Annotated in this window: 50 protein-coding genes and 6 pseudogenes (2 of these 56 running past the window's edge); 8 read left to right on the top strand and 48 right to left on the bottom strand. The window is 42.6% G+C overall.

What is annotated here, in order from left to right; all coding sequences use genetic code 11:
* Together BXP28_RS00900 and BXP28_RS00895 are read right to left on the bottom strand one after the other, a co-directional pair.
* A pseudogene (locus tag BXP28_RS00900) lies at positions 1-554 on the bottom strand (DegT/DnrJ/EryC1/StrS family aminotransferase); it reaches 585 nt to the left of the window's first position.
* A gap of 115 nt (positions 555-669) precedes the next feature.
* Positions 670-1,536: a glycosyltransferase family 2 protein gene (locus BXP28_RS00895; RefSeq protein WP_036658107.1), complete on the bottom strand. Its 867-nt coding sequence runs from the start codon at positions 1,534-1,536 to the stop codon at positions 670-672.
* 217 nt (positions 1,537-1,753) lie between these two features.
* Between BXP28_RS00895 and BXP28_RS00890 the strand changes: the two genes are divergently transcribed.
* A complete protein-coding gene (locus BXP28_RS00890) occupies positions 1,754-3,283 on the top strand; it encodes a glycosyltransferase (RefSeq protein WP_036658104.1) in 1,530 nt (509 codons plus the stop codon).
* 380 nt (positions 3,284-3,663) lie between these two features.
* Here BXP28_RS00890 and BXP28_RS00885 read toward each other — a convergent pair whose 3' ends face one another.
* Genes BXP28_RS00885 through BXP28_RS00855 form a run of 7 tightly spaced genes read right to left on the bottom strand, consistent with a single transcriptional unit; the run spans position 3,664 to position 10,247 of the window.
* Positions 3,664-4,755 carry a PTS fructose transporter subunit IIC gene (locus tag BXP28_RS00885; protein ID WP_036658103.1) on the bottom strand — a complete coding sequence of 364 codons (1,092 nt, stop codon included), beginning with the start codon at positions 4,753-4,755 and terminating at the stop codon, positions 3,664-3,666.
* A 14-nt stretch (positions 4,756-4,769) separates the two neighbouring features.
* On the bottom strand, positions 4,770-5,084 hold the full coding sequence (locus BXP28_RS00880; protein WP_036658101.1) for a PTS fructose transporter subunit IIB: 315 nt from the start codon (positions 5,082-5,084) through the stop codon (positions 4,770-4,772).
* Between the two features lie 29 nt (positions 5,085-5,113).
* Entirely contained in the window at positions 5,114-5,578 is a 465-nt protein-coding gene (locus tag BXP28_RS00875) for a PTS sugar transporter subunit IIA (RefSeq protein ID WP_023483444.1), read from the bottom strand.
* 28 nt (positions 5,579-5,606) lie between these two features.
* Complete coding sequence (locus BXP28_RS00870) at positions 5,607-7,490, bottom strand: PTS fructose transporter subunit IIABC (protein WP_036658098.1); 1,884 nt, start codon at positions 7,488-7,490, stop codon at positions 5,607-5,609.
* A 27-nt stretch (positions 7,491-7,517) separates the two neighbouring features.
* Positions 7,518-8,396 (bottom strand): ketose-bisphosphate aldolase, encoded by an 879-nt coding sequence (locus tag BXP28_RS00865; RefSeq protein ID WP_023483446.1) that lies wholly within the window; start codon positions 8,394-8,396, stop codon positions 7,518-7,520.
* Positions 8,397-8,415: 19 nt separating this feature from the next.
* Positions 8,416-9,174 carry a PTS sugar transporter subunit IIA gene (locus BXP28_RS00860; protein WP_036658096.1) on the bottom strand — a complete coding sequence of 253 codons (759 nt, stop codon included), beginning with the start codon at positions 9,172-9,174 and terminating at the stop codon, positions 8,416-8,418.
* On the bottom strand, positions 9,159-10,247 hold the full coding sequence (locus BXP28_RS00855; RefSeq protein ID WP_036658093.1) for a BglG family transcription antiterminator: 1,089 nt from the start codon (positions 10,245-10,247) through the stop codon (positions 9,159-9,161). The genes BXP28_RS00860 and BXP28_RS00855 overlap by 16 nt, the downstream gene beginning before the upstream one ends.
* 78 nt (positions 10,248-10,325) lie before the next feature.
* Between BXP28_RS00855 and BXP28_RS00850 the strand changes: the two are divergent.
* A pseudogene (locus tag BXP28_RS00850) lies at positions 10,326-10,463 on the top strand (integrase core domain-containing protein); the annotation flags it as partial.
* 27 nt (positions 10,464-10,490) lie between these two features.
* Here the strand turns inward: BXP28_RS00850 and BXP28_RS00845 are convergent.
* The 7 genes and pseudogenes from BXP28_RS00845 to BXP28_RS00820 all read right to left on the bottom strand — a co-directional run bounded on the left by BXP28_RS00845 (position 10,491) and on the right by BXP28_RS00820 (position 17,779).
* Positions 10,491-11,495 (bottom strand): sugar kinase, encoded by a 1,005-nt coding sequence (locus tag BXP28_RS00845; protein ID WP_023483447.1) that lies wholly within the window; start codon positions 11,493-11,495, stop codon positions 10,491-10,493.
* A gap of 1 nt (position 11,496) precedes the next feature.
* Positions 11,497-12,147, bottom strand: a complete 651-nt coding sequence (locus BXP28_RS00840) for a bifunctional 4-hydroxy-2-oxoglutarate aldolase/2-dehydro-3-deoxy-phosphogluconate aldolase (protein ID WP_023483448.1) — start codon at positions 12,145-12,147, stop codon at positions 11,497-11,499.
* A gap of 65 nt (positions 12,148-12,212) precedes the next feature.
* The gene (gene uxaC / locus BXP28_RS00835; RefSeq protein WP_023483449.1) at positions 12,213-13,607 is read right to left on the bottom strand and encodes a glucuronate isomerase; all 1,395 of its coding nucleotides are present in this window, start codon (positions 13,605-13,607) and stop codon (positions 12,213-12,215) included.
* A gap of 20 nt (positions 13,608-13,627) precedes the next feature.
* Positions 13,628-15,016, bottom strand: a pseudogene (locus tag BXP28_RS00830) (MFS transporter).
* Positions 15,017-15,231: 215 nt separating this feature from the next.
* Positions 15,232-16,302 (bottom strand): mannonate dehydratase, encoded by a 1,071-nt coding sequence (uxuA, locus tag BXP28_RS00825; RefSeq protein ID WP_036658090.1) that lies wholly within the window; start codon positions 16,300-16,302, stop codon positions 15,232-15,234.
* Positions 16,293-16,589: a hypothetical protein gene (locus BXP28_RS23520; RefSeq protein ID WP_198963597.1), complete on the bottom strand. Its 297-nt coding sequence runs from the start codon at positions 16,587-16,589 to the stop codon at positions 16,293-16,295. Before BXP28_RS23520 ends, uxuA begins: the two co-directional genes overlap by 10 nt.
* Before the next feature lie 41 nt (positions 16,590-16,630).
* The gene (locus BXP28_RS00820) at positions 16,631-17,779 is read right to left on the bottom strand and encodes a mannitol dehydrogenase family protein (protein WP_235430736.1); all 1,149 of its coding nucleotides are present in this window, start codon (positions 17,777-17,779) and stop codon (positions 16,631-16,633) included.
* 450 nt (positions 17,780-18,229) lie between these two features.
* Between BXP28_RS00820 and BXP28_RS00815 the strand changes: the two genes are divergently transcribed.
* Positions 18,230-18,898 (top strand): GntR family transcriptional regulator, encoded by a 669-nt coding sequence (locus BXP28_RS00815; protein ID WP_023483454.1) that lies wholly within the window; start codon positions 18,230-18,232, stop codon positions 18,896-18,898.
* 777 nt (positions 18,899-19,675) lie between these two features.
* On the opposite strand, the gene BXP28_RS00810 is transcribed toward BXP28_RS00815, so the two are convergent.
* Positions 19,676-21,991 carry a cation-translocating P-type ATPase gene (locus tag BXP28_RS00810; protein WP_023483455.1) on the bottom strand — a complete coding sequence of 772 codons (2,316 nt, stop codon included), beginning with the start codon at positions 21,989-21,991 and terminating at the stop codon, positions 19,676-19,678.
* Positions 21,992-22,940: 949 nt separating this feature from the next.
* Here BXP28_RS00810 and BXP28_RS00800 point away from each other — a divergent pair.
* Positions 22,941-24,416, top strand: a pseudogene (locus BXP28_RS00800) (IS1182 family transposase).
* Here BXP28_RS00800 and BXP28_RS00795 read toward each other — a convergent pair.
* The gene (locus BXP28_RS00795) at positions 24,409-25,533 is read right to left on the bottom strand and encodes a M20/M25/M40 family metallo-hydrolase (RefSeq protein WP_023485482.1); all 1,125 of its coding nucleotides are present in this window, start codon (positions 25,531-25,533) and stop codon (positions 24,409-24,411) included. The pseudogene BXP28_RS00800 and the gene BXP28_RS00795 overlap by 8 nt on opposite strands.
* A gap of 63 nt (positions 25,534-25,596) precedes the next feature.
* Between BXP28_RS00795 and prli42 the strand changes: the two genes are divergently transcribed.
* Positions 25,597-25,707, top strand: a complete 111-nt coding sequence (gene prli42 / locus BXP28_RS24810; protein WP_226989799.1) for a stressosome-associated protein Prli42 — start codon at positions 25,597-25,599, stop codon at positions 25,705-25,707.
* 4 nt (positions 25,708-25,711) lie between these two features.
* Here the strand turns inward: prli42 and BXP28_RS00790 are convergent, their stop codons facing one another.
* From BXP28_RS00790 to lpdA, 4 genes are all read right to left on the bottom strand, one after another.
* The gene (locus BXP28_RS00790) at positions 25,712-27,073 is read right to left on the bottom strand and encodes a dihydrolipoamide acetyltransferase family protein (RefSeq protein WP_023485483.1); all 1,362 of its coding nucleotides are present in this window, start codon (positions 27,071-27,073) and stop codon (positions 25,712-25,714) included.
* Between the two features lie 20 nt (positions 27,074-27,093).
* The gene (locus BXP28_RS00785; RefSeq protein WP_036658085.1) at positions 27,094-28,074 is read right to left on the bottom strand and encodes an alpha-ketoacid dehydrogenase subunit beta; all 981 of its coding nucleotides are present in this window, start codon (positions 28,072-28,074) and stop codon (positions 27,094-27,096) included.
* 18 nt (positions 28,075-28,092) lie between these two features.
* Positions 28,093-29,091, bottom strand: a complete 999-nt coding sequence (locus tag BXP28_RS00780; protein WP_036658083.1) for a thiamine pyrophosphate-dependent dehydrogenase E1 component subunit alpha — start codon at positions 29,089-29,091, stop codon at positions 28,093-28,095.
* A 99-nt stretch (positions 29,092-29,190) separates the two neighbouring features.
* Positions 29,191-30,621, bottom strand: coding sequence for a dihydrolipoyl dehydrogenase (gene lpdA / locus BXP28_RS00775; protein ID WP_036658081.1), 1,431 nt, complete (start codon positions 30,619-30,621; stop codon positions 29,191-29,193).
* Between the two features lie 182 nt (positions 30,622-30,803).
* Here lpdA and BXP28_RS00770 point away from each other — a divergent pair, with 182 nt between their 5' ends.
* Positions 30,804-31,103 carry a DUF2627 domain-containing protein gene (locus tag BXP28_RS00770; protein WP_023485487.1) on the top strand — a complete coding sequence of 100 codons (300 nt, stop codon included), beginning with the start codon at positions 30,804-30,806 and terminating at the stop codon, positions 31,101-31,103.
* A gap of 95 nt (positions 31,104-31,198) precedes the next feature.
* Here BXP28_RS00770 and BXP28_RS00765 read toward each other — a convergent pair whose 3' ends face one another.
* From BXP28_RS00765 to BXP28_RS00755, 3 genes are all read right to left on the bottom strand, one after another.
* The gene (locus BXP28_RS00765; RefSeq protein WP_172423859.1) at positions 31,199-31,549 is read right to left on the bottom strand and encodes a carboxymuconolactone decarboxylase family protein; all 351 of its coding nucleotides are present in this window, start codon (positions 31,547-31,549) and stop codon (positions 31,199-31,201) included.
* Between the two features lie 79 nt (positions 31,550-31,628).
* The gene (locus BXP28_RS00760) at positions 31,629-31,820 is read right to left on the bottom strand and encodes a hypothetical protein (RefSeq protein ID WP_036658079.1); all 192 of its coding nucleotides are present in this window, start codon (positions 31,818-31,820) and stop codon (positions 31,629-31,631) included.
* A 36-nt stretch (positions 31,821-31,856) separates the two neighbouring features.
* The gene (locus BXP28_RS00755; RefSeq protein WP_024093691.1) at positions 31,857-32,108 is read right to left on the bottom strand and encodes a hypothetical protein; all 252 of its coding nucleotides are present in this window, start codon (positions 32,106-32,108) and stop codon (positions 31,857-31,859) included.
* A 107-nt stretch (positions 32,109-32,215) separates the two neighbouring features.
* Between BXP28_RS00755 and BXP28_RS00750 the strand changes: the two genes are divergently transcribed.
* A complete protein-coding gene (locus tag BXP28_RS00750) occupies positions 32,216-32,488 on the top strand; it encodes a hypothetical protein (protein WP_024093690.1) in 273 nt (90 codons plus the stop codon).
* Positions 32,489-32,623: 135 nt separating this feature from the next.
* On the opposite strand, the gene BXP28_RS00745 is transcribed toward BXP28_RS00750, so the two are convergent.
* The 8 genes and pseudogenes from BXP28_RS00745 to BXP28_RS25480 all read right to left on the bottom strand — a co-directional run.
* Positions 32,624-32,863 carry a hypothetical protein gene (locus tag BXP28_RS00745; RefSeq protein WP_024093689.1) on the bottom strand — a complete coding sequence of 80 codons (240 nt, stop codon included), beginning with the start codon at positions 32,861-32,863 and terminating at the stop codon, positions 32,624-32,626.
* 56 nt (positions 32,864-32,919) lie between these two features.
* Positions 32,920-33,387, bottom strand: a complete 468-nt coding sequence (locus tag BXP28_RS00740; RefSeq protein WP_023485489.1) for a hypothetical protein — start codon at positions 33,385-33,387, stop codon at positions 32,920-32,922.
* A 430-nt stretch (positions 33,388-33,817) separates the two neighbouring features.
* On the bottom strand, positions 33,818-35,143 hold the full coding sequence (brnQ, locus tag BXP28_RS00735; RefSeq protein WP_023485490.1) for a branched-chain amino acid transport system II carrier protein: 1,326 nt from the start codon (positions 35,141-35,143) through the stop codon (positions 33,818-33,820).
* Between the two features lie 353 nt (positions 35,144-35,496).
* Entirely contained in the window at positions 35,497-36,378 is an 882-nt protein-coding gene (locus BXP28_RS00730; protein WP_023485491.1) for a metal ABC transporter permease, read from the bottom strand.
* The gene (locus tag BXP28_RS00725; RefSeq protein WP_023485492.1) at positions 36,375-37,307 is read right to left on the bottom strand and encodes a metal ABC transporter permease; all 933 of its coding nucleotides are present in this window, start codon (positions 37,305-37,307) and stop codon (positions 36,375-36,377) included. Before BXP28_RS00725 ends, BXP28_RS00730 begins: the two co-directional genes overlap by 4 nt.
* A gap of 53 nt (positions 37,308-37,360) precedes the next feature.
* A complete protein-coding gene (locus BXP28_RS00720) occupies positions 37,361-38,092 on the bottom strand; it encodes a metal ABC transporter ATP-binding protein (RefSeq protein WP_172423099.1) in 732 nt (243 codons plus the stop codon).
* A gap of 36 nt (positions 38,093-38,128) precedes the next feature.
* Positions 38,129-39,094, bottom strand: coding sequence for a metal ABC transporter solute-binding protein, Zn/Mn family (locus BXP28_RS00715; RefSeq protein ID WP_036658075.1), 966 nt, complete (start codon positions 39,092-39,094; stop codon positions 38,129-38,131).
* A gap of 173 nt (positions 39,095-39,267) precedes the next feature.
* Positions 39,268-39,561, bottom strand: a pseudogene (locus BXP28_RS25480) (sugar ABC transporter permease); the annotation flags it as partial.
* Positions 39,562-39,881: 320 nt separating this feature from the next.
* Here BXP28_RS25480 and BXP28_RS00705 point away from each other — a divergent pair.
* Positions 39,882-40,175, top strand: coding sequence for a hypothetical protein (locus BXP28_RS00705; protein ID WP_024093682.1), 294 nt, complete (start codon positions 39,882-39,884; stop codon positions 40,173-40,175).
* A gap of 581 nt (positions 40,176-40,756) precedes the next feature.
* Here BXP28_RS00705 and BXP28_RS00700 read toward each other — a convergent pair.
* The 15 genes and pseudogenes from BXP28_RS00700 to nusB form a co-directional block, all read right to left on the bottom strand.
* Positions 40,757-42,178 (bottom strand): PTS transporter subunit EIIC, encoded by a 1,422-nt coding sequence (locus tag BXP28_RS00700; protein ID WP_036658072.1) that lies wholly within the window; start codon positions 42,176-42,178, stop codon positions 40,757-40,759.
* Positions 42,179-42,251: 73 nt separating this feature from the next.
* Positions 42,252-43,054 (bottom strand): annotated as a pseudogene (murQ, locus tag BXP28_RS00695) (N-acetylmuramic acid 6-phosphate etherase).
* A 226-nt stretch (positions 43,055-43,280) separates the two neighbouring features.
* Entirely contained in the window at positions 43,281-44,309 is a 1,029-nt protein-coding gene (locus BXP28_RS00690) for a MupG family TIM beta-alpha barrel fold protein (RefSeq protein WP_036658068.1), read from the bottom strand.
* Positions 44,310-45,014: 705 nt separating this feature from the next.
* Positions 45,015-45,806 carry a sporulation transcription factor Spo0A gene (gene spo0A / locus BXP28_RS00685; RefSeq protein WP_036658065.1) on the bottom strand — a complete coding sequence of 264 codons (792 nt, stop codon included), beginning with the start codon at positions 45,804-45,806 and terminating at the stop codon, positions 45,015-45,017.
* Between the two features lie 185 nt (positions 45,807-45,991).
* Positions 45,992-47,329 (bottom strand): SpoIVB peptidase, encoded by a 1,338-nt coding sequence (gene spoIVB, locus BXP28_RS00680; RefSeq protein WP_036658496.1) that lies wholly within the window; start codon positions 47,327-47,329, stop codon positions 45,992-45,994.
* A 149-nt stretch (positions 47,330-47,478) separates the two neighbouring features.
* Positions 47,479-49,209, bottom strand: a complete 1,731-nt coding sequence (recN, locus tag BXP28_RS00675; protein ID WP_023485501.1) for a DNA repair protein RecN — start codon at positions 49,207-49,209, stop codon at positions 47,479-47,481.
* 13 nt (positions 49,210-49,222) lie between these two features.
* Entirely contained in the window at positions 49,223-49,669 is a 447-nt protein-coding gene (gene ahrC / locus BXP28_RS00670; protein ID WP_023485502.1) for a transcriptional regulator AhrC/ArgR, read from the bottom strand.
* Complete coding sequence (locus tag BXP28_RS00665) at positions 49,666-50,127, bottom strand: hypothetical protein (RefSeq protein ID WP_023485503.1); 462 nt, start codon at positions 50,125-50,127, stop codon at positions 49,666-49,668. Before BXP28_RS00665 ends, ahrC begins: the two co-directional genes overlap by 4 nt.
* Before the next feature lie 74 nt (positions 50,128-50,201).
* A complete protein-coding gene (locus tag BXP28_RS00660; protein WP_036658063.1) occupies positions 50,202-51,044 on the bottom strand; it encodes a TlyA family RNA methyltransferase in 843 nt (280 codons plus the stop codon).
* A 35-nt stretch (positions 51,045-51,079) separates the two neighbouring features.
* Entirely contained in the window at positions 51,080-52,972 is a 1,893-nt protein-coding gene (gene dxs / locus BXP28_RS00655; protein WP_036658495.1) for a 1-deoxy-D-xylulose-5-phosphate synthase, read from the bottom strand.
* A 941-nt stretch (positions 52,973-53,913) separates the two neighbouring features.
* Complete coding sequence (locus BXP28_RS00640; protein WP_394804613.1) at positions 53,914-54,819, bottom strand: polyprenyl synthetase family protein; 906 nt, start codon at positions 54,817-54,819, stop codon at positions 53,914-53,916.
* A 2-nt stretch (positions 54,820-54,821) separates the two neighbouring features.
* A complete protein-coding gene (gene xseB / locus BXP28_RS00635; RefSeq protein ID WP_023485507.1) occupies positions 54,822-55,073 on the bottom strand; it encodes an exodeoxyribonuclease VII small subunit in 252 nt (83 codons plus the stop codon).
* Complete coding sequence (xseA, locus tag BXP28_RS00630; RefSeq protein ID WP_023485508.1) at positions 55,063-56,430, bottom strand: exodeoxyribonuclease VII large subunit; 1,368 nt, start codon at positions 56,428-56,430, stop codon at positions 55,063-55,065. The genes xseB and xseA overlap by 11 nt, the downstream gene beginning before the upstream one ends.
* A 7-nt stretch (positions 56,431-56,437) precedes the next feature.
* A complete protein-coding gene (gene folD / locus BXP28_RS00625) occupies positions 56,438-57,304 on the bottom strand; it encodes a bifunctional methylenetetrahydrofolate dehydrogenase/methenyltetrahydrofolate cyclohydrolase FolD (protein WP_023485509.1) in 867 nt (288 codons plus the stop codon).
* Between the two features lie 117 nt (positions 57,305-57,421).
* On the bottom strand, positions 57,422-57,671 hold the 3' portion of the coding sequence (nusB, locus tag BXP28_RS00620; RefSeq protein WP_024095033.1) for a transcription antitermination factor NusB. The gene runs 200 nt beyond the window's last position; only the last 250 of its 450 coding nucleotides appear in the window; the start codon falls outside the window, past its right edge; it ends in the stop codon at positions 57,422-57,424.

Below are 57,671 nucleotides of genomic sequence, written 5' to 3'. Positions count from 1 at the left end.
ACCACGGCTCCACCGAAGCCTTTGCCGAATTGTGCGGCATCCTCCACAATGGTCGTTCCAAAGCTAGCAGCCGCATCGATGACGACCGGAATTCCTTCCTGCAGCAGCTTGTTGTATATGGAAAAATCGATAGCCGAACCGAAAGTGGCGTAAGGAACGACGAGCGCGATCTGCTCGCCCAGCCGCTCGACTGTCTCCTCCAATTGCGCTCTGTTCATTTGCCAATCGTCCGGTTCAATATCCAGGAAATATGGCTCAAGCCCGCACCACTCGGCGGCAAGCGGGGTCGCTGCAAAAGTAAAGCTGGGCATCACCGCATATTTGCCCCGGGGCCGCTTGCTTTGCGAAATCGCCAGCATCAGCCCGAGTGTAGCGTTATGCACCGTCACGGCTGAGCCGATGCCGCCGAACATTTGGGCAATCACGCGCGTTTCAAACAGATGATTTAAGGGTCCGTAATTGGAGTAAATCCGGCTTGCTTCTATTTTTTCAAAATAAGAAAGCAACCGCTCCTTTTTGACTAAATTCGGCCGCAAGAACGGAATTTCATACATGAGACAACCTCTTCCTGCTGGAATCCATTTTCCAATCAAGTGTGTATACCTTATAGTATGAACCCCATGAACGGGAGGAACGGCGAATACCTGGCTCTCCGATTTTCGCGGTGCCTCATTCTATCGTCTTCAAGATCGTATCGATCCGCTGAATGTCCGCTGCAAATTGCGGGTATCCCTGCACGCGTTTGCGGTAAGCAAGAAGGGCGATTTTGTACAACTCCTCCGTTTCGAGAAACCCCTCTTCTCTGGAGGCGATCGTCATATCGAGCCATTCGCTGAACGCTTTGAAGCCAAGCGTGCTGTTGTTTTGGTTGGCATGTAATCGAAAGTAGCTGAGCGCTTCCGGAATATAAACCGCTTTCCCTTTGGACAATAGAGATAACCAGGTAGCCATATCGTTGATCAGCGAATATTGCTTCCCGCGGTATACTCCGAACGGTTCGGTAAGGTCCGTTTTTTTAAACAAAACGGTCGTCGGCTCGCCGATCACATTTAAGCAGCGGGTTAATGCGATGTTCCCCAGCATTTTTCCATCCATCACTCTCGTTTCTTCGTAAAGTCTGACCGTTGCGGCGATGGGCGCAAGAAAGCTCCCCGATTCATTGATGGTTTGCCGGTAGGATGTGACCAGCGTGATGTTTTCTATTTCGTTAAAAAAATAAAGCATTTTGGAGATCTTCTCTTTATGAAATACGTCGTCATCCATCAAGTAATTGATATATTCCCCCGAGGCCAGGCCGAAGCATTTGTGCCAGTTTTCAAGAAAAAGGTTTTTCTCATTTTTGTGATATTTGATCTGGGGATAAGACTGCAGATAAGCTGCTTCCAGCATTTGTTGCACTTCGTTATTGGAGCTGTCGTCGCAGATGATGATTTCGATATTCGGGTAGGTTTGTTCAAGTACGCTGTCGATAGCGATTTTTAGCGTATGGGGCCGATTATAAGCGGGAATAACGACACTAACCAATGGATGTTCCAAGATAACTCCACCTTTCTTAAAAATGAGTTCTGTCCCGCATTGTACGACAGGATTGCTACCTCCCAGAATATGCGTTCTCAAGCGAAATGTGCGTTCATACAAGTTTTTTGGGCGGACAAATGTTCGAGCAGCGGAATACACTGCGTATGTGAAAAAAGAGAATGGATCGGCACTTGGGTTCCAGCTTGTGTTCGACATTTGAGAAAGGGGAATCAACTTGTCATCGTACTTCACTCCTTTATTGACGGTTCATTTGTTTGTGACAGACAAGATTTCGAAGGATAAATTGAAAGAACCGATCTTGAGGTTGGAAGAAAACCACATCACCGTGAAAATGTATGGACCTGAAGATCCATTAGTCGATGCCGGGCCCCGGAAGCCGCGCGTCTATGTTTCCATAGGAGATGAATGGAAACCTTTTACAACCCTAAGATCACTGCCTATTCAGGAAAAAAAACGTTGGCTGCACTTCCATTCTCCGGACGAACTCGAATCGTATAAATTGTTTTATTGCTGGCTCAGAGGGACGGATCCTCTCCCTGAAAACAAAACCGTTCCTCCTACCCGTTTTTCTTCCGATACGCCTCTGATATCCGTGTTCACGTCCAGCTACAGGTCAAAAGAAAAAATTCAACGTCCTTATAGATCGCTATTAAATCAGACTTACCCGAACTGGGAATGGGTCATTGTGGACGATTCCGGAGATGACGGGGAGACTTACAAGAATGATTTGCTTTCTTTGAAAGACCCCCGCGTGCGCAGATATCTCCAGGATTCCCGCAATGGCTATATTGGGGCGCTCAAAAGGTATGCCGCAGGTCTTTGTACAGGGGAAATCTTAGTAGAGGTGGATCATGACGACGAGTTGATGCCCGATTGCCTGGAGAAGATCGTCCGGGCATTTCAGCAAAATCCCGAATGCGGCTTGGTTTACGGGGATTGCACCGAGGTGTACGCAGAGAACCTTCATGCGCATTGGTACGGCTGGGATTGCGGTTTTGGATACAGCGTATTTTATCGGGTCTGGCTGCGTGAAATGAACCGCTGGCAAAATGCGCACAGACATACGACGATCAACGGCAATACCGTCCGCCACTTGGTCGGGTTGCCGAATCATCCTCGCGCATGGTCCCGGGATTGTTATCATCTGGTTGGGGGCCATCGCGATGAGTTGCTGGTGTCCGACGATTACGACATGCTGATTCGGACGTTTCTTTGTACCAAGTTTGCGGCCGTTCCCGATTTACTCTATATCCAATATCGGAACGAAAGAGGAAACAATACTACTTTTCTAAGAAATAAGCAGATTCAGATTTTGGTCAGAGAACTGGAACGGTATTACCACGATAGAATTCATTCGAGGCTGACCGAGTTGGAGCTGCCGGAGCATCTGCCGTACAGCCGTATATGGGAGACCTCTGTACACGATCCCGCCCGCAAAACAGCTCATGTCATTCATGAAGATACTTCCCGAGTTTCGATATTGTTCCCGGTTCCTTACTCTCATCCGGAAACGGAGCATACTCAATTAAGGAAGACCCTCCAAATGGGTATGGAATCGGGCTTTAAGAACACCGAGGTTATCGTTGTGGGCCGTATCCCCAAGGAAGTGGAGTTTTTCGCTTCTCAAGCACCTGCGGGGGCGATCCGCTGGTGGCCGATGGAGCCGGACGATTCATTGGAGACTTGTATCCAGTATGCCAAGTATTGTGCATCCTGTAAAGAGAAAGTGGTTGTGATGCCTTAAAAGACCGGGCAGCATAAAGCGGAGAGGGAAGGAACAGTTTGCAGAATAGAAGAGGTGATATCATGCCCAAAATATCCGTGCTTATGCCCGTCTTTAACGCCGAACCTTATATTCATAGCGCGATTCTTAGCATCTTAGGATAGCATTAAGAGAAAAATGGTTAAAATGACGTGACTCATATCTTTGGAATAACTTATATAAGGTGAGGCTTACCCAATTATCGTTTAGCTATTCCCATATCTCCATGCCATCACATTCTCAAGCTATATGAATCCCCCCTGCTTTGCAGGGTCCAGGGGGATTCATACTTTTTCGCTTTTTAAGATGAAATAGCCTTCATGTTTCTACAACTCAAACATAAAATTTAATGGTATCAAGCACTATCTTTGATGTTTAGCCTTAACACCAAAGTCGATGGTGGAAAGATCCAACTCACCTTCTGTCTCTAGTTCTCCAAGGTTATTTTCTTCTTCTTTTACGATCGGTTTCCAGACGGATAAGATAATACCTGTTACGAGACTTCCGATAAGTAATGCGAGACAGAAGAAGAGAGGATTGATCATTAATGGAACAACGAAAAGACCTCCATGGGGTACTGTGCTACCCACGTTCCACATCATCGATAATCCACCACCGACAGCAGAGCCTACGGAGCAGGCAGCGACGAATCGTATCAGGTCACGGGCTGTCGGAATGACACCTTCTGTGATCATACAGATTCCCATGGGAACAGCAGCTTTTAAGGATTCTTTTTCGGTCTTCGTATATTTATTACGAGTTAGTAAAAATGAAATCGCAATACCAAATGGTGGTACCATGGAACCAATGAACTTCACAGCTTCAGGTCCATATACCTTTTCAACGAGAAGACCATCAGCAAAGAGTGAAGCCGTCTTATTAACAGGTCCCCCAAAATCGAAACTCGACATGGCACCTAAAATGGCACCCATGAGTAACTTGGAGTTACCTTTCATAGAGTTCAATAGGTCAATAAGTGCGTCCTGTAAGTAAACGATAGGTTTTCCGATGAATAAAAGCATCACTAATCCGCATAAGAGTGTGGCGAATAGCGGCAGAATCATAATCGGCATTAGCCCTATCATACTTTTTGGAAGTTTAATTTTTCTTTTAAGGAATAAAACAAAATACCCAACTAAAAATCCTCCAAGGATGCCTCCAATAAATCCTGCTTTGATTTCAACAGAGATCAACCCAATGATCAAACCAGGAGCTATCCCAGGTTTATCAGCAATCGAGTAGGCAATAGCGGCCGTAAAGGCAGGAACAACCAATCCCATTCCCCATCCGCCTATCTGGTTAATCAAATGGGGAATCGTTCCTTCTTGTTCTGAGACACCTGTACCTCCAAAAATCTGTCCAAGTGCAATACAAAGCCCAGACGCTACAATAATAGGGATCATGAATGAAATACCAGTTAACAAGTGTTTTTTAATACCAACTCCCAGTTTCATCACCATACTCCACCTTAATATTTTTTAAATTCCTTTTCGATTTTACTGATTAAGGCTTTTGGAGATTTAATGACAACATGGGTTGGAACGGATACAACCCATTTATCTTCAAAGCGCTCCTTTCCTCCTACATTGATATCTGCGGCGATAATGACGACATCTGCTTCTGCGATTTCTTTCGCTGTTAGTTCGTCTTCTATTCCAATTGTCCCTTGTGTTTCGATTTTGATACTATGCCCCAGATCCCCCGCCCCTTTGATCAGTTTTTCTTTCGCTAAATACGTATGTGCAATTCCAGCAGTACAAGCAGCTACTCCAACAATCTTCATCCCAATCTCTCCTCCCAAAGTAAGCGCCTTCATTTTTCAAATTGTTTATCTTGAAACAAAGAGATAACTTTCTCCTTTGTGGTCGCGGTTAATAGTCCACGACACAATTCTTCATCAGCTAATGCACTTGCGATAGCCGCCAACAACCGTAAATGTGTTGTATTTTGATGCTTTTCCTCAACTGCAAAAAGCAAGACAATACGAACAGGCCGCTGGTCTGGTGCTTCCCACTCAAGATCATTTGCAGTGCGTCCGATTGCAATACACGTTCTCGTAACACTGGCTGATTTTCCATGTGGGATTGCGATTGACTGGCCAATGCCAGTCAATCCTCTTTTCTCCCTTTCAAGTACTTCATGAACATAATCTTCTTTTTCATGAACGTACCCTTTCTCCACCATAAGGCTTGCTAAGGCATCAATCGTGTCTTCTTTTGTCTTCGTTCCTAGTTCTAAATTAATTAAATCAGTATCAATGAATTCACGTAAGTCCATTTGAATTTCTCCTTTAAACCGCCTCTTTTTACTTGACAGATTGGGTTACCAAACTCTTTTTCATAAGGCCGATCATGATACATGTAAGAATACTTCCGAGTAAAATACATCCGATATAAAGAACGGGTCTGTTTGCCGCAATAGGAATAACAAAGATTCCACCGTGCGGTGCACGTAGTGAAATATCCATATACATGCATAAACTACCACCTATTATCGAACCAACAACGTTCGCCGGGATCACCCGGAGCGGGTCAGAAGCTGCAAATGGAATCACTCCTTCTGTAATAAAGCACGCGCCCATAATGTAGGTCGCTTTGCCTGCATCACGCTCCTCCTTAGTGAATTTGTTTTTAAAAAATGTAGTAGCAAGTGCAATACCAAGCGGCGGAACCATGCCGCCTACCATTAAAGCTGCAGATGGTTCGTATACTCCGCTACTGAACATCGCCAGTCCAAATGCCGAAGCTGTTTTATTAATTGGCCCGCCCATATCAAACGCCATCATACCAGCGAGTAAACCACCCAGAATAACGGCATTCGTTCCTTGTAAACTTCCTAACCAATCCACTAAGAATAAGTTCAAGTTGGATAAAGGAACATTCACAACAAATTGCATGGTAAATCCAGTAAAAAACGCACCAAGTACAGGATAAAAAAGCACAGGATTTAAACTTTGAAGAGATACCGGAAGGTGTACTAGCCATTTTTTCAGTAATAGAACGATATACCCAGCTAAAAAACCTGCAACGAGTCCGCCTAAGAAGCCAGAGCCGCCAATGGCAGCAAGCATCCCACCGATTGCACCGGGAGCCAGTCCAGGACGATTAGCGATACTATACGAAATATACCCTGCAAAGATAGGAATCATAAGGGCAAAAGCTGCTTCCCCGCCAACTGTGCCCAGAAACGCAGCGAAGACATTGTATTCTGGGCTATCCGGGTTGCTGGCGTTGATGCCGAAAAAGAATGATATGGCGATTAATATTCCTCCTGCTACAACAAAAGGAATCATATACGAAACGCCATTCATTACGTGCTGATAAAACTTGGGACGATTTCCTTCGCTGGTATCTTTCGGCTTATCAGACTGTTTAGCTTGAAAAGGAACAGTTCTTTCGGCAAGCGCTGCGGTAATCAATTTTTTCGGCTGTTGAATTCCGTCTTTAACGGAGGTTTGAACAAGATTTTTCCCCTCAAATGGAGTCAAATCCACATGAGTATCTGCCGCCACAATCACACCGTCTGCCGCTGATATTTCTTCTTTCGATAACTGATTACCGACACCAGATGCCCCATTCGTTTGTACCTTTAGCTGAACGCCCATTTCTTGTGCCGCTTGCTTTAATGATTCTGCCGCCATATACGTATGGGCAATACCTGTTGGACAAGATGTCACAGCAACAACTTTCTTCATCTTTTGATTTGCTAAAGAGGCGTGATCTTTCTCTTGATACTCATAGCCAGCCGTCTCTTTCTGTTCAATTGATGAAAGAACGCCATCTTTTGATTGGGCTAATAGTAATTGTGCGCGGAATGACTCATCCATTAATAATGTCGCGAGTGACGAAAGTATTTGTATATGTTCAGAAGAAGAATTCTCTCTTACACCGATCATAAAAAATAAATGACACTTTTCCTGGCCGTACCAGATCCCCTCACTTGATCGTGCGAACAAAATAAATGGTTTTCTCACGGAGTTAGTACGGGCATGAGGGATCGCAACACCGTCTCCAATGTTAGTGGATACTTGTTCCTCCCGCTTCAGGATCGCTTCTTTAAAAGCACTCTGATTGGTTAAATATCCTTCCTGATCCAGCGTTTGAATCATTTCGTCTAACAAGGACATCTGGTCTTTCGCTTGAATGTCTATTAAAATAGTATTATTCGTCAATAGCTGTAGAATCGACATCTTTTCCCTCTTCCTTAGTCAATGGCCTTAAAAAGCAGCGAGCTGATAGAGTGGTGCTTTTCCAGTTGATTTAAACAAGTCCATTTTGAAAGCCAATACTTCTTTAGCTGCTTTATTCGCATCCGGGTAAATGACATCCGGCTCAAACGCATTGGGTTGATCTGATAGTGTTTTTCTCAATTGAAGAAAAAACGCCCGCTTCATATCACTTGAAAGATTAATCTTTGCTACTCCGTTTTCTATTGCCGCTCGAATATCTTCATCCGGATTATCTGATCCACCGTGTAACACAAGAGGGATACCAATCAATTCATTGATTTTTTTCAACCGATCAATTTGAATTTTTGGCGCCCGGTCTTTTGGATAAATTCCGTGAGAGGTTCCGATTGCCACGGCTAGTGTGTCAACGTTCGTTCGCTTCACAAAATCGACAGCCTGTTCTGGATCTGTATACAAAATAGTATTTGCCCCACCTTCTGAACTGTCTCCATTGTTTCCGATCGTACCTAGCTCTGCTTCCACAGAGACACCTACTGCATGTGCAATCTCTACCGCCTTCTTCGTCAGCTCTATATTCTCCTCATAAGGAAGATGAGATGCATCCATCATCACGGACGTATAACCGTTTCTTACCGCTCGGATGATATCTTCTAACGTACCTCCATGATCCAAATGAATGCCAACTGGGACCTTTGCACGGTGAGCTGCTTCCCGACAATACGCAATGAATTCATCACTGATTAAATTTAATTCATTGGGGTGAATTTGTAAGATCGCCGGTGCTTGTTTTTCTTCTGCCGTTTCAATAATCGCTCGGACGAATTCACTATTCGCGACGTTATAAGATCCCACTGCAAATTTATATTCATACGCAACTTTTAATAGTTCCTTCATTGTAGTTAACATGATTGTTCCTCCCTGGTTTTTAATATAATTGTTGAATAAATTCATCAAACGTTTTAGCCCAAATAAGTTGTTCTACTCTTGCTTCCGATGTAACTAACTGATAAACCTCACGGAACAACCGTTCATAATACTCACGGTCTGTATCTGTAGGAAAAAATAAAAATACGAGCTGCACGTATTTATTGCCCCATAAAATCGGTTTTTCATTGATCCCGATATGAATACTGAATTTCTTTTCCTTCATTTTTACTAAGGGATGAGGAATGGCCGACTTGTGACCAACTTCAGTAGACGATAGCGCCTCCCTTTCTAACAGGCTTGAAAGGTAATGTTCCTTTCCAATGGCTTTCAACATGGCATTTAAAAACTGCTCTTTTGTTTTTTCATTTCCCCTAAAAAACCAATCCGGGTGCAGTGCATTTTTCATTATGCCGATATTCACCGAACGATTGATAATTTCTAAATCTTCTCTTGTTAGTAAATCGTGAATAACTATAACTTTCCGCCTCTTTGATTCATAAGGAAATGTGGAAAGTATTAATTGTACATTCTCTGGACAATATTCGATCGTATCAGTTGTATATATTCCTTGAATATCAATTTCAGGAATCCTCCGAAGCACGCGATATTTAATCAAATTCGCTGTCACGCTGTTACCAGTGTTTAAAATCGCCACTTTCATCTTTTTGCTCTTTAACCGTTCCATTGCATGGGCTAGATGAAGAGCAATGTAGCCAGTCTCCTGTTCAGGGATCCACCATTTCAACTTTTTTTCCATTCATCTGCTACTAGTACGGCCATTTGATAGGCTTGAATATAATCCGATTTAATCTGATCAAGAAGCGGATTCCTAATCGGGATTTGCCGCTGAAGTGCGATCGCTGTCTTCATTAAATGTGCTGATAATGCCTGAACCAGTTCCTCGTCTTCCGCCAAAGGATAGTGAAACTGGGCCCCGCTATTTCTTAATGACTGCTGAATTATTGGCAGATAAAAAGATGCTTCAGTCTGCCTCCATTTTTCTGGTTCAAAAAACCACTTAAATCCGATCAACTGAGCCGACAGATAAAGGACTGCATCATCAGAAAAGATGTGGTTCGCAACTTCTCCCGTTTTCTCTAACAACTTCTTCGCCAGTACATATTCTTTTGATTCCAAAGGAATCACTAATTCTAATTTGCATTTTTCTCCATCTCTTTTACATAAAATAAAAAGATGCGCAACTGTCGATGTGACTTGCTCTGGCGTAGCCAGAGCATTCTCTTTTCGAATAAGGTGTTGAACATCTTCATATAAACCTGGCATAGAATCATTTGAATCAAAGTACTTATGAATTAAAAACTTCCCTTCTTCACTCGACGTGCACTGCAATCGCGCCATCTCATGCCATAACATTCGCTTTGACCATTCACTCCCCGTTAAACGGATTCCATGGAAAATGACCGTCTCAAGCTTCAAATCTATATTCCGACGGGCAATCAGGTGAGCTATTTTTTGTACATCTGACCGAATCGTTTGATGGGAAAAATGTAGTTCTGCAGCGACTTGTTCATATGTTATCCATTCCTCTGTCTCTATCAACTTGCGAACAATAAAAAATGCCCGATCCTCATATTCCGGATAGTTCTTGCCCACATTCGTATCCAACTGACCAACAAGTTTATACCCATACCGCTTGTTCGATACAATCTCTGCATGAACTAAAAAATTCTCATTTAAATCCTTGATATCATTCCGTACAGTACGTTCGGTGACATGAAGCTTCTGACTGATTTCCCCTCCCCTCATATATTTACCAGACGATGATTGCAACAAATGTAGCAATTTGGAGTAACGCTCTTTCAATTCCATCACGCCCTTACTTCAATAATAGCGTTTTCATAATCTTTAACAAGACTGAACCTTTTCCTAAACAGATAGGAAATCGACTCAATCAGTAGAAAAGGAAACCCTTATGACAATGCATGAATGGAATCCTTTTACAAAACCATAAAAAGAGAGCTGATTCAAGGTATTACATTTCAAACACCTGAACAAGCTCGAAAAGAAATATTTAAATATATAGAGTTAAGCGGAAACGATCTATTATATAATTTATCTAATTATTTTTCCAGAACCTGAAGCGGTAAACGCTTCAATGTCCGAAATTGTAAATGGATTACAATCCCCCTGCACAGTATGCTTCAATGCTGAAGCCGTTGTCGCAAAATCGACTATTTGTTGAGCGGAATATCCGCTAAGAATCCCATGAAGAACACCAGCGGAAAAAGCATCACCACCTCCAACACGGTCAACAATCGGATCCATTTTATGAAGAGATGATTCATAATACTTTTGATCCAGCCATAATGTTCCAACCAGATCATTTGAGCTGGCAGAGTAAACTGTCCGTTTAGTGGAATACAAGACTTGAATATTAGGATATAACTCTTGTATTTTTTGATAGTAATAAATCAGTTCCTCTTCATTCCCTTGATACGGTTCAATTCCCAGTAAATAAATCGCATCCATTTTTCCAGCAGAACAATAATCAACTTGCGGCAATACTTTCTCTAAGAAAGACCCAGCTTCTGACTGACTCCATAATTTCCCGCGATAGTTAATATCAAAGCTGATTTTAACCTTTACCTTTTTAGCGTTTTCAATTATTTCTAAAAGTAATGACTCCCATCTTTTAGAAAGAGCTGGCGTAATCCCGGAAAGATGAAGGAGGTCCACATCTTTAAGCATTTCTACAAAGTTCCATTCTAATTCTTCCATTACAGCGAAACTAGAGTGCGAACGATCATAAATAACGCTGGCTGCCCGTTCACCGACACCCGCTTCCATATAATAAGTTCCTAGACGGTCTCCACCGAATAGCAAATACTCTGTAGATACACCATAACTATTTAAATGTTTCTTTACTGCTCTTCCCAAAGCATTGTTCGGAACTTTACTTGCAAAAGCTGCTTGATGTCCAAAATTAGCTAAAGAAATCGCAACATTTGCTTCTCCGCCCCCATACATCGCTTGAAATTGATGAGAACAATCAATACGAGTTCCCGCTACCGTAGCAAGTCGTAACATAATTTCTCCAAGCGTGACAACCTTCGCCATATTAGTTAGCTCCTCGAATTTGACGGAATTTTTCCATATATTGTTTCGCAACTTCTGTCACTTTCGCAAAGTCGCCTGTTTTAGCTGGAGCTAACAAATTACCTCCAACCCCGACGGCAACAACACCAGCTTTAAACCAATCTTCCATATTGCCGAGGCTGACTCCGCCCGTTGGCATAATATTCAATTGGGGCATTGGTACTTTAAATGCCGAAACAATACTCGGGCCATAGGCACTTCCAGGGAACAATTTGATAATATCTACCCCACTCTTTAAAGCACGCTGCATCTCAGTAATAGTCATACAACCCGGTAAATATGGAATCTGGTACAAATTACAGATTTCGGCAGTTTCCTGATCAAAACTTGGACTGACAATATATTCCGCCCCAGCCATAATAGCCAGGCGAGCTGTAGTAGCATCTAAAACTGTACCCGCTCCCACCACGATTTCCGGTTGATTGCTATATTCAGCAATCAACTCACGGATGACTTCGTCGGCTTGAGGAACTGTAAAGGTTAGTTCTATTCCTTTCATACCACCCGTAACGATTGCATGACTGGCTTTATTGGCTTCTTCCTTTGATGATCCGCGAACCACTGCAACTACCCCTGCAGCTTTTAGCCGATTTAGAATCTCTACTCTTCTCATTCGCGCATTTCCTTTCTCTTCAAATTTGTATAACCTTTTATAATCCAACAAATGAAAATGTCTAATTAAGCATCAAAACCAAAGTATGTCGATGCATTTTCGTAAGAAATCCTTCGGACAATATTTCCAAGTAATTCATAATCCTCTGGAAATTGTCCTTGATTTACCCATTCAGCGATCAATTCACATAGGATTCTGCGGAAATATTCATGACGGGGATAAGATAAAAAGCTACGCGAGTCTGTTAGCATACCGACAAAGTTAGCAAAAATGCCTCCTTCAGCTAAGGTAATCATTTGATGGCGCATACCTGAATAGGTATCGTTAAACCACCAAGCTGAACCAAATTGAATTTTCCCAGGTTCCTCTTCTTGAAAACAGCCCATCAACGCGACTAAAGAAATGTAATCTTTCGGGTTTAAAGAGTATAGAATTACTTTTGGTAGTTTGTTTTCTATAGTTAACCGATCAAATATTCCAGAAATCGCCGATTCTGCAGGACCATCAGTTATGGCATCTGCTCCAACGTCTGCACCGTACGCTTTAAAAAGGTTAGTATTATTATTTCTGGAAGCTTGTATGTGTAATTGGGCTGTCCATTTTTTGTCAGAATACATTTTCATCAAATCCACTAATAATTGAGATTGATAACTATCAACCTCCATTTTGGTTATTGGTTCACCAGACATAGCTTTCTGGAAAATTTTATTTATTTCTTCCTTCTTTGCGTTAACATAGTTCATATTTCCAAAACCATGATCTGACAGCCGGCACCCATTTTCATGGAAATAGTTAATACGTTGCTTCAAGGCCGTCAATAAATCATCATACTGTTGAATATCTATATCTGACATATTCCCAAGTTCTACTATATTTGTTTTGAATGTAGGCAAGGATATGTTTAAAGCTTTATCTGGTCGAAAAGTCGGAAATACTTTAAAATTATCTTCTTCAGCAGCTATTTTTTTATGGTATTCCAAATTACTTGCCGGATCATCAGTTGTACAGATTACCTTAACTTTAAATTTTTTGATGATTTCCCTTGTTGACATATTATCTTGTTGAATGATTCGATTCGCTTTTTCCCAAATTTGGGGAGCTGATTTTTTGTTAAGTACTTCATCTATTCCAAAGATTCTTCTTAACTCCAGGTGCGTCCATACATAAAGCGGATTCCCTATACATCCTTCAATCGTCTCCGCCCAGGCTAAAAATTTTTCATAATCTTCACCGTCTCCAGTGATTAGCTTTTCAAGTACACCATTTGCCCTCATTAAGCGCCATTTATAATGATCTCCGTATAGCCATGCTTGAGTAATATTTTCAAATTTTATATTATCATAAATTTCTTTGGGATCTAAATGGCAATGATAATCTATAATAGGCATTGGTTCAGCATAATCGTGATACAATTTTGTTGATACTGGATTGTTAAGTAAAAAATTATCGCCTAAAAACATATTAAACCCTCCCTAAATTTTCATGTAGTCACTTCTGTTGGTTGCCAAATATCTTCATACTTATACCCTGTTAAATCTTCAACAACTGCTTTTGTCTCTAGAGTTACATCTTCTTTACTACCACCGGCTTTAAGTCTATTAATTTCGTCTACAATGATTTTGTGTGTATCACGGTTCAGATGAAAAGTAAAGGTAATAAGTAAAGCTAAACCAACCAATACACCGGTTCCTAATAGAAAAGCCAATAGGATGGTTTGAACGGCTTGTGGTGTCTGTACTGAACTTCCTTTAATGAATCCGCCTTCATCTAAAATTAAACCAATAAAAAATGTTGCAATAGCTACTGTGGATTTACGCGTAAATGTCATAACTGCCGCATATATCCCCTCTCTTCTTTTTTGTGTGACAATTTCATCCAGATCAGGAATAAAAGGAAAGACATTCCATGGTGTACACTCTAAAATAGCTCTCCCCACCTGATAAATTAATGCAATCACATATAAAATAAAAATTGAATTAGTAGGTTGTTCCAACTATACGATATAATATGCGCCTAACATTAATAACATTAATGTATAACCGATTTGAAGTAAACGTGACGGGCCAATCTTTACAATCAAAAATCCTGCAACTAAAGTAATCAGAATCCCAATAATACTTAGTGACAATAAATTAGCTGCTGTCGCAGAGGAAATATTCAAGCAATATACAGTAAAAAATACAAAAATTGTGTTGTGGACATCTTTTCCGGTAAATGATAGTAAATATATTGCCAGATGCTTTCTAAAACCTCTGATTTTTAATGTAGAAAGATAATCCTTTACTTCCTTCTTTATTGTTCCCCAGATTCCTAATGAATTCTCCTCAATCACTACTTCATCAGGAGTTCTTTCCCAAGTAGTTTTATAAGAAATAAAAATACAAATAGCAAAAACCACCGCTAATATTAATCCGTTAACGAAATAAGGATATGCTTTATCATCCCCCATGTAAGCAATAAGACGACCAGGAATAAAGGTTGCTAAAAATGTTCCTAACGCAGATATAACCATTCGAGCAGTTGATAGTTTTGTACGTTCAACAAAACTTTCAGTCATTTCCGAGGGTAATGTTTCCCAAGGAATTAAAACGGAAGCTGCTATAATTTCAAATGCCAGATACGTAAAAAGGTAATACCAATATCCCATACCTGTTACCCAGAGTAGTGCATACACTAACATCAATGGAGAACCTATAAGCAAGAAAAAATGTCGCCTGCCAACTTTTCTACCGATTTTTGTCTTATAAAAATTATCTGTTAAACTACCAATAACCAAACTAGAAAAAGCATCTACAATCCTTGCAATACCAATAATTGAAGCTGCTTGAACTGCTGATAAGCCTGCAAATGTAGTATAGAAGAAAAGCATGAATGCACCGATTACCGTAAACGCGCCCCCACCCATTATATCGGTGAGACCAAAACCAATTGCTGTGGGTAACGAAATTTTTTCCTGTCGTTGTCTCATTACCACATTCCTCCATTGATGTTTATTTGGCTAGACAAAAAGTTATTTTTTTCACAATTAATGTTTTTAGAATCAACAAGTTTAATACAACTTGTTGATCTTTATAAAGAAAATGATTATGCATTACTTTTTTCAAGTGATTCCCATAAACCATTTAGATAAGAAATTCCTAAAGCTCTATCGTACAATCCATAACCAGGACGTCCAGTTTCTCCCCAAATCATACGTCCATGGTCAGGCCGAATATATCCATCAAATCCATTATCGTGTAGCGCCTTCATAATCTTGTACATGTCCAAAGATCCTTCAGAAGAGAGATGAGCAGATTCATAAAAGTCTCTATTTTTTATAAATTTTATATTTCTCACATGTGCAAAAGGAATTCGATTTCTCTTGGTAAACTCAGCTAAAATAGCATATACGTTATTTGACGGATCTTCTGAAATACTTCCTGTACATAAAGTAATTCCATTTGATGGACTGTCTACTACATTACAGATCCAGTCTAAATCTTCGCGGTTCTTCACAATTCTTGGTAATCCAAAGATAGAATAAGGAGGATCATCAGGATGAATAGCCATTTTAATACCTGCTTCTTCACAGGTTGGTATGATGGCTTTAAGAAAATAGGCTAAATTATCTCTTAATTTATCTTCATTTAGATCTTTATATGCCTCAAATAAAGTCTTTACATGAGCTAAACGCTCTGGCTCCCATCCTGGAAGAATATATCCCCCAGATGAGTCTTCTACGTCTTTAATAATTTCTTCTGGTGATTTATTAATTCCGTGTTCTTCAAAGGCTAAAGTATAAGAGCCATCCGGTAATTTATAGTTCAAATCAGTCTTTACCCAATCAAAAATCGGCATAAAGTTATAACAAATAACCTCTACTCCAAATTCAGCTAAATTACGTATCGTTTCTTTATAATTCCCAATATACTTATCTCTACTTGGTAACCCAATTTTTATATCATCATGAATATTAACGCTTTCAATCACTTTTAAGGTCAGTCCAGCAGCTTCAATCTCATCCTTTAACTTTTTAATCCTTTCTTTAGGCCATACATCACCTGCCGGAATATCAAAAAGTGTACCTACGATCCCTTTGACACCAGGAATTTGCCGTACTTCTTCCAAAGTGATCTTTTCATTCTCCGGACCATACCATCTGAACGTCATTTCCATATTGACAAGTCTCCTTTTTCTTCAACAACCTGATGCAAAGTATTTCTAACAGCTCCGTTTTTTTGAATCATATCTTGAAAATACGTTTCAATCCTTTCTCCCAGACCAATTTCATATAAATTCATGCCAAAAATTTCATGATTACTTAATATGGGTTTGAGAGAGGAGCGGACATTATGGATATCACTATTATCTTCAATATTTATATTTCTGAGATGCCCTTGCAAAACATCCATCAAAGGATCTGGACTTACTTTGAATGGCTCCCCTTTATCGTCAATCGCCATTAAATATCTACACCATGCAGCAATTGTTAGTGGGATAAAATTTAACATTTCAACAGATAAATCATTGCTTTCAGCATATTTTTTATGGTTTCTCCAAAACGGATAGCTATTTTTTGAGAAGTATCGGTTGCAATTCTTTGCGGCGTATCTGGTATATACTTGTTTGGTAATCGTTTTAGAATAACTTCATCAATAAACATTTTAGGATTAATAATTTCTGGATTCACCACAACTGGAAGTCCTTCTTTATATCCAATTTGTTGAACTAAAGTTAATAAATCTGGGTCTTCCATTTCTGTAGCAATAGATTCATATCCTAATAAACAGCCGAAAATGGCTAATGCTGTATGCAATGGATTGAGACATGTTGTTACCTTCATTGTGTCCGCTTTATCTACTGTATCTCGATCCGTCATTATTACTCCGACCTTCTCAAAAATGGGACGGCCATTTGGAAATTTGTCTTCTATCACTAAATAATGAGCTTCTTCTGTATTAGCAAAAGGAGCAATATTCGTATGTTTTTTTGAATGAAGAATAGTAGTATCTTCAAAGCCGCTTTCTTCCAATAGTTTTGCGATTTTTGATGAAGGATTAGGAGTAATTCTGTCAATCATACTCCAGGGGAAACTTACCAATCGGTCATCCGTTAAGTATTCTATAAACTGATTAGTAACAAATCCATTCTTTTTCCAACCTTCTGCAATCTTCATGACACTCTCCCAAAATTGTTTTCCGTTTTGCGAGAAATTATCTGTGGAGACCATCGCAATAGGCTTTGCATTTTTATTAAAACGTTGTAAAAGGAAATATACTATTTGAGATATAGTATGTTTTGGTGCAACAGGGCCATTTTTTATATCTTCAACAACAACTGAAAGCATGTCTCCATTAATGTCATGAAGTTTATAAGCCTTTTCAGTGATTGAAAATGTAGCTAATTGCAAACTCGGATTTTCAAATATATCAACCACTTTTTCCCAGTCTTCTGAATTAGAGGAATTCACATAATAACTATCCGTAGTTGAAGTGATTAGATTTTTTTCAAGAGTACCATCGGATTTCATGATAATTTGTAAAAATCTATTGTCATAAGGTCGATAAATTTTATCTATTACCTCTTTGTCATAAGTCTCAGCAACAATAACTCCGGTATCAGCTATTTTTTTATTTAGTAAATCATTTGCTATTTGTGCATGAAAACCTCGATATAGATTCCCACCACCAAAATGAATCCAAGTAGGTCTTTTTTTTGTGTTACTTTTTATTTCCTCAATTTATATCGCGGAACTGATATGTTACTTTTTTTCAAATTCGTAATGTTTTTCTTCTAAACTATCTGTCAAATGAACCATACTTCTCCTCCTTCTCTTAAACTAATATATTAGTTTTGATCACAAGCTAAATATATAGCGCTTAGAATACTTTGTCAAGAGGATTATTTTCTTGATTTAAAAAATTTTTGGTTGTTTTTTTGTATTATCTTTTAAATTCTGATATATCAGTTATATCTATAGCGCATCTTGAACGATAAATATTTATCTTCTTGTGAAGAATATTCACGAAAAATTTGATATATTAGTACTGTATATCCTTCCTATTTAGTTCTTAATATAAATTACTGTTTAAAGGTGACGATAATGAGTAGAGAAATTAATAATTTACAAGAAAAAGCTTACCAAGAAATCCGGAAAAAAATAATTTTAGGAGAATTTAGACCAGGGGTAAAAATTTCAGAAAAAGAACTAGAAGTAAAATTAAATATTGGCAGAACCCCCATTAGAGAAGCTTTGATCAGGCTTCGAAGAGAAGGATTATTATATGCTAAAGCACAAAGTGGAACCTATATTTCAAAAATAAATCTAGCGTCCGCCGATCATGCTAGATTTGTTAGAGAACATTTAGAAAAACTTATTATGTTGGAATGTTGTTCCAAATTGACTCAAGAAGATCAACATCATTTAGAGGCAATATTATTATCGCAAGAGAAAGCAGCTCTACAACAGGATAACAATCGATTCTTAGAAACAGATGATGAGTTTCACAGATATTTCTATAAACTAGTTGGTAAGGACGAGATTTGGAATTGGATGCAAACTCATAATACACACTTAAACCGATTCCGTTGGCTACGTCTAGAAGTTGTTGATTTAAAATGGGAACTTATATTAGAACAGCACCGAAATATGTTCCTGTCGGTTCTAAATCGTAATCCCGAAGAAGCAGAGTTTCTTACATCTCAACATCTTCATATGATGATCGACGAAAAACAAACACTCATCGAAACATATCCAGATTATTTTCAGTAAAAGTTTCTCAGTTGAGTTTGTATAATTGTGTAAAATAGCTTCTTCCAAAAAAATAGGAGGCCCATGTTCAAATCCCTCAAGTAGAATATTACCGTAACATCCATGTTTTATTGGAGATAGTTAAGATTACGGTATAGCTAAGCTGCTGAAATCCGTATTGAATCAAGTATTACAAGCCAGGTGATCGAACAATTGGATGCAGAACGCTATGAAAGAGCAGAGTAACGCAAGGCATATCGGAAAGGCTTATACCCGCTAAGCTCACGACACGTGTATAGGCACGCTTACTCTTCATATCCCACGCATTCGGTAGAGTCTGTAAAATAGTTTCGTATTAGGAGGTTGGCCAGCTTAATCTGGTTAACCTCGTTTATTGTTTAACATAGTTGTAGCCGGGGAGAACGATAAAATATCTGGGTAATGAGCCCGTTACACAACCTGTTTACCTGGCTATTGTATAAACCATGATTAAGCTGGTTGAGACTATGATCTCGTATAACATGCGAAGCTATGGACGTGAATGGTTAGTGGGATCCGATCCGGCAAAAAGGGCAGAGATAACTTCAAAGCATGACCTATTCCTATGGATGAACGCCAAAAGCGCTAGAAAAACATTTCAAATAGGAACACCAATTGCGGTAATTTGTTTTAATTCTTTAATGCACTATTTCGCAAAAGGCGTATTTTGACTAAATGTATGTATATAGTTAGGGCTTGCCTCTATCACTTTTTCCTTCATTCAGCAAGCCCTAAATAAGCACGATGTTCAAGCCTCTGCTACACGAACCTGTTCACCAATCGCTTGCTGCTCGATAGCAGCGGCCGGGTCACCATGACAAGCACGAAAGCAGATAAGATATGAGCCAGTTCTGGTACCGTTAACATGAAGATATCGTTGCCAAGTGGAGTCAGGAAAGCAGCTGCGAAGAGTGTCAGCATGACGATCACCAATTGAATCTTGAGCCCATTTAAAGGTCTTGCAATTTTTGTGAGCACAACTAGACTTGATCCGCCTAACACAAGTACAGCTAGCGTTCTTGCCTCCGACGTTTGAAGGCCGCTAAAGTAGGCATATAGAAACATGGTTAAGGTTACCCCTGCTAATATAACGGCATTCGGGATGGCGGATTTCAGCACCCTTTTTAAGAAACCATGGCTTACGCGCTCCCGATTCGGACTCATCGACAGGAAGAAGGCGGGAATCCCAATCATCAAGGTTCCAATTAGCGTGACATGAATCGGCATGATCGGATATGGCATTAAGATACAGGAGAAGATAATCGACAGGAGGACGGAGTATACCGTCTTCGATAGGAACAGCACCGACACTTTCTCCAAGTTGTTAATGATCTTACGGCCTTCCATGACTACTCTAGGCAGTACGCTAAAGTCGGAGGTGAGGAGCACGAGCTGCGATACCGCTTTAGCTGCGTCAGAGCCATTTGCCATCGCGATGCCGCAATCGGCTTCCTTCAGGGCGAGCACATCGTTAACACCATCACCAGTCATCGCAACGGTATGTCCTTTTACCTGCAAGGCTTGTACGAGTAATTTCTTCTGATGAGGGGATACACGGCCGAATACTGTGTATTGCTCCGCAGCATCTGCCAGTACTTGTGGATCATCGGACAACGAGCGTGCATCTATATAATGCTCCGCATCTTGAACCCCTGCACGTGCAGCAACAGCAGATACGGTGATCGGATTGTCGCCTGAAATAATCTTGATCGTGACGCCTTCCTGAGCGAAATAACGCAGGGCTTCCGGTGCTTCTTCTCTTATGCGGTCTGCGATGATCAGCATCGCTACCATTCTGGGGTGTTGAATCCGATCTTCATAGAAATCAGCTTCACTTACCTGAGCAAGCAGAAGGACGCGTCTGCCTTGATAAGCCTCTTGTTCAACCTCTTCCCTCACAAGATCATAGTGATCTTGAAGGATCATTTCTGGAGCCCCGATCACCCATGCACCTTCTGATTCAAAGGCTGCTCCGCTCCATTTTTTATCTGATGAAAAGGGAATGGTGTGTGTGACTCCAAGGTCCGGCGCATGCTCATACTGATCTCGAATGGCTTGCTGCGTTGGATTCATACTCGGCAGCGCATGGACCACACCTGAGAGCACGGCATCAATCCGCTCCTTGGAGTCTTCGGCAATCATCTTCACACTTACAAGCTCCAGATCGCCTTCGGTGATTGTTCCGGTCTTATCGAGACATAATACGTCAACACGAGCCAGTACTTCCGTCGCAGGAAGCTCTTGAACGAGCGTTTGATGCTTCGCCAGCTTGACGATGGCAATAACAAAGGTAGCGCTAGTTAATAAGACGAGCCCTTCAGGTACCATGCTAACAATACCGGATACAGCTGCAATAACGGCGTCCTGCCAGGTCCCACCTACAAACATCAGCTGTGTAAAGATAAGCATGGAACCAATCGGCAGGATCATCCACATGATGACTTTGAACAGCTTATTGACGGCAGCCTGCAGCTCAGAATTGATGCGCTTAAATCGTTTTGCTTCATTAGCAAGCTTCGCAGCATACGTGTCAGAGCCTACTTTGGTTACCATAGCATAGCCGCTGCCTGCAACAACGAAGCTGCCGGATAAAATCTCTGCTCCATCTTTCTTTCCGATCGGATCGGCTTCACCTGTTAAAAGGGATTCGTCCACCTCAATCATGGAACCAGGCAGCATGCTCGCATCAGCCGCAATTCGATCGCCTGGCTTTAGGATCATGACATCATCCATGACCAGCTCTTCTGCAGCAATCGAGGTTTCTTGACCGTTCCGTAGTACCTGAACACTTGAAACCTGAAGAACAGACAGCTTCTCAAGCGTAGCCTTGGCACGCAGTTCTTGATACAGGCCAATAATCGTATTTGATACGATGACACCAACGAATAATGCATTTTTAGGTGACCCTGCCAAGAGTACGGCAATGGCGAGTATCGCATTTAAAAGATTGAAAGTTGTAAAAAGATGCGTTCGTAGGATTTGCCATATGGTACGAGATGGGGCTTCCGGGGTCTTATTTACTTTTCCTTGCTGAACACGGATGCGTATTTCTTCTGTTGTTAGTCCAGTTCTCATGATGTAAGGTCCTCCTAAGAAAAAAGCCAATCCTGCTTCTTATGTTTTATTGTAAAAGGAGCACGTACATAAGATCTATCGAATTAGCTTACATCTATCTTACAATTTTGACAGGTTTCATTTCAAACATGATTGTCGTGACGACTCCCCATGCCTAAAGACAGGGGTTTCTCAGATCATCGAGATTCGTAACCTCATCTCTCCTGATCGCTCCGTCCGAGCCCAATTTGTATTCGTAGAGTTCCCGGATCTTCTTTCCTTTGTGGCCAACTTTAATTCTTCCGATTTTAGGACCAAACCATATCTTGTCCATCAGAAGCCAAGATACATCACTCAGCCGGCCCATACCCAAGTGCAAAAATAGCTCTCAACAATAAATACAGGTATACATACCCTATAGAGATTTTAACGGACCTCCAGAAAACATGTTTGTAATCTTATTGAAGATTTTACTATGGTCCAACCACACCGACACAATGATTGTTGAGAGAGTACGAAACCTGGTCAAAGCATATGACCAAGTTAAGGAATTAAAATAAGAAGGTGTAGCGAGATAACAAAAACCATGGAAATCAATTATGGAATTTGATGCCCTCGGATTAATTAAATTTAGAAAATAACATTAAGCAGCCATCATCCCGCTTATGATACGGGATCCATTATTATCCTTTTTAGGATTCCAGCTGATTATTTCATTTCCATTATCTATACTTGAATACTGTAAACCTAGCACTTGAGTCTTGACAATCCTGCCTACAACCAATTCACTAAAAAAGCGCTAAAATCACAACCAACAATTCATAGCAAAAAAACACTTGGGGATTATTCCCAAGTGTCTCAGACTGTCGACAAAGTCCTGTCGACAGTCTTTTTTACGAAAATACACCAACCATTCACCGCATTCATATAGTATCATATAGGTAAATAACTAGTGCGGGAGTGCTTGAATATGTTGCGAAAAACCGGTTACGAAGGACGTTCTCAAATTTCCATGGTCTCCTTGGACGAGCTTGTACCTATAGATCATTTGGTCCGCAAAATCGAATACGCCATCGATTTTAGTTTCATCTATGACATGGTTCGGGATGTTTACTGTGAGGATAACGGCCGCCCTAGCATTGATCCGGTTGTTCTTATTAAAATTGCGCTTATTCAATGCCTTTTTGGTATTCGCTCCATGCGTCAGACCATCAAAGAGATTGAAACCAACGTCGCGTACCGTTGGTTTATTGGCTATGACTTCAGTCAGCCCATTCCTCATTTCTCCACGCTGGGTAAAAATTACGTGCGCCGTTTTCGGGATACTGGACTGTTTGAGGGAATCTTTCATCGCATCCTCGAAGAAGCTGCCCGGCATGGTTTCATTGAACCTGACGTACTCTTCATCGACGCGACACATGTTAAAGCAAGCGCGAACAAAAACAAATATGTAAAACAGATCGTTCAGGAGCAAAGTCGAAAGTACCAGGATCAGCTTGATGAAGAGATCAATCAAGATCGGGCTCTACATGGAAAGAAACCGTTCGAAAAAAAGCCCAATGTCACGCAGAAGGAGGTGAAGGTGAGCACGATTGACCCGGAGTGTGGTTTGTTCGTGAAGGGAGAGTAAGAACGTGTTTTCGCCTACAGCTTCCATACCGCGTGTGATCGGAACGGGTTTGTACTCGGCGTCAAAGTAACCCCTGGAAATATCCACGACAGCCAAGTATTTGAAGATGTTCTACACGAGGTTACTCGCGTAGTTCCGGCTCCACAAGCGGTTGCCGCGGATGCAGGTTATAAAACACCAGCCATCTGCAAAATGCTGCAAGAACAAGAGATTCGTCCCGTCCTGCCGTATACCCGTCCCAAGACGAAAGAAGAATTCTTTAAAAAGCATGATTACGTTTACGATGAGCACTACGACTGCTACCTGTGTCCGGCAAATGCCATACTGTCTTACGAAACAACGAACCGTGCTGGTTATAAAATGTATCGCTCGAATCCGGCAATCTGCCAAGCCTGTCCTTTCCGGACACAATGTACAGAGAGTAAAGAGGCAGTGAAGCGTATTAGTCGTCATGTTTGGGCTGAATGTGTGGAAGAGGCGGACCACCTTCGCCATACAGAAGAAAACAAACGGATTTACGCAGAGCGAAAAGAAACCATAGAGCGAGTTTTTGCTGATTTAAAGGAGAAGCATGGTATGCGGTGGACGACCTTACGAGGACTTAAAAGCGTCACCATGCAGGAAATGCTTGTTTTTTCTGCCATGAACCTCAAAAGAATGGCGACCTGGCTCTGGAAGAGAGGTCGCCCATCTGATAAATTCAATTTTGTATTTGAAATAGGGATAAAAAACATAAAGAACTCCCGCTACTGTAGTATTTCGCGGGACTTTGTCTTCAATCTGAAACACCCTTTTCAGGGTGTTTATTTTATTTAGCTGCCTCTTTAACTATGGACACAACTGCCTTAGCCGTTTTTACAAGGTTGCTGATGGAAATACTCTCTTTTGTTGTATGTATGTTCTCATAACCAACAGCCAGATTAACAGTCGGAATTCCCATCCCATTAAAGATATTAGCGTCACTTCCGCCACCGGAATGAACTGTACTTGTCTTACAGCCGATAGCCTCCAAAGCACGTTTGGCCAGTTCAACTACTTCAGAGGAATCCTCATGCATAAAGGCAGGATAAGCAATGTCAACGTTGAACTCACAGGTTGTATGGAAATCTGCCGCTGCCGATTCCCAGGCTTCCTTCATACTTTCTACTTGCTTAGTTAATTTATCTTGTACGATACTTCTGGCTTCGGCCACGATCTCTACCCGGTCACACACAACATTGAGGGGGCCTACACCGGAAAAGCTTCCAATGTTTGCTGTCGTTTCCGAATCAATCCGCCCCAGCTTCATTCGGGAAACGGCCTTACTTGCTACCTGAATGGCACTGATGCCGTCTTCAGGATTCACGCCGGCATGAGCGGTTTTTCCATTCATGATCATCCTGATTTCTGCTCGGGAGGGGGCCGCGGTAACAATTTCTCCGATCTCGCCGTTGGAATCAAGGGCAAAACCAAACACCGCATCAATAGATCCTGCCTGCATGGCACGGGCACCGATTAAACCGGATTCCTCACCTACTGTAATCACAAATTGAATTTGACCGTGAGGGATTTTTTGTTCTTTCAGTACCCGGATACTCTCGAACATGGCCGCAAGCCCGGCTTTGTCATCGCTGCCCAAAATGGTCGTACCGTCACTACGAATAACGCCGTCCTCCCCGATTTGCGGCTTAATCCCTTTACCGGGTGCCACCGTATCCATGTGGGAAGTAAAGAAAATGGGCAGTGCCTTATCCGCTCCGTTAGCCGGAAACGTACAAATTAGATTTCCTGCCCCATGCCCGGTTTTGGCGGCAGTGTTATCCTCTGCTGCGGTAAGTCCCAGATCGCCAAACTTCTTCTTCAATACATCACAAATATTCCGTTCATCTTTAGTTACACTATCCACCTGCACGAGTTCGATGAATTCTTTTACCAATCGTTCCTGATTAATCATTTACTTTCCTCCAATACCCGACATGCGTTACAATAGTAATGTTCAGTTTTGTCCATAGAAGGGGTGAGCATTACTTTGAAACGTAACAATTTTTGGTTCAAGTTCGTTCTCTATCTTATTTTAATCACTTTTATATTGTCTACGCTACTATTATCTGTAGGCTCCCTTATGTAGCCTGTTAGTATAAAGACGTCTCCAGATTATAGGACTCGAGATTTTCTTTGACCCGCTGGAGGAATCTTCCGCAAATGACACCATCCAGTATCCGGTGATCCAAGGATAAGCATAAATTAACCATGGAGCGCACCGCAATCATATCTTGTATGACAACCGGCTTCTTCACGATGGATTCAAACGTGAGAATCGCTGCCTGAGGGTAGTTGATAATCGGGTATGATAAAATCGATCCGAAGGAGCCGGTATTATTAATCGTAAACGTTCCCCCCTGCATATCATTTAAGGAAAGTTTTCCTGCTCTCGCCCTCTTAGTCAAATCATCAATTTCTTGAGCAAGTCCTGCAATGTTTTTCTGATCCGCTTTCTGAATAACCGGGGTCATAACAGAATCCTCCGTACCTACGGCCAAGGAAAGATTAATGTCTCTCTTCACGATAATCTTATCAACAGCCCATACCGAGTTCATAATCGGGTAATCCTTAATAGCTCCAACCACCGCTTTGAGCAGAAACGCCAAATAAGTCAAATTAATGCCTTCCCTGCGCTTGAATTCGTCCTTCACTTTATTGCGGAGCTGAACCAGATTTGTGACATCTACTTCGATCATTGTCCACGCATGAGGAATTTCGGAGACACTTTGTCTCATGCGGGTAGCAATGGTATTACGCATAGGCGTCACATCGATCAATGTTTCACCCCGATTTGCCTCCTCTATTTCAATATGAGGGAGAGGAGGAGTCTCGGACAAATGGATACCTGAAGTTCTCACTGGGGTTTCCTTCTGCTTAAGCGGCTCATTGATCGCCCATCCGGTGTTCGAAGAAACCTTCTGTTCAAGATTTACCTGTGAACCCGGAACGGTCTGACCGGCAACCTTCGCGGATGCTGCATGTCCGTTCTGAATATAGGTTTCCACATCTTTGCGGGTAATTCTTCCCCCGAGTCCTGTCCCCGGAACCCGGTTTAAATCAATCCCATGTTCCGCAGCTAACCGCTGCACAGCTGGTGAATAGCGATTTCTCATACTGCCATCAGCAGGAACCCCTTCTGTCGCAGTCGGCTGGCCATCTGAAGGTGCGGGTATCTGGGCTGCCTCTTCGGCAGAGACCGGTACTTCGACAAGGCAAATTGCTTGCCCTACCGCTGCCTCTTCCCCCTCTCCGATCAGAATTTTGAGCAGCTTTCCTTCAATGGGGCAAGGCATTTCAATGTTTACCTTATCCGTAAACAATTCGCATAGTACATCGTACTGCTCCACTTGATCCCCGGGCTGTTTCAGCCACTTTCCTACTGTTGCTGAAACAAGCGTTTCAGCCAGATGAGGAACGGTAACTTCCGTGATGGTTCCTTTAACTTCACTCATGGTTCTCCTCCTTGCTACGGTTAAAACTGCGCGAGCTTACGCATGGCATCTTTGAGTTTTTCAGTACTCAGCAAGAAAAATTTTTCCATAGGAGGATTCATCCCGACCGCAGGCACATCCGGACCGCATAGACGCATCACAGGAGCATCCAAATCATATAACAGCTCCTCGGCAATGATAGCGGATACTTCGGCTCCAATTCCTCCGGTTTTATTGTCTTCATGTGCAATCAGAACTTTTCCTGTTTTAGAGGCTGCTTCCAGGATAGCCTCCTTATCCAGTGGCTGAATAGTACGCAAATCCAGTACATGTGCACTGATTCCCTCTCCGGCAAGCTCTTCCGCAGCCTGAAGTGCATAATGGACAGCAATGCCATATGTGATAACGGTTAAATCCATCCCTTCCCTTTTGACGTCAGCAACCCCGATCGGTACTTCAAAATCTTGTTCCGGCACGTCCGCTGAAAGCATCAAATAACATTTTTTATGTTCAAAGAAGAGAACAGGATCGGCATCCCGGATTGCGGCTTTCATTAACCCTTTTGCATCGTAAGGATTCGATGGTGCTACCATTTTCAAGCCCGGCGTTCCAAAAAAGACTGATTCCGGACATTGGGAATGGTACAAAGCTCCCCCGCCTGTTGCTCCATAAGGGGCCCGGATAACGACAGGACAATTCCAATCATTGTTGGACCTGTATCGGATTCTGGCTGCCTCACTTATAATTTGATTTGTAGCCGGAAAAATAAAATCGGCAAACTGGATTTCCGCAATAGGCTTCATGCCATACATGGCCGCTCCTATGGCCACTCCGACAATAGCGGATTCTGCCAGGGGAGTATCCAGTACTCTTTCTTCCCCATACAGATCACGCAAATTTTTGGTTGCGTTATTAACGCCACCTTTACCTACATCTTCACCCAGTACAAATACTTGATTATCTCGCTTCATTTCTTCTTCCATTGCGGAGCGTATTGCTTCTAAATAGGTTATAACCGCCACAAGCTATGCCTCCTTCTCCTATTCCCCGTAAACATGTTTCAAAGTGTCTTCCGGCTGTGGAAACGGGGCCGCTTCCGCGTAAGCCGTTGCTTTCTGAAGTTCTTTTTTCAGTTGGTCAGCCAGCATTTGTTCTTTTTCTTCGTCCCATAAACCGCAGTCCACCAAATACTTTTTAAACCTCGGAATCGGATCTTTCTCCCTGTTTGCTTGTACTTCTTCTTTGGTCCGGTACAGCATATCATCATCCGCGGTAGAATGAGGAGACAGGCGGTACATGTACGCTTCGATCAAAGTGGGCCCATAACCGTTCACCGCACGCTCTCTCGCTTCCTTAACAACACGGTAAACATCAAGCACATCGTTGCCGTCCACACGTTCACCGTGAAATCCGTAACCGATCGCCCGGTCAACCACCCGTCCGGCTACCTGCTTATGCTCCGGGATCGAGATGGCGTACTGGTTATTTTCACACATCAGGATAACCGGGAGTTTATGAACGCCCGCGAAGTTACACCCTTCATGAAAATCCCCTTGATTGCTTGAGCCTTCCCCGAATGTGACAAAGGAAACGAAAGGCTGTTTTTTCATCTTAGCAGCCAAAGCAAACCCTACAGCATGCGGAACCTGCGTTGTAACCGGACTGGAACCCGTAACAATCCGCTTTTCCTTATAACTGAAATGGCCCGGCATTTGCCGCCCCCCACTGCTTACGTCTTCCGCTTTGGCAAAAGCTGAAAGCATCAAGTCCTTTAGGGTTATTCCGACACTAAGTACAAAGGCATAATCACGGTAATAGGGCAAGAAGTAATCCTGACCCAAGTCAAGAGCAAAAGCTGCTCCTACCTGGGCAGCTTCCTGCCCGATACCGGATACGTGGAAAGGAATTTTGCCCGCCCTTTGCAGCAGGACAGAACGTTCGTCATATTTACGTGCTGATACCATTTTTTTATACATGTTAATGACAGTGTCATCGGATAAACCTAAAGTTCTATGTTTAGTTAGCTGTCCAATGGACATGGGGAAACCCTCCCTTTTTAACAAGTCATTTTTATTACCTGGTCCTAAGACTTGACGTTATAAGTTTATTATAAACGTAACGGGTCCGGAATACAATTCTTACATGCTAAGGGCCCGTCCGTCCACATCCAGCATAGCTTCTGCAAGTGTCTCAGTTAAGGTAGGATGAGGATGAATGGTCTGACTAACTTCCCAAGGGGTTGCATTGAGCAACTGTGCCAGGGCGGCTTCCGAAATATAGTCCGTCACATGGGGACCAATCATATGCACACCCAAAATATCATCTGTCTTGACATCTGCAATTACTTTAACAAAACCGTCTTGCTCACCGTAGACAAGCGCCTTTCCGATAGCCTTAAAACTGAATTTTCCCGTTTTGATTTCATACCCGAGTTCTTTGGCCTGCTGCTCAGTCCAGCCGACACTGGCCATCTCCGGTCTCGTATAAATACAGCGTGGAATCAGGTGGGTTTGTGCCGGGTGAATATGTTCACCGTTAAAATGTTCTACAGCTGTTATTCCTTCGTGACTGGCAGCATGGGCAAGCTGGAGCCCGCCAATCATATCGCCAATTGCGTAAATATGGGATTCGGCAGTCTGCATGTATTTATTTACCCTTACAACGCCGCCATCAACAACAACGTTCGTATTTTCCAGACCGATACCTTCGACGTTGGCTGAACGACCTATGGATACTAGCATTTTTTCCGCAGATAGCTCCACTGCTTCGTCCTGGCCTTTTTGAACTTTTACAAAAACGGATTCGTCCTTTATTTGGATGGAATTCAGATCTAACGTAACGCCATTTTTAACATTTATTCCCCGTTTTTTCAGTAAACGTTCAAATTCACGTGATATATCGGCATCCTCTGTACTGACAAGACGCGGTGCGGCTTCGATTAAGGTTACTTCCACACCGAAATCATTTAGCATAGAAGCCCATTCTACTCCGATAACTCCACCTCCGATTATTAGAATAGATTTCGGAAGCTGCTTCATCTTAAGAGCATCATCACTAGACAAAATATACTTCCCGTCCAGCTCAATACCCGGAAGCGTTTTAGGCCGGGATCCTGTAGCTAAGATCAGTTGTTTCGGTACAAATACTTCAATTTCCCCGTCCGGTTTTTCTACGGATACAGAACCGCTTCTTGGAGAAAAAATTGAAGCTCCCATTAACCGTCCCGTTCCGTTAACCACCTGAATTTTATTTTTTTTCATTAGATACTGGACGCCTTTATGAAGCTGCTCTACAATGGCTTCTTTCCGTTTCTGTACAAGCCCGAAATCAAGCTCAACGCCGCTGGTTTTTATGCCGTATATTTCACTTTTCTTCATCGTGGCCAATACTTCTGCGCTTCTGAGCAGGGCTTTGCTTGGAATGCATCCTCTATGCAGACATGTTCCTCCCAGCTTATCCTTCTCTACAATGACTACGGATTTTCCTAATTGTGCTGCTCTTATCGCTGCAACGTACCCTCCGGTACCTCCACCTAAAATAACTACATCGGTTTGATTTTGATCGCTCATTCTTCTCGTTCCTCCTAGCTCCATCTATCGCTAGCCTCATTGTACTTTTTTGCATGATGAAAAGAAAGTCCCGATCCCCATAAGGCAAATAGACATCGCTTCCATTTCCTTGTATGATAGATTTATACACTGGCAGACTTTGCCTGACGGCAAGCCGACAGTAAGAGATAGAAGGAGCAGATATGAAAACCAAAATTTCCCGTTTTATTGCCATACTGCTGTTGGTCATTCCCGGAATATTGGCAACTTACGGCTTTTTGCTGGTTAAGGATGCTTTTTTTGATCAATTTGCCCCGGAGATCGGACACGTCCCCTGGTTAAAAATGGCCTTCGGATTTATCCTTTTTCTTTTGGGTACCGGCTTTATAGGCGGATGGATTTTTTACCGGGACCGGAAACGAAACTATGTGGCCCCCAGATTTAAAGCGAAGCGGCAACAAAGTAAAGGCCGGATGCAAAAAGATACAGGTTCAACCTCTTAAAAACAAGGTTTTCCCTGTTTAATGTATCACTTAAAAACAGCTTCAATTTCCTGGCAGGTATAAAGCTGTTCTTCGCATTACAAGCTTCTATACAATTATTGTATCTGCTTTTTTCCATGCAGTGCCTGCCTTAAACGGGTTACCCCTTGTGACATGGCATGACCGCCCCCAAGAGCGGCAGCTACAGCTGCTGTCTCCATGATTTCCTGATCAGAAGCCCCGCTGCTTATTGCTTCTTCAACATGATACAAGGTGCAAATCTCATTGTTAGCAAACAATCCGATGCCAAGCGCGATCAGCTGCTTCTGTTTGGCATTTAGCGCCCCGTCCGCAAAGCATTCTCCCGTAAAGGCATGATAGGCTTCCGTAACTCTCGGAAGCTCATTCCCCATCTGGGCCATTCCTTCTTTATATGCGTCCACTTTAGCATCCATGTTCTGGTTCATCTTCACAGGAAAGTCCTCCCTAGCTGGTTACTATGATGTTAGTATTTACAGCCCGGCCCGCATCCATCCATCTATTTTCTTATTCCGGATTCGTCTTGCCTTTCCACTCCCACTCTGCTTCAATACAGCGCCTGGCCCATTCCTGCACTTTTATTTCAATAACCTGTCTGATTTCTTCTTCAGCAAGCGGTTCAAGCTTGTCCTCATTCAACTCAATCTCATCTTCTTTAACAGGTTTACCATCGATTATCGAACGGACCCGGATGGCCATGAGACCCCTTCCTTTCGTCAGCTATTTCCGGTACCTTTAAAAATAAAAACGGTCGGGTATAATCTCTTGCTGGTTTAGATAGTCAAGCAGCGCATGTTTCTCTTCATTGGTAAACGTATATTTGCAATCCATGCCATTATAGTTTAAATCGGTACGGACCAGTCTGCCGTCAAGATCAGCATCTATTAATATGACATAGTAGGAATCCGGTTCATCCTCAAAATGGACACCGACGGAAAAATGAATTCCTTGTTTGGTTTGTTCTGCTTCATGATAATCGATTATCATTTTAACCGCCTTTTCTCTTGTATAAAAAAATCAATTTAATATATAATACTAATACATTGCAACCTTTAAAAATAGCTGGCAATGTATATTGAGGAGGAAAAGATTAGATGGCCTATACCCCGCAGGTTGAAGAAGCAACCCTAGTAAGTGAGAACAAAAATAACGGACTGTTTGAAATTTTAGTTGTATTAAAAGACCGTACTCACTGTCGGTTAATTTTTGAACGGACTCCGGACGGAGCCCCTCTTATCACTCATGCAAACCGTTTGAACAAGGCACCGTGTCCGGTTTGCCGCAAAGACTTTCTTTGCAACTGTATGGAACGTTACTCTACCCAACTGGCTGAACAGGCACTTGCCAAGGTAGAGCTTTCACAATAGAGTGGACAAATTGTCCAAAATGTCCATTTAAAAATGGGATCTTCTTTTTCATCGCATTAGGTCCCGCGAAAAGACCTCCGGTTTCACCTGCTGGTGTGGATGGAGGTCTTTTTGCTTTTTTATCGTAAGACAGCCCTATTCATTTAATGCTTGATATAACCCTTCAATCAGACTGGCAAAACTGGATGGATTATAGCGGATATCACGGAAATTTACGTGTGCTACTCTGGGTACATCTGGACCATAACTGACTATAAAAAAACTATTCCCTTGATCCGACGGATCGATACAAGAGTAACACATAATCCGGCTGTTTCCTGTTTTTTCCTTTAGCCATTCTGTAGCATCGGGACTGTAGGAGGCGAATTTTGCCACAGTACATAACTCCTTTTTCCCTCACTATACTGAAATTTCCCCCTGAAGGCAAAGATCTAATAGAAACTGTTTACTTCAAGCAGATACCATCCATCCGGATTTGACCCGGTGCTTGAATATACTTTGAAATAATATATTTTTCCCGGTACAGGTACAAACTGGAGCAATTCACTCAAATTCCCCATGTTTGCCGACTTGGCTATAATGGTCCCAAACTCGTCATAGGCGACAATATCGTAATCAGTACCTTCAGGAATATCCGTCAGGCTGAGAGAAACCAAATGTGAAGCCTCCATATAACGGTTATCTGCCATCCAGAAGTCTACGTCTGTATCTGAACTGATAACTCCTGTATGAACTGTGTTCGCAAATAAATCGCCGGTCTGTTCAAAAGTATTGTTGGGCTCCTGTTCAGGTACCGGTATCGGATTGCGCGTTACAGGCCCCTCCTTCCAGCTAAGCCAAATGGCCGTAACAATAGCTACTCCTAACGCTACTAGCAAACCTTTTAGCCATTTTTTCATATATTCACCTCCTTGCAGCCAGGTTTAATTTAGATTATGTCTACTCTATCAATACTGAAACAGTAAATAGCCTATAAAGCCGTCCATTTTCATATTTTCATAGATAGGAAGAAACATAAAAAAGAGCAACCTTTTCCCGAGGGCACTCTTTTATGTCATCTATTGCTTTTTTTGGTATCTACTTGCCTTTTCCACCGTCTCTTCTTCATTCAACTGGCCAACTGGTTGTCTGCCCAGGACAGACAACCGTTCCTTCTCCCGTTCCATAGCCTTCAGCAGCCGGCTATATTATAGGCTATTTTTTCTTCAAAAGTATGATTTTCCAGGCCTGCTTCAGTTTGCTTTAGCCTAATTGTTCTAAATCTTTACCGCAAAAACAGGCCTGTCTTTGCAATAAAGAAAAGACAGGCCTGTTTTAGGAACTTAGCATTTATGCCGGAACGGTACGGTGTTTTATTCTGCCGAATACATAGCCGATTATAATTCCCAGAAGAGCCGGAACCAGCCATCCAAGTCCTTGTTCGTGTACTGGTAGATTCTCCAATAAAGCATCGACTGAACTCCACCGGATACCTACCGACGCTAATACATCAATCAGACTGATAATACCGCTTCCGATGATTCCGCCAATATAAACAGACGAGTATCCGTGAAAAAATGTGTGAAAAAATGATAACAATATCAACACAATGACAAGCGGGTATAGCAGCAGGAGAACGGGCACAGAAAATTCCAGAATTCTATCCAGCCCCAGGTTGGCCAATGCCATACCGAACAGGCAAACCATACCGACAATAGCTTTATAGGAAAGTCCGGGTATCAGCCTGGAAAAATACTGGCCGCAGGATACTGTAAGCCCGATGGAAGTCGTCAGACAGGCAATCGTTGTTGCTCCTGCAAGAAGGACTAATCCCGACGTGCCCAACAGCCCGTACGCGGCTTTGGTTAAAATCTCCCCGCCATTACCCAGTATTCCGAAGCTTTGACTCGTTGCTCCAATATATCCAAGTGCAATGTAAACAAGACCCAGACCGGTTGCGGCGATCGTTCCCGCCTTAATTGTAGACAACGCTATGGTTTTGCTGTCTGTAACTCCTCTTTCACGGATAGCCGTTACAATAACTATTCCAAAAACAAGAGCTCCCAAGGTGTCCATAGTAGAGTAGCCTTCCACGAAACCTTTGAAAAACGGATAATTCGCATATTCCGTTGTTGTAGGCTCTCCTATCGGACCGATCGGATGAATCAACGTCCGGATAAACAAAACAGCTATAAGGGTCAACAAAGCAGGAGTCAACCATTTTCCAATGATGTCTACCAGTTTGGAAGGATTCAAGCAAAGCCAGAAGGTAAGTGCAAAATAAGCCAGTGTAAATAAAAATAAAATAAGCGGACTTTGTCCGGCTCCTCCCGGCAAAAAAGGAGATATGCCCATTTCAAAAGCGACGCCGCCCGTGCGCGGAATCACAAATAATGGGCCGATAGTTAAATAAATGGCAACGGTAAGGATGACTCCGAACAAAGGGTTCACCCTGTTGACCAGCCTTTGAAAACTATCCCCTGACTTGGCCAAAGCAGCAACAGCAAGGAGCGGGAGACCTACTCCTGTAATAATAAAACCTGAAACAGCAATCCAAACATTCGTCCCGGAGGATTGTCCGAGCAAAGGCGGGAAGATCAGATTTCCTGACCCGAAAAATAAGGCAAATAGCATGAGTCCAATTGAAAGTGTTTCTTTTCTTGATAAGCTCTTCATCTAATCCTCCTAAAATAAAAAAGTGCACGGGTTTGTATTATACAGTAAGTAACGCATTCTATCCACGGTAACTTTCAGAACCTACTCCCGAGTATACCTGAAAAAACCTGTTTTTTGCAGAACAATCTCTTTGAAAAATATTATAATTTTTTATTTGCACAATCCTGCTCTTTATGAGAGTACCCGATTTACGGACAATCGACTAGATACAGAAAAAACAAAAGACCGCTTCCAGCCGGAGGCAGCTTGCGGTCTTGTCGTAAATCCAGGAAATTGATTTAAATTATTTAATGGGACCAAAAGAGCCTGTTTTCTTCTTTGCAGAAATACAGGCTCTTAAAATTTCAATTTGATCAGGATTGTTCCTTAGCCATGGCAGTATTCCGCCATTTTTTCCACACAATCCCGTTATGTGGCGTAAATAGAAAGGCGAGCAGGAAGAGAAAACCGGCTACACTGATCATGCATCCTGCAATGGAAGCATCCAATAGGTAGGCCGCTCCATATCCTAAAACGGAAGACAATATTCCGATGACCATACTGTAGGCGATCATGCGGGATAATTTCTCGGTCAGCAGATATGCCGTTGAGGGAGGAACGATAAGCATACCTACTACCAAGATGGCTCCCACACTTTCGAAAGAAGCTACCGTCGTCATAGAGACAAGCCCCATGAGCAAATAATGGAACAATGCAACCGGGATCCCTATTGCAGCTGCTAAGGCGGGATCAAAGGAACATACTTTAAATTGTTTGAAGAAAAGCCCTATGACCACTACACTAAGCAGGAGAACGCCACCAATCATCCAGACGGGTTTGGGCCCCATATTCATCCCGTTCCAATCCCAGGTATTCCAAGGAACGTAGGCAATTTCTCCGTATAGTACACAATCCAGATCAAAATCGATGTCCCTTGCAAATAGACTGACCAGCACCACACCAACGGCGAATAAAGCCGTATATACAACACCAATCGAAGCATCAGACTGTACACCGCTCTGCTGGAACAACTGGATCAAAAAGACTGTGATCAAACCGACAATGGCTGCCCCGATGAGCATTGGTACCGATTCACGGCTGCTGCTTATAAGAAAGGCAATCGCGATGCCGGGTAATACGGAGTGGCTGATGGCATCTCCAATCATAGACATTTTCCGGAGCACAAGAAAACAGCCTACCAGACTGCAAGCACAAGCTACCAGGGCCCCGGTTATTATAATCCAAAGATCATTCAAAGCGCCTCCCTCCTCTCCAGAGGCGCAACTGCTTGCTTGCGTTCTACTTCAAGTTTTACGGACCTGCGGACAAGCAGCTTGGACAAAAGCCCCCTCTTGGGTCCGGCTACGACTGAAACCAGGAAAAGTGCTGTTGCTGCCAACACGCTAAGAGGACCGGTCGGCAGGCTATTGCCCAGTGTACTCAGCATCGTACCCAATATTCCGCTCAAGGCTCCAAAAATACCGGATAAAATAACCATTGTGCTGAGTTTTTCTGTCCAATAACGGGCAGCCACCGCCGGAGTGATGAGCATCGCCGCCATGAGAACAACTCCGACCGCCTGAATTCCAACCACTACCGCAACTGCAATCATCGCCATAATGAATTGGTCCAGCAAGCTGACCGGAAACCCCAATCCTTTGGCAAAACCCGGATCAAAACAAACCAGTTTCAATTCCTTAAAAAACAGGGTACACAGAATAATAAGCAATGCGGAAATTCCCACCATTGTATATACATCCGACATGACCATGGAAGCAGCCTGGCCGAACAAAAATTTATCCAGTCCGCTTTGGTTACCTGAGGCGCTGTGCTGGATTTGCGTCAGCAGGACAATTCCAAAACCGAAAAAAACAGATAAAATAATGCCTAAAGCCGCATCCTGTTTCACTTTGGAATGACGTGTAATCCAGCCGATACTCCATGTGGCGATTAGACCGGAAATTAAAGCTCCTACTACAAACCAGAGCGTGGACTTGGTCCCGGTTAGCATAAAGGCCAGGCAAACCCCCGGCAGGGCCGCATGGGAAAGAGCATCACCCATTAAGGATTGTTTGCGTAAATAAGCAAAACTGCCGATTACACCGCTGCATAATCCGAGCAGCATACTTCCCCACAGAATCCACCGCGTGTTCGGATCCTGCAGAAGTGGTATCCAGTCCAACATTCATATGCCCTCCTTCTTTGTTGTGAACAACTGAATGTACTTGAATTTTTTCTTTAAACCTCAATCAGGGCAAGACGTCCCCCGTAAGTTTGCTGAAGCAGTTTTTTCGTGAACGTCTCTTCTACAGGACCAAGAGCAATAACTTCTTCATTCAGCAGAAGCACCCAATCGAAATATTCCTTGACTGTAGACAAGTCATGATGAACGACCAAAACGGTTTTGCCCTCTTGTTTTAAATCACTGAGAATGGTAATGATGGCTTTTTCAGTAGCGGCATCTACACCGACAAACGGTTCATCCATGACATACAGCTGGGCATCCTGAGCGAGAGCTCTTGCCAGAAACACCCTTTGTTGCTGTCCGCCCGAAAGCTGACTGATTTGCCTGTGGGCAAATCCGCTCATCCCCACCTTTTGCAAGCACTCCATCGCGATCTTCTTCTCTTTTTGTCCCGGGCGTTTTAGCCAGCCAAGCTGGCCGTATCTCCCCATTATAACTACGTCGAGGGCGTTGGTAGGAAAGTCCCAATCTACAGATCCGCGTTGAGGCACATAGCCCACCTTCTGCCGTTGCTCCTTATAAGGACGGCCATAAATGGCAACTTTTCCTGTCACGGTCGGGATTAGACCCAAAGCCGCTTTGATCAACGTTGATTTTCCGGCTCCGTTAGGTCCTACTATGGCTATAAGTTTCCCTTCGGGCATTTCGACTGTGATATTCCGGAGGACAGGTTTTTTGCGATATGCAACAGTCATATTTTCAATCCATAAAGGTGAGGTATTCATGCTGATACGCGCTCCTTTCATTATGAGATGTCTCTGCTACTTCAATGCGTTTACGATGGTATCTACATTAGCCCGGACCATCCCGATGTAGGTACCTTCTTCCGTTCCTTCCTTACCCATGGCATCAGAGTACAGCTCTCCTCCAATTTTCAAATCGTGGCCTTTCTCCTTGGCCCCCTGAATAACAGCCTCAATAGCCTTTTTAGGAACGCTGGATTCTATAAAAACTGCTTTAATGCCCCGTTCTACCAGAAAATCCCGTAATTCACTTACATCCTTGGACCCATATTCCGAAGCTGTGCTTATTCCCTGCAGGCCTTTGACTTCGATGTCATAGGCGTCTCCAAAATAGCCAAAGGCATCGTGGGCTGTTACAAGTACTCTCGATTCTTTAGGGATAGAGGCGATTTGAGTCCGCGTATAGTCATCCAGTTCTTTTAGTTTATTCAAATAGGCTGCTGCACGGGTCTCATAGTCAGCTTTGTTCTTTTCATCATATTTAGCCAATTCGTCCCTTACTTTTTCCACTGCTTTCATCCAGTGCTGGACATTGAACCAGATATGAGGATCATATTCGGTATCAGTCTGGTCCCCCGAACGAAGTACGGATTTATCTATGTAGTCGGAAACGGCGTATGTAGGCTTTTTCTTGCTCATATTCTCTAAAATATCCACCATTTTCCCTTCCAAATGCAACCCGTTGTAAAAGATGATGTCTGCCTGGTCCAGCTTTTTAATATCCCCCTGCGAAGCTTTATACAAATGCGGATCAACCCCCGATTTCATAAGCCCGGAAACTTCTACATGACCACCGCCCACTTCCTTTACAATATCCGTGATCATCCCTATCGTTGTAGTAATTTGGATTTTTCCTTCCGTTTTGGATGAACCACTTTCTGTTTGTTTGGAACATCCGGCAGCAATCAGAAAGATGGCAAGGAACGCCGCCCCCAATAAAAAACGCTGGAAGTATTTGAATTCTGCCCTGCTTTGTTTCCCCATTGTATTAGTCTCCTCCTTATTTATTCTGCTAGGTTCTTTACCGAGAGATGTGACTTTAACAAATTGTTATCTTTCAAAAAAATCACAGACCCGTTAGTAGTTATTATTACGCATCAGAAAAAGTTTTGCAATAGGGCAATTTATTTTTGTTTGATTAAAAATATTTGTAAAAGGAAAAATATGCTCCTGACCTCATTCAGTATCAGTGCGAGCAAAATCGGTGCAGGAAAACCAATACAAAATTTAAGTAAATCAATAACCATCGTGTTCCTCATAATGTTGAAGAACTCAGTGATTCGAAAAACATGATGAAATGTTTGAATCCAACCCAGGAGACTGGTGAAAAAACCATGAAATATACTGAAATCCTGAAATGCCATCAGTACCCCATCCATCGGGATATACGAAAAAATAAAAATAAATAACATAGCCGGGAGAACCATCAGTTGAATATCAAGTTGCCCCATAAAACGCTTGAGCTTTCTTTTTTTCCGGGTTTGGCTCAAGTTTTTTCTCTACCGCTGCTTGTTCCATTCTTCTATCCCCCTAACCTCGATGGCAGTTTACTTAGCAAGCAACTTTTACACATATTGTATATCTAAAACGTTTTCATGATTAGATGCGAAAACAACGAAAATTGTTACTTTTCCACTGGGTTTTATTCCTCTCGCATTTATTTCCCAAGCAATAATCCCAAAAAAGGACTTGAATTTCTTTCCAGTAGCGTGAATAATAGAAGTACACAAAATGTACAAATATGATCACTTTATTAGGGAGGAAATTACCTATGAACCGTTTCTTTAATGGGAAATTACTGATGGTCAGCCTTCTGCTTCCATTTCTGACATTGTTGATTCCCGGGGATATTTTCAAAATCGGATTTCCGATTCCTTTTATCATTTATGATGGTACTATGGCCGATTCTATCCACAGCGCATTGGATCTTTTCGCCTGGGAACATTTGAAGAACAGCTTTATCCGTTTGGACTATTACGTGATTAATGTGTTGGCCTGGTATGGATTTGCTTCCCTTATTGCAGCAGTGGTTCGCCGATTGAAAACCCCACAAAGCCATTATTGAATTCATGCTGGTTTATGAAAAATGGATCTTTCAAAAAAACAACCACCATCTGCCAAAGGCAGCGGTGGTTTTTTTCCGTATGAACAAATTATGTACTGGAACCCAATAAACATATTTGGGATTCTGATCTATTCACAATGATAAAAATCTATTTCAAGACCTCAAAAGGGTTCTTTGAATTCCAGCGTTTTGCATTTTGTTATCCATTGAATATACCCAAAATTGCAGCGCCGTACTTCTCCATTTTTACCTTACGGATGTGAAGGAGTTTATCGCAACTCAATTATGTCCCCAATTAGGAGGAAACCGTAATTATATATTCTGTAGGTCCTGAAAAATAAGAAATGCGCCATTCTTTCTCAAAAAAATAACCGTCCGTTTTTATTGAGATTCGCTCAATGAAGTATTCAGCATCCGGGTAATTACTTTTGGCATTAGACATAATAAAAAAGAATATCATGCACGATTTGCCGTTTTGCCCTCATTTCACAAAAAAAGTACAATTGGGAGAGAGTTCAAATGTACTTATTCAAAATTAAAATTGTCTAAAGTAAGAAATAAATAATTTGTTCTTTTCTTATTTACTCTTGTTCCATCATTGCTTCTTTTGGTACGCCAAAGAAATATGTTGCAATAAAACCGCCAATATATCCTGCAAACAAACCTACTACATATTTCCATATTCCGCCGTCGATAAGTGGAATTAATGCTATACCAGATGGTCCGATAGCGATGGCTCCAACATGGCCAAGTAAGCCAATTACCGCTCCACCAATACCGCCACCGATGCAAGCAGTGATAAATGGGCGCCCTAACGGTAAGATAACACCATAAATCAGTGGTTCACCAATTCCAAGTATGCCTACTGGAAGTGCACCTTTAATCATATTTGTTAGAGATTTATTTTTACGGCAGCGGATCCACAGTGCAATCGATGCTCCAACTTGTCCAGCTCCCGCCATTGCAAGAATTGGAAGTAATTGTGTCATCCCTGTTGTATTAATCATCTCAATGTGAATGGGCGTTAATACCTGATGCAACCCTAACATAACAAGTGGTAAAAATGCCGTTCCAAGAACAAATCCTGCAAATGCACCACCGCGGGCCAATATCCAGTTAATAGAACCGACCAAATTATCTGAAACGAATCCGGCAAATGGCATAATGATGAAAATTGTAATAAGGCCTATTATTAATAATGCAATCGTCGGCGTAACAATAATATCAATTGAATCAGGAATTATTTTACGTAATTGTTTTTCTATTACTGCTAAAATCCAGACTGCCAATAATACTCCAAGAACTCCTCCTTGGCCAGCTGATAATGGTGCTCCAGTAAAGACATTATCAATTGGAGATTGCGGAGTCATCCCTGTTAAAAGTGTTGTTCCACCGATTACTCCACCGAGGGCCGGTGTTCCGCCAAATTCTTTTGCTGCATTAATACCTACATAAATAACCAGATAACTAAAAATTGCATTTTTAATAACATTTAAAATTGTCACATATTGTCCCCAGACTCCTGCATCTAAATTACCTGCTGTCATATTATTTGAGATAACAGATGCAATACCGGCAATTAACCCCGCTCCAACGAATGCCGGAATAAGAGGGATAAAGATGTTACCTACTTTTCTCAAGAAGTTTTTAAAAGGTGTATTGTTCTTTTTCTTTAGTTGCGCTTTCATTTCTACGCCTTTTGCTTGCAGTTCCTCTGCAGAAGGAGTTCCGGAAGTACCACTTTGCCCTTTTTTCTCCGCTAATAAAATACCGAATTGTTCTGCTACTTTTGTTACAACGCCGGGTCCAAGGATAATTTGGTAGGTTTCGTCATCAACCGTTCCAACAACTCCATTCATTTTTTTTATTGCTTCTTCATTAATTAGACTACGATTTAATGGAGTTATACGAAGGCGAGTCATACAGTTTGTATATGTTGCAACATTGTCCCTGCCGCCAACAGCATCTAAAATCTGTGATGCCATATTATGATATTTGCTCATGTTATATTCTCCTTTTCATGATTTACTCAGAAACCCTGATTCGGCGTGAAGTTGAATAGTGGAACTTCAATTTTTATTTAATTGCTTGGCGGACAAAACCTTGAGCTTCTTCTAACTTTCGAATTGCTTCCTCTTTCGTAAGACCTGCTAAAATCATCACAATAGCAACTTTCGGCTTATGGTCTGCTTGTTCTAAATAAATTTCAGCAGTTTCATAATCACAAGAGGTTGCTTCCATGATAATTCGTTTTGCACGTTCTACCAATTTTTCATTCGTTAATTGTACATCTACCATTAAATTTCCATATACCTTTCCAATTCCAACCATAGATGCTGTCGAAAGCATGTTACAAATTAATTTTTGTGATGTACCTGACTTTAAACGGGTTGAACCTGTTAGCACTTCTGGTCCGCTTACTACTTCTATAGCTATGTCTGCAACTTTTCCTGCTGCTGAATTTTTGTTGCAACATATTGCCACTGTGGAGGCTCCCAATGAATTCGCATATTCTAAACCGCCAATTACATATGGTGTACGACCACTTGCTGCAATTCCAACTACGATATCTTTTTTTGTTAACTTAATATCTTTTAAATCCTGGATACCTAGTTCTTTGTTATCTTCTGCCCCCTCTACTGCCTTGATAAAAGCATTCTCAACACCTGCAATTAATCCTATTACTTCTTCCGGATTTGTACCAAATGTTGGGGGCATTCAACTGCATCTAATAAACCAATACGCCCACTAGTTCCGGCTCCTATATAAATTAATCGCCCGCCTTTTCTTTTTGCTGCAATAATTGCCTCTACTGCCTTCGCAATTTGCGGAATTTCTTGTTTAACTGCCCCGGCAACTTTTGCATCTTCTTCATTCATAACTGTTAAAAAATCTATTGTAGACATTCCGTCTAAATTCATCGTTTTCTCGTTACGTGTTTCGGTTGTTAAATTCTCTAACATATTTTCTCCTATCCTTTTTGATATCGTTTTCTTATTACGTTTTCCATCATAACAAGTTTAAAATTAAATTTCAACATCTTAATATATATCTGAAGTTAAATTTCAAATTTTGTTTAAATTCCGCTCATCTAAGATCGCTTAATTATTCAAATTTTATTCTAGTCCCTGCCTTTATAAAATCTAATAGGGCAATATATTCATCTTGCACATTCCCGACAATATTTACTCTCGAATCTTCCGGTAAATCCCGTTTCAGTATTTGTGTTTCACCCATGTATCTAAAGTACTCGCTGTTATCCACTGTAATAGTTCCAATAGTTCTTTTTCCCGGTTTTGTCGCAGTATATAGTTTCTCATTTTTAGAAAATAATTCTCTTCCTTGATCAATTCTTATAACTGCTTCTGACTCATCCATACGGTTATTGTAAATAATATCTTTTGGAATATAGGGAGATAACGTCTTTGTTGGTAATGTAACTATTCCTTCCTTGTCGAATCTTTCGATCATATTCAGTGTGTCATCTTCTATTTGCAAATCACCAATAAAGATACCGTCAATCAAAAAATGTTGTGATAATTCAACGAAACTGATATACGGAGATTGATTGCGGTGTTTTTCAACCGTTGGCAATCCTGCAAAAATGGGTCCACGTAATACTTTATCTCCCGGAATAAATGCCCATATTTGAATGTGATATTTGTTGAATAATGCATTTTTGTTATGAAGAAAATCTAACGATAGCCCTGTATACTCCCTCGGATAAAAATTGTGCATTGCAATAACTTGTTGTAAGCACAATCCCTTTTCTTTTAGCTCACAAATTTTCTGTTCATCAAGGGTACTAGCATTCAGCACAATACGAAAATGCTTTTGCATTTCCACAATTTCCTCAGTACTAATTCCAAAATCAATGCGGACTGTTTTTACGCCTAAATCTTTCATTTCAATATAATTTTTGGCACCAATTGCTTGAAGAGTGTTTGGGGAGATATCAATTACTACATCTCTATTATTTTTCTTAGAATCATCAAGAAAATGGCGAATCTTCTCCTGACTGATGCTCTCCTCTGAAATATGAAGGGAAGTAAAAATAGTTTTTATACCTTTTTTATCCATTTTTTGAACGAATGACATATCTAATTGAGAAAAATAAATTGAATATCCTAGCATTATATCTCTCCTGACTTAATTGAATTAATTGTATTACATTATAAACATTTTGAAATTTAACTTCAATGATTGTTTGAACAAATGAAATTTAATACCGAAAACACTTTCACATTATTCTCTAGAAAGGAAAGATAGCTTATATTTTATGTTCGTTTAAAAAGTAAAAAAGCTCATTCCTCCTCCATTTTTAAGTTGGAATAAGCCTTTGAAAGTTTATAAAATTTTCCGTTTTTTGGTAATTGGTTTATTTAGTAGCCGCCCTGTATTTCCGTCTTATTCTTCATCATACTGTAGATGATGGTTTACGGACCTTCTCGCTCACGTATATGAGGTTTTTTTGTCTTACCCTCCGCCAGCCTCCGATGATAGCTTAGAAGGAAGAGAGGGAGAACTATGAAGAAAATACTTTCCCATGATTTGCGTGAAAAAGCTGGTTCGAGCAGTTACAACAGGTTTGATTATCAGGTCCATTGGATTGTATATCACATGATGAATGAATACAGAAGAAATTTTCAGTTTCTGATGTCCTTTTTAAAGTCGCTTCTATTGCCAGGATGATTCACTTTCTTACCAGCAGAAAATTGCTGATGTGAAAATTAGTCATAAAAAATACCACTTCTTTATCAGCTTTTGGGAAGACTAATAAACAAATGGTATTTACTGGGTTATTATTTCTGTTTTATTGGCTCACAGATTCTAACCCTTTCAAGAAACTTTATGCTCAATCCGCAATTTATCCGCTACCATTGCGATGAATTCGCTGTTTGTCGGTTTGGATTTGCTGATATTTACCGTGTATCCAAAAATATAACTGATGCTGTCGATATTTCCGCGTGTCCAGGCAACTTCAATTGCATGCCGAATAGCGCGCTCCACGCGGCTTGGTGTGGTTTTATATTTTTCTGCAATAGCCGGATAAAGGGTTTTTGTAATTGCCCCTAATATTTCGATATTGTTATACACCATTGTAATGGCTTCACGCAGATACTGATATCCTTTAATATGTGCAGGTACGCCGATTTCATGTATGATCGTGGTGATATTTGCATCCAAATTTTTACCCTTAGGCATTTGCACTATATTCGCTTTGTTTGAAATGGCTGAAGTGAGGGAAGGCTGGTTTCCAACTAGCTGGCGGATTCGGTTAGTTAACACTTCCATATCAAATGGTTTCAGTATATAATAGGACGCCCCAAGCTGAACCGCTTTTTGAGTGATGTTCTCCTGACCGAATGCTGTCAGCATTATGATTTTGGGAGCAGGAGTCAAATTCATCTCACGAAGTTTCTCCAGTACCCCTAGGCCGTCCAGATGGGGCATAATGATATCCAAAATCAGTACATCCGGTATTTCATTCTGCTCGAATAAACGCAATACTTCATTTCCGTTGTAAGCAACAGCCATCACTTCCATGTCTTCCTGCTCTCCAATAAACTCGGAAAGCAATTGGGTAAACTCTCGATTATCATCCGCCAATAACACTTGAATCTTCTGCAACGTGGTTAGCCTCCTTTAACTTCCTGAAAAACAATCAGTAAGATTTTTCCTTAATGATACGTATTCGACAACGCACTGTAAAATCCTTCTGTCGAATAAAAAATATCTTTATTTTTTTGTGCAAATATCATATAATAATATTTTATCTAAAAATCCACCACGATTCGACAAAAAAGAACTAAAGGCTAACCGGCCTTTAGTTCTTTTGGTTTCACGGTGTTTTTAAGCATAATCCCTGAGTCTTGAAGCATCCATTCAATGAAACAGCCATATCCGCTTGTAGGGTCGTTAACAAAGACGTGGGTTACAGCACCGATCATTTTCCCGTTCTGGATGATAGGACTGCCGCTCATTCCTTGTACAATTCCTCCGGTTTTTTCGAGCAGCCGGGGATCTGTTATTTTGATAACCATTCCTTTAGTAGCCGGGTATTGCTGCTTGGATACATGAACAACTTCAATATCAAACTTCTCCACTTTTTGTCCGTTTAATACCGTATAAATTTGCGCAGGTCCTTCCTTAACTTCCTCGGCAAAAGCAACGGGAATAGCTTTATCGGAAAAACTATGGTCCGGCGGCTGCTTCATGTTTCCAAAAATACCAAAAGGCGTATTTTTTTCAATATTTCCTATGACTTTACTGTCTTTAAAAATTTGGGCATGTTTTTCGCCAGGTTCTCCATTTTGGCTTTTAGCGATGGAAGTTACATTAGAATGAACAATTTCCCCATTCCCCACAGTTATCGGTGTCTGGGTGTCCATATCTGTAATAACATGTCCCAGTGCACCATATACACCTTGTTTTGGAGCATAAAAAGTCAGAGTTCCAACTCCCGCCGCAGAATCTCTGATATACAAGCCAAGCCGATAGGATTTTTCCGATACATCATATGCGGGCTTCAGTTTGATATTCAGTTTTTGATTTCCCCGTGTAATAGACAAATCCAGCGGCTTAGAACTTTTGCCGGCTTCGTTTACGATTCGGGCAATTTTAGTAACATCGTTGGAAGGATTTCCATTAATGTGGGTGATATAATCACCTACATGAATTTTAGCTTCCTCTCCAGGAGATATTTTTTGTCCTTTATCGGCCGTAACCAAATGATGCCCCACTACAAGGATACCTGCCGATTTAATCTTGACGCCAATAGTTTGTCCCCCGGGAATGACTTTAAGATCCGGTACGACTTGCACCTTGACAGTCTTGAGGGGGATTCGGCCAAATAAGTTTAACTGCATTTCCGTTTGACCTGAATGACCCGACTGCAATGAGATGGGATTTTTCAAATTAACTTGAAATGAGTGCTGCGCCTGACCGTTCACCTGAACAATGTTCGGGTCAACCACTTTCAGTTGGGCATGAACCGGCATCGTAAGGTGTAGCTGTTTGCCTTGACCGCTGAAAATTCTTAATGTTTCAGGGAATGAGGCAAAATTCTGGAACGGGGTCGAAAAACTTACCAGGCACACGAAGAAAACGAGCATTAGACCAATCCATTTTCTTATTTGGTCTTTTTTCAACATCAACCACGCTCCTTTTGCTTCTTGTGGCTTAACAAGAGAAGAGCGGCTTCTCCCTGTCAGGAAGAAAGCCGCGCCGATCTTGTCATTGGCGTACCTATAAGGTAACCGCTGACCCGCTGTTTTATAACTGCAAATGATGTCTGATTCCACTAGACATTCCTTGTTTTTTTGACTTTTGCCATGTCAATCATTTCTTGTGCATGATGTAAGGTTGTATCCGTAACTTCTACGCCGCCTAGCATTCGTGCAAGCTCTCGAATTCGTCCATTTTCGTTCAAATCTTCCACTTTGGTAAAAGTCCGGTCATCATGAATTTCTTTATGAATGTAAAAATGAACATCAGCCATACAAGCCACTTGCGGAAGATGAGTGATGGAAAACACCTGACAGTTTTCAGATAAGTAAGATAATTTCTCCGCAATAGCCTGAGCCGCCCTGCCGCTCACCCCGGTATCCACTTCGTCAAAAATAAGAACCGGTATCTGCTCCATTCGGGCAAATATCGCTTTAAGTGCGAGCATAATACGTGATAACTCCCCACCTGAAGCAATTTTACTTAAGCCGCGAAGGGGTTCCCCGGGATTGGGCGCCATAAGAAATTCAACTTCATCTATTCCTTCGCGTGTAAATTTGAGCAGTTCCCCATTTACTTCTATTCCTTTTGGGTCCGAGACGGATTCGATATGAATCTCGAACTGGGTTCTCTCCATATGGAGATCTTTCAGTTCTGACTCTATTTCCAGAGCCAGCTGCTTGGCAACTTGTTTTCTTACGGAAGAAAGCCTGACCGCTTTATGAATAAGCTCTTCTTCCTGCTTTAACAATTGTTCCTTGACTTTCTGGATGACTTCATCTTTATTCTCGATTAAATCCAGTTCCCGCTTGATTTTATCCATATATTCCAGAATTTCTGATACATCGTCTCCATACTTCCGGCGTAAATTAGCAATAAGGTCTAATCTCTCCTCAATTTCTTGCAGCCTGTCCGGATTGAATTCCACTTGATCCCGGTAATCCCGAAGCTGATATGCGGCATCTTCAAGCTGATAAAATGCAGATTGAATTTGCTCTAGCAAAGGCTCAAGTTGTCTGGCATCCAGTCTGGTGATGTCCTGAAGTTTATGAACAACACCACTGATTGCATCCAGCCCCTGGTTGCCTCCGTAAATGAGATCATAAGATTCGGCGACATGCTGATACAGTTTTTCGGCATTGGACAATTTGCGCTTCTCGTCCTGCAGCCAAAGGTCTTCTCCTTCCTTCAGCCCGGCCGCCGCAATCTCCTCAATCTGAAACCTGTATAAATCAAGCATTTGCAGAGATTGTTTACTGTTTTCCTCCAGTTCGGAAAGCTCCCGGCGAAGCTTTATATAAATATTGTATGTTTTTTGGTAATCGGCTTTAGCTTTCCCTATTTCCCTTTCACCATACACATCAAGCTGATGAATATGTTCTTCTACTTTAAGTAAGGATTGATGCTCGTGCTGTCCATGAAGGTTCACCAGCCAATTTCCAACTTCACGGAGCATTGTCAGATTCACAAGCTGGCCGTTAATGCGGCTGGAGCTTTTACCTTGAGCCGTTACATCTCTGCGGATAATTAATTGTTCGTCTGTCCGGGCCATAATCCCCAGCTTGTCCAGAACCTCCCATACGGGGTGAGAAACGGGCAGCTCAAATACGGCTTCAATCTCTGTCCTGTCACACCCATGGCGGACCAGCTCTGAAGAACTTCTGCCTCCTACAATTAACCCGAGCGCATCGATAATCATCGATTTTCCTGCTCCGGTTTCTCCTGTAAGCACATGAAAACCTTGGCGGAACACCAAATGAACATACTCGACTACCGCTAAATTACGGATTGACAGCTCTGTAAGCATACATTCTCCTACCTTACATTAAGGATAATATTTGGTTGACTACATGAGAGGTTTGTTCTTTATTGCGGATAATAAGCAAAACTGTATCATCTCCGCAAATGGAACCCATTATTTCAGACCACTCCATGTTATCAATTAGAGCACATATGGTATTAGCTGTACCAGGAAGGCACTTCATGACAATCATATTTTCCGTATAATCAATTTGAACGAAATGGTCCGCCAAGGCCCGCTTTAACCGCTGCACTGGATTAAAACGCTGATCTGCCGGCATCGAATATTTGTACCGGCCATCAGGAAGAGGCACTTTAATCAAATGCAGCTCTTTAATATCCCTGGAGACAGTCGCTTGCGTCACATTAAACCCGGACTGCCGGAGGGACTCCACCAGTTCATCCTGGGTTTCAATCTCATTATTCGTTATAATTTCTCTGATCTTGACATGGCGTTGTCCTTTCATTCCTGCACCTCTAATTGAAACGTTATTTTTTTTATTTTTAGCTGATTCATATCCACATATAATACTCCATCCGTTTCCGGATATAACAACTGATAGATTAGTAGCGTATCACGAACAGATGTTCCTGTCAACTCCATTGGTTTTCTCTCCCTGGCCTTTTTCACTACATACAGTTTATCATTTTTTTCAGCAAAATAATCCAGATAAAGTCGGCTTTGCAGATCCTCGGTGTCGTTAACAGTGATGAGAATGGGAACCTTTATTTTCCCTGAAAGAACATTAAAACCGGCACCTTCAAGCAACTCCACTACTTCGTCCTCGGGTACTGGCTCCTTGGCAAGAGGAATCGGCATATTTTGCTTTACAGGAACATCAAGCCACCTTCGAAAACGCAGGGTTAACCAGGACACAATTACGGTCACAACCAGTAATGTAACAAATAAATCACCACTTTGCACCGCGGATCACCTCGCCTTATTATTTCTAGGACGAGGGGAAAAACCCTTTTTTCCTTAAGAAGTATGAAAACTCATCATGAAGATGAGTTTCCCGGCCGCAGTGCCCCGGATTCTTGAACCACCTGCTTGGCAGCTGCCTGTATAGTTTCTTTTACGATTAAAGGGTCTTCCGGGTTGCAGGCAAGATAGACCAGAAACTCAATATTTCCTTCACCGCCGGTTATGGGAGAAAAGGTTAGTCCTTTCATAAAAAAACCAATAGTTTCAGCAAACTCAACCACTTCTTCAATAACCTGCACATGTACAGCCGGATCACGCACAACCCCGGATTTACCTACTTTTTCCCGCCCGGCTTCAAATTGGGGTTTAATTAAAGCAACCACTTCTCCAAAATTCCCCAGTATTTGCTTAAGGGGAGGGAGAATGATTTTTAAAGAGATGAAGGAGACGTCAATCGTAGCAAAATTCGGTTTCGGCCCCTGTAAATCAGCCGAAGTCAAATAGCGGAAATTGGTTCGTTCCATCACATTTACACGTTCATCACTCCGCAATGACCAGTCAAGCTGGTTATATCCCACATCAATAGCATATACATAGGAAGCTCCATGCTGCAGTGCGCAATCGGTAAATCCTCCCGTTGAAGATCCGATATCAAGCATCACAGCCCCTGTAACGTCTATCGAAAACAGTTTTAACGCCTTTTCCAGTTTCAAACCTCCGCGGCTGACATAAGGGTGAACAGCTCCTTTCACCCGTATATCCGCTTTCCGGCATATTTTTATCCCTGGTTTGTCCACAGATTCTTCATTCACAAAAACAAGGCCTGCCATGATGGCGGCCTTGGCTTTTTCCCTGCTTTCATAATATCCCTGCTCCACTAGAAGCACATCAATACGTTCTTTATCTGACATTGCCATCTCCTGTATTCTATTCTGGGGTTTGAAGGATCGGGTTATTGGGCTCGTTTATTATGCCTTCTTGATAAAAAAGACTTTACTTGAAGAATGATATTATCAGATGTGAGTCCGACTTCGCAGCGCTGCTCTCTGATAGAGCCATGCTCGACAAAATAATCCGGTACCCCCATGGTCTTGATTCGCATTCCATAGATGCCTTGCTCCGCATAAAATTCCAATACACCGCTGCCGAATCCTCCCAGCTGAGCCCCTTCTTCCAAAGTAATCAAAGGAAGATTCTCCTGTGCCAACTGAAGCAGCATCGCTTCATCCATAGGTTTAATGAACCGCGCATTAATCACTCTAAGCTGAATCCCGTCTTTTATAAGCTGTTCAGCAGCTTCCTCTGCTACTTGAACCATAGGCCCTACTGCCAATACGGCGGCGGACTGACCTTCACGGATCACTTCCCAGCTTCCGATAGGAATGGATCTCAGCTCTTTATCCAATTCAAGGCCTAGTCCGTTGGTTCGGGCGTAACGGTAAGCGATGGGTCCGTCATCATACTCAAGAGCCGTCTTCATCATATGCCGAAGCTCGTTCTCATCCTTGGGCATCATCAGCACCATATTAGGCAGTGTCCGCATAAATCCGATATCAAATACCCCTTGATGGGTTTCCCCGTCAGGACCGACGAAGCCGGCGCGGTCAATGGCAAACGTCACGTTCAGATTCGGGCGGCAAATATCATGTACGATCTGGTCATAAGCCCGCTGCATGAAAGTGGAATAAACGGCAAATACCGGTTTCAGCCCTTCAGTGGCAAGACCTGCACTGAATGTAGCCGCATGCTGTTCAGCGATTCCTACATCGACCATACGATCCGGAAAGCGTTCGGCAAATTTCATAAGTCCTGATCCGCCTGGCATTGCAGGTGTAATGGTGACAATTCGGTCATCCTTTTCAGCCAGTTCAATCAGGGTATTTCCGAACACTTCCGTATACATGGGGTTTCCGACAGATTTCAGGATCTGCCCTGACTCAATTTTGTAAGGACCGGCTCCATGCCATTTGTGCGAATCCTTCTCAGCCGGTGTATAGCCTTTTCCCTTCTTCGTCACAACATGAATCAAGACTGGCCCGTCCACACGTTCAGCCTGTTTCATTGTCTCCATCAGCTGATGGATATTGTGACCGTCAACAGGGCCAAAATATTTAAATCCGAGTTCCTCAAACCAGACTCCGGAAACAAGCAGATATTTCAGGCTGTCCTTGAATTTCTCTGCTGTTTTGGCAAGCGTTCCGCCTATAGCCGGAATTTTCTTCAGCAGACTTTCCACTTCTTCTTTGGCCTTGCGGTAATGCTTGTCGGAACGAATTTTTGTCAAATAATTATGGAGAGCACCTACATTCGGGGCAATGGACATCTCATTATCGTTCAGGATAACCATCATCTTCCGTTGTTCATGCCCTATGTGGTTCATGGCTTCAAGGGCCATTCCTCCGGTCATGGCTCCGTCTCCAATAATGGCGATAATTTTATCCTTCTCCCCTCTAAAATCCCGGGCAACCGCCATCCCCATCGCAGCTGAAAGCGAGGTACTGCTATGTCCCGCCTCCCAAATATCATGTTCGCTTTCCGAACGCTTGATAAAGCCGCACATGCCCTTATACTTGCGCAGTGTATCAAATTGATCCTTCCGACCTGTCAAAATTTTATGGACATAAGACTGGTGGCCCACATCAAAAATGAACTTGTCTTTCGGACTGTTGTATAACGTATGAAGGGCAATGGTAAGCTCTACTATACCTAAGTTGGAAGACAGATGACCGCCGGAAAGGGACAGCTTTTCGATAAGAAATTGGCGGATCTCCCCGGACAGCTGTTCCAATTCTTCAAGGGATAATCCCTTTAGATCATCAGGCTGATTGATTCGATCGAGCAGCACGCTTGTTTCCTCGCTTTCCGCTTTGTGTTTTTTGCTTTTTATTAGCAAAAATGCGTATTCCGAATTTATTTTCTATAACATAAAATACTTTCCTATAAAAAGTACGATTGCCGTCGAATGGTGGATAACGAAGGTCAATTAAATCAAAAAATACACCGAACTGATTAAAAGTAAAACAATCAGCATTCCGATACCCCAAGGAAAACCTTCGAGCATGGTGGTGGAAACGACTATTAAATATACAAGCTAAAATAAAAGTTACAATTGATAAAAATACTCTATTTGATGGAGTACTTCCAAGAAAATCTCATTTTTCAACTCCCATGTCCAAAAAAGGAAACAATAAACAACAAAGCCGCTCCTTTAAAGGCAGCAGGCATGACGGGGAAATAAAACGGGATCTTCAAAAACGAATGTAACACATCCAAGAATAAGAAAAACATGATAAAAGTCATGGAATCAGAGTGTTGGCTCGCGAGTAAACGCTGTGGCTTAGGTCCAGCAGGTTTTCCCAAGCGGGACACCCTTTTGTCGCCAAATGGGCGGTTTCCTTCATGTCTGTCTTGATGCCGCCCGCCGGCCATCAGACTAGATGACCACTCAGTCCACACTATAATCCCCAGAAAGCCCCATAATCATGAACAGTCTAGGGGCTTTCCTAGGCAGCCTTTAACCGTTTCTTAGCCTCTTTTAAAGGGAATGGTTTCATTCAGCATCAACCCCCAAATGGGCGCCGGAAGCCAACATCAGGAACTTCATCGATGTGCCCTTTAACAAATTTTTAGGTCCGCCCTCGGAAACGGTAGACTGACTGAATACTGTACCACTCCATAACAGATATACTCGATTATAACATAATTTCGTGACATTTCTAACATAGACAGGCCTGGCCTGTTTTAAAAGCAGAATGATCAGACCAAAGGCTGACACCCTTTGCGGGATCAACGGTCTCTTTGCAAAAGATAATCAGCGATTCCTATTAAGTATTCGGGGTTGCTTAAATTTGCTTCAAGCAGCGCTTGTTTTCCTTGTTCCGTCAACCCTTTTACTTTATCCCTGGATGCTTTAAGCCCAATAAAATAAGGATAGGTGACCTTTTTCTGTTTCTCGTCACTTTTCACCGGTTTTCCAAGCTTGGCTTCGTCTCCGGCCACGTCAAGTATATCATCCATAATTTGAAAGGCCATGCCGATACAGGAACCGAAGACTGTAAGCGCACGCAGCTGCTTCTCATCCGCCCCGGCAAGTATGGCTCCTGCACGTAAGCTGCATATAATCAGATCACTGGTCTTGCAGGCATGAATGTACTCCAGTTCTTCCAGCCGCGTGATACCCTGCACTCCCTGCATATCGGCAGCTTGTCCGCCGACCATTCCTCTTGCTCCTGCGTAGACAGATATTTCCTCAACAACGGCCAGCACCTGTTCCGCAGAAAAACCACCTTGCCGGGCAGCTTGTGTCACGCTGTAAAAAGCATGTGTCAGAAGAGCATCTCCCGCCAGAATAGCCATGGCCTCCCCGAATTTTTTATGGTTAGTCGGCTTGCCCCTACGATAATCATCATTATCCATAGCCGGCAGATCATCGTGAATCAGGGAGTAAGTATGAATTATTTCAATAGCGCAGGCTACCGGCATGACCTTCTCAGGAGCTAGTCCAAAGCTTTCTACCGCTGCAAGTACGAGGACCGGTCTGATTCGTTTGCCTCCTGCCATTAAGGAATAAAGCATAGATTCCCGGAGATCAGCCGGAAACTCCCATTGTACAGGCAAAGACCCTTCCAGAGCTTCTTCAACCTGGCGGGCACGGGTTTGTAAATATGCTTGAATAGACCCCATATTATTTATGCTCATTCGATCTTGTCCCCCAAGGAAGGCTCGAAAGGCTTTTTGATCAGACCGGCTTCACTTTCTACCAGCATGTCTATTTTCTTTTCAACCTGCTCCAACTTTTTCCCACAGAGATGGGAAAGTTTCATTCCTTCCTGATACAGCTCGATGGCCTGCTCAAGAGGAACATCTCCGCTTTCAAGCCGGGCAACAATGGCTTCCAGCTTCTCTATGGCTTCTTCAAAGCTTACTGTGTTTTCCTCATTCGGCATCCTTGTTCTCCTCCATCGACCAGATATGACAACCGAGCCGGCCATCGGTCAGTTTTATTTTTACAACATCGCCGATCTGTACCTGATCCAGCGATTTGATTAATTGCTTTTCCTGTTCATCATAAACAAGGCTGTATCCGCGCTGCATTACTTTCAGCGGGCTGAGCGCGTCCAGTTGGCGCATAACGGCGCCAAGTTCCCGCCGGTTCGACTTGTATATCCCCTGTATAGCCAGTATTAGGGCACGCCCTGCCGCATCACTACATCTTCGGGCATAGACTACCTGCTCTTTCGGATTGAAGGCGGATAGCCTTTTCTCCAGTCTAAGGTGGCAGTCTCCTGCTGCAGAAAGCTTCTTTTGCATACGGAAGGCAAGCTGCTCCCGCACGCGGTCCAGCCTCTCCAGGGGCTGCTGAGTAAGCTGGCGCCGCGGATGGACAAAGAAGGGGGAGCGCCGCAGCCGCTCCAGCCTGTCCCTTCCGCGTTCGAGCCGCTTTAGCAGCCCCTGGTGGAGCCGCTGCCTGTACTGGTCGAGCTGCTGCTGCAGCTCAAGCTTGTGCGGCACGGCCAACTCCGCAGCGGCTGTCGGCGTCGCCGCCCTCAGATCGGCGACGAAGTCTGCGATGGTGAAGTCAGTCTCATGTCCGACGGCCGAAATGACAGGGATCGCGGAAGCGAAGATACTGCGGGCAACGAGTTCCTCGTTGAACGCCCATAACTCTTCGAGCGATCCCCCGCCCCGGCCGACAATCAGTACATCGACTTCACCGTCGCGGTTCATGGCGTCGATCGCCTTGGTGATCGACGGGGCCGCCTGTGCCCCCTGCACAAGAACAGGGTACAGGTATACCGGCACCGAAGGGAACCTTCTTTGCAGCGTGATGATAATATCCCGTACGGCAGCACCCGTAGGCGATGTGACAACACCGATAGCTTTCGGATACTTAGGAATGGGCTTTTTGCGCTCTAAGGCAAACAAGCCTTCCGATTCCAGCTTTTTTTTCAGCTGTTCGAAGGCCAGATACAAATTCCCCATTCCGTCCGGCTGCATCTGCTGAACGTAGAACTGGTATTGTCCATCACGTTCATAAACGGAAATATTGCCACGGGCCAGCACCATTGTACCTTCTTTCGGTCTAAAAGACAGGCGCTGATTTTGTGACGCAAACATAATGCTCTTCAGGCGGCTATCCTTATCCTTCAATGTAAAATACATATGTCCGCTGGAATGATGGGTAAAGTTGGAGATTTCTCCACGTACCCAAACATCCTGAAGAACGGAGTCACTCTCCAGCTTCATTTTCATATAACGGTTTAATTCCTTGACCGACAGAATTTTCCGTTCTTTTATCGCCATTGTCCGCTCACTCACTTATACCCGGCGGCAGATGTTTAACGGCGGATTGGAGGGTGTTCTTCAGCAGCATGGTAATCGTCATAGGTCCTACACAGCCCGGTACCGGAGTGATATAACTGCAGATCTCTTTGGCCTCCCCAAAATTGACATCTCCGGTAAGTTTATTGTGCTCGTTCCTGTTCATGCCCACATCTATCACCACGGCACCCGGTTTTACATGATGACTGCGGATCAGGTTTGCCTTGCCGACTGCCACTACCAAAATATCAGCCTGGCGGGTGATTTCCTCCATATTTGGAGTCCGGGAGTGACAGACCGTAACTGTCGCATGCTCACGCAGAAGCAAAAGAGCCATCGGTTTACCGACAATATTGCTTCGTCCTACTACTACCGCATGCTTGCCGGCTATATCAATACCGGTTCTCTTTAAAATTTCGATCACGCCCGCCGGCGTACAGGGAAGAAATCCCGGTTTACCGATCATAAGATTTCCTACATTAACAGGATGAAAACAGTCAACGTCTTTGCGGGGATCAATGTGATCTACAACTTCCTCTTCGTTCAAGTGAGACGGAAGCGGGGATTGCACCAGAATACCGTGAATGCGATTGTCCTCGTTCAGCTTTTGGATCAAAGCAAGCAATTCTTCCTGTTTTGTAGCTTCAGGTAAACGGAATACTTTGGAGTATATGCCCACTTGTTCACATGCTTTAGCCTTATTGTTGACATAAATATGGGAAGCGGGATCATCCCCGACAATTACTACGGCCAATCCCGGCCTGATGCCCGCTTCTGTCAGTTTTGCAGCTTCCGTCTTGATTTCTTCCCGAATGGAACTTACGAGTTCTTTTCCGTTAATAACTTGTCCTGCCAATCTGGTTTCCCCCTCACCATGGATATCTATAGAATCAGTCTGACATGTTCCCTTTCTGCGGTCAAGCGGGAACTGCTTCTTTCCTTATTGCAGGCATTCCGCTCGGTAAAAAACAGATTAGAGATTTGCTTTCAGGCTGTCCATCTCTTTTATCAGCTTACCCAGTACTCCGTTGACAAACTTTCCGGATTCATCAGTTCCAAAATGCTTGGCAAGCTCTATCGCCTCATTAACAACAACTTTAGGCGGCGTATCCTGCCTGTAGAGCATTTCATATGCGGCCATTCGAAGAACCTCGCGGTCCACTTTAGACAAACGGTCCATCTGCCATCCTTTTAAATATTCGGAGAGGATTTGGTCGATCCGT

This window comes from Paenibacillus larvae subsp. larvae (assembly GCF_002003265.1).
GTDB classification, from domain to species: Bacteria; Bacillota; Bacilli; order Paenibacillales; family NBRC-103111; genus Paenibacillus_H; species Paenibacillus_H larvae.
Note: the sequence above shows the minus strand (reverse complement) of the source record. Positions and strands in the feature narration are given on the sequence as shown.

What these genes read in the sequence shown, in the direction of transcription:
- BXP28_RS00860 (WP_036658096.1), bottom strand. Translation starts at nt 9,174, where the DNA reads ATGGAAAAAAAGTTGAAATGGTGGATCCCTGAACAGGAGACTGGCTAC.
- xseA (WP_023485508.1), bottom strand. Translation starts at nt 56,430, where the DNA reads ATGGCGATAAAAGAACGGAAAATTCTGTCGGTCAAGGAATTAAACCGT.
- BXP28_RS00795 (WP_023485482.1), bottom strand. Translation starts at nt 25,533, where the DNA reads ATGATTAATCAGGAACGATTGGTAAAAGAATTCATCGAACTCGTGCAG.
- uxuA (WP_036658090.1), bottom strand. Translation starts at nt 16,302, where the DNA reads ATGGAAATGACGTTCAGATGGTATGGTCCGGAGAATGAAAAGATCACT.
- ahrC (WP_023485502.1), bottom strand. Translation starts at nt 49,669, where the DNA reads ATGAAAGGACAACGCCATGTCAAGATCAGAGAAATTATAACGAATAAT.
- BXP28_RS00660 (WP_036658063.1), bottom strand. Translation starts at nt 51,044, where the DNA reads ATGGCAATGTCAGATAAAGAACGTATTGATGTGCTTCTAGTGGAGCAG.
- BXP28_RS00875 (WP_023483444.1), bottom strand. Translation starts at nt 5,578, where the DNA reads ATGGACTTACGTGAATTCATTGATACTGATTTAATTAATTTAGAACTA.
- brnQ (WP_023485490.1), bottom strand. Translation starts at nt 35,143, where the DNA reads ATGAAGAGCTTATCAAGAAAAGAAACACTTTCAATTGGACTCATGCTA.
- BXP28_RS00840 (WP_023483448.1), bottom strand. Translation starts at nt 12,147, where the DNA reads ATGAGAAGAGTAGAGATTCTAAATCGGCTAAAAGCTGCAGGGGTAGTT.
- BXP28_RS00720 (WP_172423099.1), bottom strand. Translation starts at nt 38,092, where the DNA reads ATGAATACCTCACCTTTATGGATTGAAAATATGACTGTTGCATATCGC.
- spoIVB (WP_036658496.1), bottom strand. Translation starts at nt 47,329, where the DNA reads ATGTTGAAAAAAGACCAAATAAGAAAATGGATTGGTCTAATGCTCGTT.
- xseB (WP_023485507.1), bottom strand. Translation starts at nt 55,073, where the DNA reads ATGCCGAATGAGGAAAACACAGTAAGCTTTGAAGAAGCCATAGAGAAG.
- BXP28_RS00880 (WP_036658101.1), bottom strand. Translation starts at nt 5,084, where the DNA reads ATGAAGATTGTTGGAGTAGCTGCTTGTACTGCTGGAATTGCACATACG.
- BXP28_RS00790 (WP_023485483.1), bottom strand. Translation starts at nt 27,073, where the DNA reads ATGAGTGAAGTTAAAGGAACCATCACGGAAGTTACCGTTCCTCATCTG.
- BXP28_RS00815 (WP_023483454.1), top strand. Translation starts at nt 18,230, where the DNA reads ATGAGTAGAGAAATTAATAATTTACAAGAAAAAGCTTACCAAGAAATC.
- BXP28_RS00700 (WP_036658072.1), bottom strand. Translation starts at nt 42,178, where the DNA reads ATGAGCAAATATCATAATATGGCATCACAGATTTTAGATGCTGTTGGC.
- BXP28_RS00760 (WP_036658079.1), bottom strand. Translation starts at nt 31,820, where the DNA reads ATGGCCATCCGGGTCCGTTCGATAATCGATGGTAAACCTGTTAAAGAA.
- BXP28_RS00855 (WP_036658093.1), bottom strand. Translation starts at nt 10,247, where the DNA reads ATGGAATTGAAAGAGCGTTACTCCAAATTGCTACATTTGTTGCAATCA.
- BXP28_RS00755 (WP_024093691.1), bottom strand. Translation starts at nt 32,108, where the DNA reads ATGATAATCGATTATCATGAAGCAGAACAAACCAAACAAGGAATTCAT.
- BXP28_RS00690 (WP_036658068.1), bottom strand. Translation starts at nt 44,309, where the DNA reads ATGCTAGGATATTCAATTTATTTTTCTCAATTAGATATGTCATTCGTT.
- BXP28_RS00740 (WP_023485489.1), bottom strand. Translation starts at nt 33,387, where the DNA reads ATGAAAAAATGGCTAAAAGGTTTGCTAGTAGCGTTAGGAGTAGCTATT.
- BXP28_RS00885 (WP_036658103.1), bottom strand. Translation starts at nt 4,755, where the DNA reads ATGAAACTGGGAGTTGGTATTAAAAAACACTTGTTAACTGGTATTTCA.
- BXP28_RS23520 (WP_198963597.1), bottom strand. Translation starts at nt 16,589, where the DNA reads ATGGCGATTGACGATAAAGGGGAGCCATTCAAAGTAAGTCCAGATCCT.
- recN (WP_023485501.1), bottom strand. Translation starts at nt 49,209, where the DNA reads ATGCTTACAGAGCTGTCAATCCGTAATTTAGCGGTAGTCGAGTATGTT.
- BXP28_RS00705 (WP_024093682.1), top strand. Translation starts at nt 39,882, where the DNA reads ATGAACCGTTTCTTTAATGGGAAATTACTGATGGTCAGCCTTCTGCTT.
- uxaC (WP_023483449.1), bottom strand. Translation starts at nt 13,607, where the DNA reads ATGTTTTTAGGCGATAATTTTTTACTTAACAATCCAGTATCAACAAAA.
- lpdA (WP_036658081.1), bottom strand. Translation starts at nt 30,621, where the DNA reads ATGAGCGATCAAAATCAAACCGATGTAGTTATTTTAGGTGGAGGTACC.
- BXP28_RS00750 (WP_024093690.1), top strand. Translation starts at nt 32,216, where the DNA reads ATGGCCTATACCCCGCAGGTTGAAGAAGCAACCCTAGTAAGTGAGAAC.
- BXP28_RS00780 (WP_036658083.1), bottom strand. Translation starts at nt 29,091, where the DNA reads ATGTCCATTGGACAGCTAACTAAACATAGAACTTTAGGTTTATCCGAT.
- BXP28_RS00865 (WP_023483446.1), bottom strand. Translation starts at nt 8,396, where the DNA reads ATGTTAACTACAATGAAGGAACTATTAAAAGTTGCGTATGAATATAAA.
- BXP28_RS00845 (WP_023483447.1), bottom strand. Translation starts at nt 11,495, where the DNA reads ATGGCGAAGGTTGTCACGCTTGGAGAAATTATGTTACGACTTGCTACG.
- BXP28_RS00715 (WP_036658075.1), bottom strand. Translation starts at nt 39,094, where the DNA reads ATGGGGAAACAAAGCAGGGCAGAATTCAAATACTTCCAGCGTTTTTTA.
- BXP28_RS00810 (WP_023483455.1), bottom strand. Translation starts at nt 21,991, where the DNA reads ATGAGAACTGGACTAACAACAGAAGAAATACGCATCCGTGTTCAGCAA.
- BXP28_RS00770 (WP_023485487.1), top strand. Translation starts at nt 30,804, where the DNA reads ATGAAAACCAAAATTTCCCGTTTTATTGCCATACTGCTGTTGGTCATT.
- BXP28_RS00870 (WP_036658098.1), bottom strand. Translation starts at nt 7,490, where the DNA reads ATGTCGATTCTACAGCTATTGACGAATAATACTATTTTAATAGACATT.
- BXP28_RS00765 (WP_172423859.1), bottom strand. Translation starts at nt 31,549, where the DNA reads ATGAACCAGAACATGGATGCTAAAGTGGACGCATATAAAGAAGGAATG.
- BXP28_RS00725 (WP_023485492.1), bottom strand. Translation starts at nt 37,307, where the DNA reads ATGTTGGACTGGATACCACTTCTGCAGGATCCGAACACGCGGTGGATT.